Origin of the sequence: Aeromonas sp. FDAARGOS 1403 (assembly GCF_019047325.1) — a bacterium.
In the GTDB taxonomy this organism is placed as follows: Bacteria; Pseudomonadota; Gammaproteobacteria; order Enterobacterales; family Aeromonadaceae; genus Aeromonas; species Aeromonas dhakensis.
Map to the genome: position 1 here is coordinate 3,736,638 of NZ_CP077249.1, position 57,379 is coordinate 3,794,016.

46 protein-coding genes, 3 tRNA genes, 1 other RNA gene and 1 riboswitch (2 of these 51 only partly in view) are annotated in these 57,379 nt (G+C 62.7%); of the genes, 27 read left to right on the plus strand and 23 right to left on the minus strand.

What is annotated here, in order from left to right:
- The 6 genes from I6L33_RS17290 to dauA all read right to left on the minus strand — a co-directional run.
- Positions 1 to 434, minus strand: partial view of a type VI secretion system polymorphic nuclease effector gene (locus tag I6L33_RS17290; RefSeq protein WP_216973000.1) — the 5' portion only. 886 nt of this gene lie to the left of the window's left edge; only the first 434 of its 1,320 coding nucleotides appear in the window; the start codon lies at positions 432 to 434; its stop codon lies beyond the left edge, outside the window.
- 1 nt (position 435) lies between these two features.
- Positions 436 to 2,667, minus strand: a complete 2,232-nt coding sequence (vgrG, locus tag I6L33_RS17295; protein ID WP_216973001.1) for a type VI secretion system effector VgrG — start codon at positions 2,665 to 2,667, stop codon at positions 436 to 438.
- A gap of 262 nt (positions 2,668 to 2,929) precedes the next feature.
- Positions 2,930 to 3,448, minus strand: coding sequence for a type VI secretion system effector Hcp1 (gene hcp1 / locus I6L33_RS17300; RefSeq protein ID WP_010634242.1), 519 nt, complete (start codon positions 3,446 to 3,448; stop codon positions 2,930 to 2,932).
- Between the two features lie 586 nt (positions 3,449 to 4,034).
- A non-coding RNA gene (locus I6L33_RS17305) (RtT sRNA) lies at positions 4,035 to 4,163 on the minus strand.
- Between the two features lie 54 nt (positions 4,164 to 4,217).
- A tRNA-Ser gene (locus I6L33_RS17310) sits at positions 4,218 to 4,305 on the minus strand.
- Positions 4,306 to 4,577: 272 nt separating this feature from the next.
- Complete coding sequence (dauA, locus tag I6L33_RS17315; RefSeq protein WP_181969378.1) at positions 4,578 to 6,374, minus strand: C4-dicarboxylic acid transporter DauA; 1,797 nt, start codon at positions 6,372 to 6,374, stop codon at positions 4,578 to 4,580.
- A gap of 489 nt (positions 6,375 to 6,863) precedes the next feature.
- On the opposite strand from dauA, the gene I6L33_RS17320 reads away from it, so the two are divergent.
- From I6L33_RS17320 to I6L33_RS17375, 12 genes are all read left to right on the plus strand, one after another.
- A tRNA-Asn gene (locus I6L33_RS17320) sits at positions 6,864 to 6,939 on the plus strand.
- A gap of 2 nt (positions 6,940 to 6,941) precedes the next feature.
- A tRNA-Asn gene (locus tag I6L33_RS17325) sits at positions 6,942 to 7,017 on the plus strand.
- Positions 7,018 to 7,235: 218 nt separating this feature from the next.
- Positions 7,236 to 8,342, plus strand: coding sequence for an HlyD family secretion protein (locus I6L33_RS17330; protein ID WP_216973002.1), 1,107 nt, complete (start codon positions 7,236 to 7,238; stop codon positions 8,340 to 8,342).
- The gene (locus I6L33_RS17335; RefSeq protein WP_017764271.1) at positions 8,342 to 9,334 is read left to right on the plus strand and encodes a DUF2955 domain-containing protein; all 993 of its coding nucleotides are present in this window, start codon (positions 8,342 to 8,344) and stop codon (positions 9,332 to 9,334) included. Before I6L33_RS17330 ends, I6L33_RS17335 begins: the two co-directional genes overlap by 1 nt.
- An 87-nt stretch (positions 9,335 to 9,421) precedes the next feature.
- Positions 9,422 to 9,907: a YqhA family protein gene (locus tag I6L33_RS17340; protein WP_005301997.1), complete on the plus strand. Its 486-nt coding sequence runs from the start codon at positions 9,422 to 9,424 to the stop codon at positions 9,905 to 9,907.
- Between the two features lie 117 nt (positions 9,908 to 10,024).
- Positions 10,025 to 10,474 carry a hypothetical protein gene (locus I6L33_RS17345; RefSeq protein ID WP_017764270.1) on the plus strand — a complete coding sequence of 150 codons (450 nt, stop codon included), beginning with the start codon at positions 10,025 to 10,027 and terminating at the stop codon, positions 10,472 to 10,474.
- A gap of 4 nt (positions 10,475 to 10,478) precedes the next feature.
- On the plus strand, positions 10,479 to 13,448 hold the full coding sequence (locus I6L33_RS17350; protein WP_216973003.1) for a YncE family protein: 2,970 nt from the start codon (positions 10,479 to 10,481) through the stop codon (positions 13,446 to 13,448).
- Positions 13,448 to 14,266 (plus strand): FTR1 family protein, encoded by an 819-nt coding sequence (locus I6L33_RS17355; RefSeq protein WP_005302005.1) that lies wholly within the window; start codon positions 13,448 to 13,450, stop codon positions 14,264 to 14,266. Before I6L33_RS17350 ends, I6L33_RS17355 begins: the two co-directional genes overlap by 1 nt.
- 96 nt (positions 14,267 to 14,362) lie before the next feature.
- Entirely contained in the window at positions 14,363 to 15,787 is a 1,425-nt protein-coding gene (locus I6L33_RS17360; protein WP_216973004.1) for an FAD-dependent oxidoreductase, read from the plus strand.
- Between the two features lie 127 nt (positions 15,788 to 15,914).
- The gene (locus tag I6L33_RS17365) at positions 15,915 to 16,475 is read left to right on the plus strand and encodes a hypothetical protein (RefSeq protein ID WP_054544717.1); all 561 of its coding nucleotides are present in this window, start codon (positions 15,915 to 15,917) and stop codon (positions 16,473 to 16,475) included.
- Positions 16,476 to 16,662: 187 nt separating this feature from the next.
- Positions 16,663 to 17,946 (plus strand): hypothetical protein, encoded by a 1,284-nt coding sequence (locus I6L33_RS17370; RefSeq protein ID WP_216973005.1) that lies wholly within the window; start codon positions 16,663 to 16,665, stop codon positions 17,944 to 17,946.
- Positions 17,947 to 17,997: 51 nt separating this feature from the next.
- On the plus strand, positions 17,998 to 19,188 hold the full coding sequence (locus tag I6L33_RS17375; RefSeq protein WP_005302014.1) for a Bcr/CflA family multidrug efflux MFS transporter: 1,191 nt from the start codon (positions 17,998 to 18,000) through the stop codon (positions 19,186 to 19,188).
- 73 nt (positions 19,189 to 19,261) lie between these two features.
- Here the strand turns inward: I6L33_RS17375 and I6L33_RS17380 are convergent, their stop codons facing one another.
- The 3 genes from I6L33_RS17380 to I6L33_RS17390 all read right to left on the minus strand — a co-directional run bounded on the left by I6L33_RS17380 (position 19,262) and on the right by I6L33_RS17390 (position 21,902).
- Entirely contained in the window at positions 19,262 to 19,828 is a 567-nt protein-coding gene (locus I6L33_RS17380) for a pyridoxamine 5'-phosphate oxidase family protein (RefSeq protein ID WP_216973006.1), read from the minus strand.
- Between the two features lie 25 nt (positions 19,829 to 19,853).
- Positions 19,854 to 21,281, minus strand: coding sequence for a sodium:proton antiporter NhaD (gene nhaD, locus I6L33_RS17385; RefSeq protein ID WP_117403279.1), 1,428 nt, complete (start codon positions 21,279 to 21,281; stop codon positions 19,854 to 19,856).
- 153 nt (positions 21,282 to 21,434) lie between these two features.
- Complete coding sequence (locus I6L33_RS17390; RefSeq protein WP_005302024.1) at positions 21,435 to 21,902, minus strand: DUF4357 domain-containing protein; 468 nt, start codon at positions 21,900 to 21,902, stop codon at positions 21,435 to 21,437.
- Between the two features lie 175 nt (positions 21,903 to 22,077).
- Here I6L33_RS17390 and I6L33_RS17395 point away from each other — a divergent pair, with 175 nt between their 5' ends.
- The 3 genes from I6L33_RS17395 to I6L33_RS17405 all read left to right on the plus strand — a co-directional run bounded on the left by I6L33_RS17395 (position 22,078) and on the right by I6L33_RS17405 (position 26,441).
- A complete protein-coding gene (locus I6L33_RS17395; protein ID WP_017786802.1) occupies positions 22,078 to 22,758 on the plus strand; it encodes an ABC transporter ATP-binding protein in 681 nt (226 codons plus the stop codon).
- Between the two features lie 21 nt (positions 22,759 to 22,779).
- A complete protein-coding gene (locus I6L33_RS17400) occupies positions 22,780 to 25,215 on the plus strand; it encodes an FtsX-like permease family protein (RefSeq protein WP_216973007.1) in 2,436 nt (811 codons plus the stop codon).
- A gap of 185 nt (positions 25,216 to 25,400) precedes the next feature.
- Positions 25,401 to 26,441, plus strand: a complete 1,041-nt coding sequence (locus I6L33_RS17405; protein ID WP_201891677.1) for a lipocalin-like domain-containing protein — start codon at positions 25,401 to 25,403, stop codon at positions 26,439 to 26,441.
- Between the two features lie 102 nt (positions 26,442 to 26,543).
- Here I6L33_RS17405 and I6L33_RS17410 read toward each other — a convergent pair whose 3' ends face one another.
- Positions 26,544 to 27,488, minus strand: a complete 945-nt coding sequence (locus I6L33_RS17410; RefSeq protein WP_216974144.1) for a hypothetical protein — start codon at positions 27,486 to 27,488, stop codon at positions 26,544 to 26,546.
- A gap of 739 nt (positions 27,489 to 28,227) precedes the next feature.
- Here I6L33_RS17410 and I6L33_RS17415 point away from each other — a divergent pair.
- Entirely contained in the window at positions 28,228 to 28,713 is a 486-nt protein-coding gene (locus tag I6L33_RS17415; RefSeq protein ID WP_216973008.1) for a hypothetical protein, read from the plus strand.
- Between the two features lie 198 nt (positions 28,714 to 28,911).
- Here I6L33_RS17415 and I6L33_RS17420 read toward each other — a convergent pair whose 3' ends face one another.
- The 5 genes from I6L33_RS17420 to I6L33_RS17440 are packed head-to-tail and all read right to left on the minus strand — an operon-like array spanning position 28,912 to position 36,296.
- Positions 28,912 to 31,719, minus strand: a complete 2,808-nt coding sequence (locus I6L33_RS17420) for an FAD-binding and (Fe-S)-binding domain-containing protein (RefSeq protein ID WP_216973009.1) — start codon at positions 31,717 to 31,719, stop codon at positions 28,912 to 28,914.
- Entirely contained in the window at positions 31,719 to 32,363 is a 645-nt protein-coding gene (locus tag I6L33_RS17425; protein WP_216973010.1) for an LUD domain-containing protein, read from the minus strand. Before I6L33_RS17425 ends, I6L33_RS17420 begins: the two co-directional genes overlap by 1 nt.
- 1 nt (position 32,364) lies before the next feature.
- A complete protein-coding gene (locus I6L33_RS17430) occupies positions 32,365 to 33,801 on the minus strand; it encodes a LutB/LldF family L-lactate oxidation iron-sulfur protein (RefSeq protein ID WP_216973011.1) in 1,437 nt (478 codons plus the stop codon).
- Complete coding sequence (locus tag I6L33_RS17435; RefSeq protein ID WP_216974145.1) at positions 33,794 to 34,585, minus strand: (Fe-S)-binding protein; 792 nt, start codon at positions 34,583 to 34,585, stop codon at positions 33,794 to 33,796. The genes I6L33_RS17430 and I6L33_RS17435 overlap by 8 nt, the downstream gene beginning before the upstream one ends.
- Before the next feature lie 13 nt (positions 34,586 to 34,598).
- Positions 34,599 to 36,296 carry an L-lactate permease gene (locus I6L33_RS17440; RefSeq protein ID WP_216973012.1) on the minus strand — a complete coding sequence of 566 codons (1,698 nt, stop codon included), beginning with the start codon at positions 36,294 to 36,296 and terminating at the stop codon, positions 34,599 to 34,601.
- A 60-nt stretch (positions 36,297 to 36,356) separates the two neighbouring features.
- Between I6L33_RS17440 and I6L33_RS17445 the strand changes: the two genes are divergently transcribed.
- A complete protein-coding gene (locus I6L33_RS17445; protein ID WP_081588796.1) occupies positions 36,357 to 37,334 on the plus strand; it encodes a LysR family transcriptional regulator in 978 nt (325 codons plus the stop codon).
- Positions 37,335 to 37,468: 134 nt separating this feature from the next.
- On the opposite strand, the gene I6L33_RS17450 is transcribed toward I6L33_RS17445, so the two are convergent.
- Entirely contained in the window at positions 37,469 to 38,251 is a 783-nt protein-coding gene (locus tag I6L33_RS17450; RefSeq protein ID WP_005302068.1) for an alpha/beta fold hydrolase, read from the minus strand.
- 106 nt (positions 38,252 to 38,357) lie between these two features.
- Between I6L33_RS17450 and I6L33_RS17455 the strand changes: the two genes are divergently transcribed.
- From I6L33_RS17455 to I6L33_RS17465, 3 genes are read left to right on the plus strand one after another with little or no spacing between them, the layout of a single operon-like run.
- A complete protein-coding gene (locus I6L33_RS17455; protein WP_005302071.1) occupies positions 38,358 to 38,714 on the plus strand; it encodes an MmcQ/YjbR family DNA-binding protein in 357 nt (118 codons plus the stop codon).
- Positions 38,711 to 39,199, plus strand: a complete 489-nt coding sequence (locus I6L33_RS17460; protein WP_117403250.1) for a GNAT family N-acetyltransferase — start codon at positions 38,711 to 38,713, stop codon at positions 39,197 to 39,199. The genes I6L33_RS17455 and I6L33_RS17460 overlap by 4 nt, the downstream gene beginning before the upstream one ends.
- A 55-nt stretch (positions 39,200 to 39,254) precedes the next feature.
- Positions 39,255 to 39,590: a DUF3802 family protein gene (locus tag I6L33_RS17465; RefSeq protein ID WP_005302076.1), complete on the plus strand. Its 336-nt coding sequence runs from the start codon at positions 39,255 to 39,257 to the stop codon at positions 39,588 to 39,590.
- A 337-nt stretch (positions 39,591 to 39,927) separates the two neighbouring features.
- Here the strand turns inward: I6L33_RS17465 and msrA are convergent, their stop codons facing one another.
- Positions 39,928 to 40,560, minus strand: a complete 633-nt coding sequence (gene msrA, locus I6L33_RS17470) for a peptide-methionine (S)-S-oxide reductase MsrA (protein ID WP_019840104.1) — start codon at positions 40,558 to 40,560, stop codon at positions 39,928 to 39,930.
- A gap of 259 nt (positions 40,561 to 40,819) precedes the next feature.
- Here msrA and argA point away from each other — a divergent pair, with 259 nt between their 5' ends.
- Both argA and lysC read left to right on the plus strand, forming a co-directional pair.
- Positions 40,820 to 42,148 (plus strand): amino-acid N-acetyltransferase, encoded by a 1,329-nt coding sequence (gene argA / locus I6L33_RS17475; protein WP_216973013.1) that lies wholly within the window; start codon positions 40,820 to 40,822, stop codon positions 42,146 to 42,148.
- 107 nt (positions 42,149 to 42,255) lie between these two features.
- Positions 42,256 to 42,480: riboswitch (Lysine riboswitch) on the plus strand.
- An 89-nt stretch (positions 42,481 to 42,569) separates the two neighbouring features.
- Positions 42,570 to 43,922 carry a lysine-sensitive aspartokinase 3 gene (lysC, locus tag I6L33_RS17480; RefSeq protein ID WP_005302086.1) on the plus strand — a complete coding sequence of 451 codons (1,353 nt, stop codon included), beginning with the start codon at positions 42,570 to 42,572 and terminating at the stop codon, positions 43,920 to 43,922.
- An 86-nt stretch (positions 43,923 to 44,008) separates the two neighbouring features.
- On the opposite strand, the gene I6L33_RS17485 is transcribed toward lysC, so the two are convergent.
- Positions 44,009 to 45,097, minus strand: a complete 1,089-nt coding sequence (locus tag I6L33_RS17485) for a hypothetical protein (protein ID WP_017778857.1) — start codon at positions 45,095 to 45,097, stop codon at positions 44,009 to 44,011.
- A 254-nt stretch (positions 45,098 to 45,351) separates the two neighbouring features.
- Here I6L33_RS17485 and I6L33_RS17490 point away from each other — a divergent pair, with 254 nt between their 5' ends.
- The gene (locus tag I6L33_RS17490; RefSeq protein ID WP_216973014.1) at positions 45,352 to 47,613 is read left to right on the plus strand and encodes an LTA synthase family protein; all 2,262 of its coding nucleotides are present in this window, start codon (positions 45,352 to 45,354) and stop codon (positions 47,611 to 47,613) included.
- A gap of 89 nt (positions 47,614 to 47,702) precedes the next feature.
- On the opposite strand, the gene I6L33_RS17495 is transcribed toward I6L33_RS17490, so the two are convergent.
- The 3 genes from I6L33_RS17495 to I6L33_RS17505 all read right to left on the minus strand — a co-directional run bounded on the left by I6L33_RS17495 (position 47,703) and on the right by I6L33_RS17505 (position 50,138).
- Positions 47,703 to 48,716 (minus strand): S66 peptidase family protein, encoded by a 1,014-nt coding sequence (locus I6L33_RS17495; protein WP_017778855.1) that lies wholly within the window; start codon positions 48,714 to 48,716, stop codon positions 47,703 to 47,705.
- Between the two features lie 175 nt (positions 48,717 to 48,891).
- Complete coding sequence (locus I6L33_RS17500) at positions 48,892 to 49,653, minus strand: ABC transporter substrate-binding protein (protein ID WP_026141255.1); 762 nt, start codon at positions 49,651 to 49,653, stop codon at positions 48,892 to 48,894.
- A gap of 167 nt (positions 49,654 to 49,820) precedes the next feature.
- Positions 49,821 to 50,138 carry a heavy metal-binding domain-containing protein gene (locus I6L33_RS17505; RefSeq protein WP_005302101.1) on the minus strand — a complete coding sequence of 106 codons (318 nt, stop codon included), beginning with the start codon at positions 50,136 to 50,138 and terminating at the stop codon, positions 49,821 to 49,823.
- A gap of 435 nt (positions 50,139 to 50,573) precedes the next feature.
- Here I6L33_RS17505 and I6L33_RS17510 point away from each other — a divergent pair, with 435 nt between their 5' ends.
- From I6L33_RS17510 to I6L33_RS17520, 3 genes are read left to right on the plus strand one after another with little or no spacing between them, the layout of a single operon-like run.
- Positions 50,574 to 51,692 carry an alpha-helical pore-forming toxin family protein gene (locus tag I6L33_RS17510; protein ID WP_216973015.1) on the plus strand — a complete coding sequence of 373 codons (1,119 nt, stop codon included), beginning with the start codon at positions 50,574 to 50,576 and terminating at the stop codon, positions 51,690 to 51,692.
- A gap of 24 nt (positions 51,693 to 51,716) precedes the next feature.
- The gene (locus I6L33_RS17515) at positions 51,717 to 52,796 is read left to right on the plus strand and encodes an HBL/NHE enterotoxin family protein (RefSeq protein WP_010633675.1); all 1,080 of its coding nucleotides are present in this window, start codon (positions 51,717 to 51,719) and stop codon (positions 52,794 to 52,796) included.
- A gap of 45 nt (positions 52,797 to 52,841) precedes the next feature.
- Positions 52,842 to 53,642 carry a hypothetical protein gene (locus I6L33_RS17520; RefSeq protein WP_216973016.1) on the plus strand — a complete coding sequence of 267 codons (801 nt, stop codon included), beginning with the start codon at positions 52,842 to 52,844 and terminating at the stop codon, positions 53,640 to 53,642.
- Between the two features lie 91 nt (positions 53,643 to 53,733).
- On the opposite strand, the gene I6L33_RS17525 is transcribed toward I6L33_RS17520, so the two are convergent.
- Together I6L33_RS17525 and ycfP are read right to left on the minus strand one after the other, a co-directional pair.
- A complete protein-coding gene (locus I6L33_RS17525; RefSeq protein WP_017764243.1) occupies positions 53,734 to 55,026 on the minus strand; it encodes an NAD(P)/FAD-dependent oxidoreductase in 1,293 nt (430 codons plus the stop codon).
- A 78-nt stretch (positions 55,027 to 55,104) separates the two neighbouring features.
- Complete coding sequence (gene ycfP / locus I6L33_RS17530; protein ID WP_005302119.1) at positions 55,105 to 55,644, minus strand: alpha/beta hydrolase YcfP; 540 nt, start codon at positions 55,642 to 55,644, stop codon at positions 55,105 to 55,107.
- Positions 55,645 to 56,113: 469 nt separating this feature from the next.
- On the opposite strand from ycfP, the gene I6L33_RS17535 reads away from it, so the two are divergent.
- On the plus strand, positions 56,114 to 57,379 hold the 5' portion of the coding sequence (locus I6L33_RS17535; protein ID WP_216973017.1) for a nucleobase:cation symporter-2 family protein. 150 nt of this gene lie beyond the right edge of the window; 1,266 of the gene's 1,416 nt are visible here — the first part of the coding sequence; its start codon is at positions 56,114 to 56,116; its stop codon lies beyond the right edge, outside the window.

Sequence of the window (57,379 nt, forward strand, 5' to 3'; positions counted from 1 at the left end):
ACGGGCGCCATTGCAGGTCTGATCGCCTTGGTGGCATCCCCACCCGTCTTGCGGACAAACAGGAAGATGATTTTCAACACCCCCTTGAGGGCTGAACCCAGCGACGGGATCAGCCCTATCAGGGTAAAGCTTAAGAAAACCCACTTATCCGGCTGCTTGGGATCACGGGAAATATCCCGAGCATTGGCAATCAGATCGCGACAATCCAGCACCTGGTCAACTACGGGAATAAGACCCAGCACCGCATTGGCGGCGATCTGTCCTGCGCTTTGATTGGGGTTGAAATCCCCCTGCAGGGCCTCCCAGATCCACTGCAAGCTGGAGGCAACCCCTTTTTTGACGGCCTCAGCACTTTGTTTGACATAGGCAGCCCCACCGGAAACAGCCTGATCCAGGTGGTCATAGAGCTGCTCAAACAGATCGTTACCGAACATATCAGCCCTCGTCGCTCAGACTGTCGAGATGGCCGGTGAGGGCCGAGATGGATTCACGGGGCAGATCGACAAAATTGTCCTGCAGGTCATAGGTCACTGAAGCGGTGCCAGCAGGCACATCCTCGAGCAGCGCCATGCCATCACCATCCAGCGTGCCTTCCCGCACCGACCCATCGCTCAATACGGCCTTGTAGGGAGTGCCCGCCAGCGGCATCAGCTCGGAGTCGAGGTGATAGAACTTCATCCAGTGCGTGTGAGGGCTATCCAACATACCCTCAATACTCTTGGGTACCTTGCCAGCCCAACCGGATCCAGAGCCTGCATTGCCACCCGAGTTCATCTTGATGGTGGGCCCCACCAGGGTGACCCCCCCGCCATCGACCTTGATAAAACAGCCGCCGACCTTGACGGTAATTTCAGAACCCGCTTCCAGCACCACCTTGGCACCGGCCTTGACGTGCACCTCCTGCCCCGCCTGGGTGAGCCAGCTGTCACCCAGTTTTTGATGCATGGAGGTATCCACCGTCAGCGAGTAGTCAGCCTTGATATGATCCCGCCTCTCTCCTTCAACGGTCAGATGATCGTTGCCAAGACTGGGCGAAGCCCCCTCCTCACCCGGCACCTTTCTGACACGAGTCACCCGCTCGTTGTCGATGTCACGATGCTCGTCGTGTTTGATATGCCACGCCGCATCGTTCTCTATCAGCACATTCAGGTCTTTCTGACCGTGGATGTAAATCTCTTCCTGCCCCGCCTGGTCTTCGAAGCGCAGCTCGTTGAAGCCCTCCCCCTGGTGGGTCTCGGTGCGCAGCACGGTGCGGGTCTTGTTGGCAGGCAACTCGTAGGGTGGCCGGTTGGCGGCGTGGTAAGTTCGACCCGTCACGATGGGCTGGTCCGGGTCACCTCCCAGAAAACTCACGATAACCTCGTGGCCGATGCGCGGGATGGCCATCATGCCGTACTGGCCGCCGGCCCATCCCTGGGAGACCCGCACCCAGCAGGAGCTCTGGTCGTTGCTCGAACCGTAGCGATCCCACGGGAACTGCAGTTTCACCCGGCCGTGCTCGTCGCAGTAGATCTCTTCCCCCTCCGGGCCCACCACCATGGCGATTTGCGGGCCATCCACCATCGACTTGTGGGGTGCTTCCGGGCTGCCGATGCGCGCTCGCCAGGTGGTGCTGGCTTTCACCACCCCGAACTCGTTGTGGTAGACAGTGGGGCCGCTGCCCCCCTCCTCTTCCAGCGCCTGCGGCTGCAAGCCGGTATGCTGGATACGCACGATTTGCCAGTCGGTGTTGAGTCTGCCGTTGGGGTGTTCGGTGAGGGAAAACGTCTGCCCCGGCTGCAAGGCGGCGCAGTTGGACTTAGCCTGGCCCGCCACGGCATCGTTGCGCAGCGCATCCAGCCGATGTTGGGCAAAGGCCTTGCCGCTCGGGTCTTCTTTGTAGCGACCTGGAAAATCGAAGTGCTGGTAAGTATCGCGCTGGTGGGTCAGCTCAGCTCCCACCTTCTTGTGGGAGAGGCCGTAGGCCGGGGTTTTGAAGCTGTAGTCCTTGAGCTCCACATCCGAAGGGCGCACCGCCTCCCGGTAGTGGAACTGCCGCACATAGGGGCCCTGCTCGAGGGAACGGTTGCCGAGGTTGAAGAAGAGCTCGGGGCCAGCGGTCAGGGCGGCCGCGTCGTCGGCCAACACGATGCGGTGCTTGCCCGCTTCAAACTCGTGGAAATAGAACATCCCCTCTTCGGCGGCGAGCCGGTTCACGAAATCGAGGTCTGTTTCCCGGTACTGAACGCAGTATTCCCGCTTGGCGTGCTCGTTTTTCAGCGCAAAGGCGTAGTCGGTGATGCCGTGCTCTTGCAACAGGATGGAGAGGATTTCATCGGGTTTCTGTGCCTGGAAGATGCGGGAGTTCTGGCGAAGTGACAGCCGCCACAGAGCCGGCTGCACCATGAGCTGATAGCGGGCGCGGCGAAAACCGCTGTCACCCTGCGCGAAGTCACTGACCACCCCGCAGACCCGACGCTGCAGCTCGCCGTTGTACCACACCAGCAGCTCGCACGGCTGGTCCAGCACGGCGCCAAAGTCGATGTCGGGCTGGGCGCTTGCCAGCTCCAGGCGCAGGTTGAACGGCCGGTTCAGCGCTTCATCAAGCGCAAACTCGGCCACCACGAAGGTGTTTTCGGGCAGAGCCCCCACCTTGACGGTAAATTGTAATCCTGTGCTGTCTGCCATCGTTGCTCGCCCCTGAGATATCGTGCAGCCCCATCAGGCGGGGCACTTCAAGCCGTGTGAGAGATCCGCCTTCGCCCCGGCTTTTCTGACACCATGGCTACCGCACGCCCTTGACGGCGTGCGGCAAGACGTAACCCGGATTTTTTCTTGTGCCCCCTCACCTCAGGCAAACGGGCAGAAGAAAAAACGCGTGTACTGAAACGGTGCGGGAAATGCCAGAAACGGCAAAAGGGCACCGCAAGCAGTGCCCTTTGACTGAGAATTACGCTTCGATCGGTGCACGCCAGTCGTCAGCACCAGAGGTACCGGCAACGGTGTGCTCCCAATCGATCTTGCGATAGGCCATGGAGACCTGGATCAGCTGGGTGAAGTCAGACTTCGCCGGATCCTGGCAGTGCGGCATCTGGCAGTCGATGTCGACGATGGTGGCATCGGTCAGCACGGTAGAGAAGAAGTGCTCCTGCTTGCCCTCGACGGAGGTGCGGTACCACTTCAGGGTCACTTTCGGCAGCATCTCGCCGGAAGCCAGCGCGTTGTACATCAGCGGCACGGCCTTGTTCAGCGCAACGGTGAACTTGAACGGCTTGTGGACACGCTGGCCAGCAGGCTGACCGGATTGCGGATCGGTCGGTACGGTAACGACGTGCTGGAACTCTTGCACCAGCATCTCGTCTTCGTGGCCCTGCACGAAGATGTTGCCGACGGAATCGGAGGTGAAAGCACCGGCGGTGATATTGCCCTGGGTTTTACCTTCGATGCTGATATAACATGGAGTTGGCATGGAATTGCTCCTGATTGGTTGAACGGTAATGACACTCGACCGAATCCGTTAGCAGTGACCATGCCAATTCATTTTATTGTTTTAAAACAATAGGTTGAATCGATCACCAATCAAGCCATCATCGCAACAACGCAACAAGTTGCGCATCCAGCATATTCATCCAAACAAAATTGCATATGCAGAGTAAGAAACTAAAAACCCCGCAATGCATTGCGCAAATCAGAACTTATTTCAACCTAATAACCCGCGCGGGCGTGATAGCGACTGAGCCGTGCGTTGACAATGGCCAACACCGGGGGCCCGGCTGCCCGTCGATACAACCAGGTTATGGACGATGGAGAAACTGCGGAGATAGCAGGAAGCGATAACCGGTCCTGTAAAGCAAGAAACCGACCATCGGCTCGGCTTTTCAATCTGTACGCTGGGTCAAGATCGACTCGCACCATCCCTGGCTCTCGCCCTGCGGGCGGCCTTTGGCCGTCCAGGTGGGCTTTCCTGCCCACCTGTCAAACCAGGGCCGAACCGAGCCGCACGTTATCGGATAAAGCAAAAGGCCCCGTCTTGCGACGGGGCCTTTTGCTTTATTTGGCGGTGAGGGAGGGATGATTCGCCACTGCGTGGCTCACCCCTTCGGGGCGGCCTGCGGCCGTTCATCGCAGCAAGCTGCTCTGCTCGAACCCGGCGAGGGTTCTCACCCTCCCTCTTCGACATGAGCGGATAATTCTTCCCCAAAGCAAAAAACCGACCATCAGGTCGGTTCTTTAAAGTTTGGCGGTGAGGGAGGGATTCGAACCCTCGATACGTTGCCGTATACACACTTTCCAGGCGTGCTCCTTCAGCCACTCGGACACCTCACCAAATTTTTACTTCTTGAAGTGGCTTTCGGAGCACGCTGCGCGTGTATCTTGCCGACTTCGTCGGTGGGCAGCCTCTCGGTCACCTCACCAAATTTCGGTCTGTTGTTTAATGTGCTCAGCCAGCACTGTGTTCGTTGCGCCGTTGCGCTGGAACGGGGCGTAATGTACGGGATACGACGGCATGCGGTCAATGCAATTTTTCACTTTTTGCGTTCGTTTGCTCATTATCCGAACCAAGTGACTAAAAACATGCCGTTTCGTACCCCTTTCAATCAATTTCCAGCCGCTTCGTGCAAATGCTCGCCTTTGAGTGCCTCTTCCAGCGAGCCGTAAAACTCCAGCTGACCGGGCACCGGACGCACCTTGGCGCGCGCCAGGGTCTTGAGCGGCTGGAACTGCAACTCGGCGACCCGCAACTGCACCCCTGCCTTGGCCATCTGCTTTTCAAACTGCAGGAAGGCGGAGAGGCCACCTGCGTCCAGGATGGAGACCGCCTCCATCTGCAGCACCAGCAGCTTGTGCCCCTTGACCTGGGCTACCAGCTCGCCGAACACCCGCTCGGCGGCCGCGAAGAACAGCGGGCCGTTGACCTTGTAGAGCAGCGCCTGCTCCGGCACTTCATGGGCGTAGCGCTTGTGATCCGCCAGGTTGTGCAGCTTGGTCATCTTGGCAATCTCGCGCATGAACAGCAGGGAAGCGAGGATCACCCCGAAGGTGATGGCGATAACCATGTCGAAGATGACGGTCAGCGACAGGCAGACCAGCAGCACCAACACGTCGGATCTGGGGGCGCGGCGAATGAGCTCCACCACCTTGTGAGCCTCGCTCATGTTCCAGGCGACGATGAGCAGCAGGGCCGCCATGGCCGAGAGCGGCAGCCAGGAGAGCCAGGGCGCCAGCACCAGGATGGCCGCCAGCACCACCAGCGCATGCACGATGCCGGAGATGGGAGAGGTAGCCCCGGCCCGCACGTTGGCGGCGGAACGGGCAATGGCAGCGGTGGCGGTGATGCCGCCAAAGAAGGGGGCGACTATGTTGCCAAGCCCCTGCCCCACCAGCTCGGCGTTGGAGCTGTGCTTGCGACCTGTCATGCCATCCAGCACCACGGCGCAGAGCAGGGATTCGATGGCCCCCAGCATCGCCATGGAAAAGGCGGCGGGCAACAGGCGCTCGATGGCGGCCAGGTTCCACTCCACCGGCGAACCATCCGGCCCCGGCAGGGCCCAGGGCATCACCAAGGTCGGCGCAATGGGCGGGATCCCCATGCCCTGGCTGCCGTCGGCCAGGGTATAGCTGAACTTGCTGCCGATGGTGGCGACGTCCACCCCGAACTGATGCAGGCCAAAGCCAAGGCCCACCCCAACCAGCACGGCGGGCAGGTGACCTGGCACCGGCAGACGCAGGCGCGGCCAGAGCAGCAGCACCGCCAGGGTCGCAACCCCCACCAGCGTATCCCCCCACTGCCAGCTGGGCAGGGCATGGGCCAGTGCCTCCACCTTGCCAATATAGGTTTCCGGCATCTCGGGCACCTGCAGACCGAAGAAGTCCTTGATCTGCAAGGTGGCGATCACGATGGCGATACCGCCGGTAAAGCCCAGGGTCACCGAAGGCGGAATGTACTCGATGAGGCGCCCGAGCCGTGCCACCCCCATGGCCACCAGGAAAAAGCCCGAGATCAGGGTCGCCATCAACAGGCCACCCACACCGAACTGCTGGGCCACCGGATAGAGGATCACCACGAAGGCGGCGGTCGGCCCCGAGATGGAGAAGCGGGAGCCACCGGTCACGGCGATGACGATACCGGCGATGATGGCGGTATAGAGACCGTGCTGGGGCGGCACACCACTGGCAATGGCCAGCGCCATGGCCAGCGGAATGGCGATGATGCCGACCGTGATGCCGGCGATCAGGTCGCGGCCGAAGCGGGGAACGCTGTAGGGTTCGTCAATACAGGATTGGCGTAAAGCAATGGCCAGCTTCACGCTTTGCAAAGGTGCTTGGTTGTGCATGTATTCGTAATACCAGAAGAGGGAGATAAAGGCCGGATTGAACCGGCGCCCGATCATCATCAAGGGCCGGCAGAGCTGTCGACACGGCGATGGTATCCTGGCCAACCATACCCCAGCCGATGAAATATTTCGATGGGCGGGATCAATGAATGGCCGTTACCACGCAATATTGCCGGTGATAGTCAGCATATCGACCACTTTTCTCACCATTACGCAGCACGCTCACTTCGCCTGCTAACCAATTTTCCCTTCCTTATCCTGGTCGCGCGCCCTCCCCTTCTTTATATCTACCTGTCGGATACGGTGCCGGCGCTCGCCCCTCCCTCATCCTGTCCCGGCAGCCAATGCATTTCATCTACCTCCTGACTCGGCTGCTTCCCCCTTGGCGAGCCTGCGAGGCTCACTCCAAGCTGCTGATTGTGCTGAAAATAGTCCGCAGCGGCCAAGTTTTGGGCAAACGGTCCGAAATCCCCTTTTTGCAACGGATCGCGGGTTGACACCCGGCGGACGGGCCATTAATATCCGCACCGTCTCGACGAGACAGGCAATTCCTCCTTAGTTCAGTCGGTAGAACGGCGGACTGTTAATCCGTATGTCACTGGTTCAAGTCCAGTAGGAGGAGCCAATTCCCTCGTAGTTCAGTCGGTAGAACGGCGGACTGTTAATCCGTATGTCACAGGTTCAAGTCCTGTCGAGGGAGCCACATTCGAAAGCCCAGCCTTTGGCTGGGCTTTTTCGTATCCCACCTTCGAAGCTGCCATACAGGCTACCGTGGCTTGTACTTTCACCGAACGGCCTCACATCCTCTCCTTACGTGCCCTTTCACGACACCACCCTTGCTTTTTTGCTTGCCTCTGCCGGATATTCGTTATCACAATCACCGTCCCTGTTCACACCGTCAAAAGAAAAGGACCCCTTGGCATGTCTGAGGATGCGATGCAAAAAGAAGCAGTGCCTGCTCAAGCCACCAAGCAGCCAAAAGATCCCGTCCGGCGTCTTACGCTGCAATTGGTCATGCTTGCCTTGATCGTCTTGGTCTATGTGCTGTTTGCTCAACGCCTGACCCCGATGAGCAGCCAGGGTACGGTGCAGGCCTTTTTGATCCGCCTGGCCCCCGAGGTGGCCGGACGGGTGACTGCGGTGGAAGTCAGTGACAATCAGCAGGTTTCCGCCGGCATGCCGCTGTTTCAAATCAACCAGGAGCCCTATCTGATTGCCGTCGCCCAGGCAGAAGCCCATGTGGCGGCAGTTGGGCAATCGATCGGGGCTGACACTGCCGCGGTGCAAACCGCCCAGGCCAAGGTGGTACAGGCCAAATCGGCCAAGGATAACGCTGCCGACAATGCCGCCAGAGTGGTCGAGCTGGCCAAACGAGGGGTCATGTCGATCGCGCAGCGGGATCAGGCGACGGCAACCTTGCAGCAAGCCAGGGCCTCCCTGGCGGCCGCACAGGCAGAGTTGCGCCGTGCAGAACAGAGCCTGGGGCCCGCCGGCAATGAAAATCCCAAGCTGAAAGAAGCGATGGCCGCCCTGGCCAAAGCCAGACTCGATCTCATTCGCACCACGGTCAAAGCGCCCAACAAGGGGGCCATTACCAACATACAGCTGGCGCCAGGCCAGTATGCCGCCGTGGGAAGTCCGGCAATGACCTTCATCGACACCTCGGCGGTCTGGATCAGCTGTATGCTGCCCGAAAACTCGTTGGAATACCTTCGACCGGGCATCAAGGCCGAAGTGGTCTTCGATGTACTCCCCGGCCGCGTCTTCAAAGCTCACCTCGATACCCTGGGGTGGGGCAGTGCTGGCAACACCACCACAGACCAGACCACCGGCCTGCTCACGGCACCACAAAACAGTCCCAGTGCGCGCCAGTTTCCAGTGAGCCTGGTACTGGATGAGGCACTCCCCCGCGGGTTGCGCTATGGCTCCCAGGCCACCGTCATTTTCTATCCCAACAAGGTGGGCATAATGGATACGATTGCCGCCGGCTGGATCCGTGTTGTCAGCCTGCTGACCTATATTGCCTGATGATGAACAAAGCGTGGTGGCAATGCAGCCTGCGTCTTGGCGTCATTCCCATGGCGGCACTGGCGGTTACCCTGGCCACGGGTCAGGCCTTGCCCTTTCTGATCCCCATGTTCATCGTCATCATGCTGATGCTGAGTCCGACGCGCCTGCCGCTGATGATGATAGTGAGAATGCTGGCACTGATCGTCGGTTGTACCGCGCTCATCTGTTTTCTTGCACATGTGGTCGGCACCAATCCCGTCGCTTTCTGGCTCGCCATGGCTGCGGTTGTGGTTCTGGCCTTTGCCCGCCTTGGCAAGAACCCTGACGATCTGCCCGGATTGCTGGTGCTGATCGTGTCGTCGATGACGATGGTGCTGGTACAAAGCCAGCCATCGCTGGTCCTGGCACTCCCCGTGTTGATGGGAAAAGCCTTTCTGATCGCCTATTTATGGTGTCTGCTGGCCTTTGCCATCTGGCCCCGGCCTTCCCCTCCGCTAATTCCCCTGACCGCCATGCGCGGTGATGAAAGGGTGATGCTGATCCTGGGAAAGAGCGCCGCTCTGTTGCTGGCCATCGGTATCGCCATCTGGCTGCAAGACAGCAGTGCCATCTTGATCGGGGCCACGATTGCCAACCTGCTGCGCGCCAGCGACCCCCATCTGACACGAATGAACAGCAAACCACTGTTGCAGGCCAACTTGCTGGCGGCGGCCTTGGCCACCCCGGTGATCCTGCTGGCCTACATCAGTCAGTCTCCCCTGCTCCTGTCACTGCTGGCGCTCGCCGGCAGCATCTGGCTAGCGGGACGGTTGGCGGCAGCCTGGCCCAAAGTGGTGGTACAAACCGCAATGACGGTTTACATCACTTTGCTGGGAACAGCCTTGCCCCAATATCAGCAAGGGCTGCACCTGGTATGGGATCGACTCGCGACGCTGTTGCTGGTCGTCCTCTATTGCACTCTGGTTGTGCATCTATTGACCACATCAACCGATAAGTCATGTCCTGCTTGAACGACATCATCTTGTCCAGACCGTTTATTGTCAGAGGGTAGAGACATGCTTTGCCCTTTGCGACCCCCACTCGATTCAGGAGTTTCTATGCGCCGTTTCAACTTAATGCTCAATGGCAGCCGGTTGATGATGTTTCCCTTCTATGTCTGCATCCTTGTCTGTGTCGCCCTCTTGATGGTGAAGTTCGCCATGCAGCTCTATGAGCTGTGTCGCGACATCATCGACATCCCCTATCTGGATCTCATCACAGGGGTGCTGACCCTGGTGGACTTCGTGCTGGTGGCCCAGATGCTGATCCTGGTGGCCATCTGCGGCTACGTGCAGTTCATCAAGACCCCGGAGCAGCGGGCAGCCCTTGGCGACAACTGGCTCAGCAAGATCAACTTCGCCTCCCTCAAACTCATCGTCATCAACTCCCTGGTCACCATCGCCGGGATCGAGGTGCTCAAGGCCTTCCTGACCGACGGTACCGGCAACGAGATCGAGATGAAGTGGTCGGTCATCGTCTTCCTCGCCTTCTCCACCGCAGCGCTCATCTACGCTGTCACCGAGCGGCTGGCGGACCACAAGTAACTCCGTTTTTCATTCAGCCTTTATTCATCAAAGGCCGAATTGATAACTCTTTTCATTACCTTTACTGCATTGTAAACTTGCTCCCCCGGGCTTTACTGCCCGGGCGTTGGAGCACCTATGACAAGCCTTTCCCTCTCACCACGACACTGCTGGCAGTGGCTGGCCTATCACCATCAGGCCGCCGAGGGCTCCCTCTATCTGATGTTCTTCTCCGGCCTGCTGCTGTGGGAACCGCTGACCCCGCTCTGGTCGCTGGCACGCTGGAATCTGTTCCTGCACGTCGCCCTCTCGCTCACCCTGTTCCCCCTGCTGTTCGGCGCCTTCTGGCTCTCCCATCGCAGCCTGTTGCGCAAAAGCCGTAAGCCTTTCTTGCGCACCACGGGCCGCATCATCGAAGCCTTGCTGCTGATCTGCCTGGCCAGCGGCCTGCTGCTGGTATTGCACGGCACCCCGGGCGATAGCCTCGGCAACCTTGCCAGCTGGGCCCACTGGCTGAGCGCCCTCGCGTTGACTCCCCTGGTGCTGCGCCACGCCTGGCGCTGGACCATCTTGAAATGGCGCACCTGATCTTATGTTGAAGTTGTTGTTATCCCTGATGTTGGCCGCCCTGCTGCTGGGGACCGCCTCGGCCCAGGAGATGGGCACCGCCATGATTGCCTATGACGAGGGGAACGCCCCGCGCCTCGTCACCGCCAACCAGAGCGCAGGCTCGGTCACCCTGCTTGAACGCGATAGCGGTAAGCGACTTAAAGAGGCACAACTGGGGGGCGATCTGCGCCAGCTGGCCCGCGCCGGCGATGGCACCCTGCTGGTCACCGACTACAGCGGCGATCGCCTGCTGCTGTTGGATGGTGATCTCGACTTGGAAGAGGCGATCCCCACCGGCCATAGGCCCTACGGCGTCATCTTCGATCCCAAGCGACAGTGGTTCTGGGTCACGCTGTTCGAAACAGGCCGCCTCCAGGCTTATGACACCACGGGCAAGCTGCAGCTGGATGCAGAAACCGCCGAGACACCCCGCGGGCTGGCCCTGACCAACGACGATCGCCTGCTGCTCACCCACGCCATGACCGGCCAGCTCGCCATCTATGATCTCGCCAAACTCGGCAGCGGCGCCAAAGGCACTACCCTGCCCAAGCCCAAGCTCATTACCCTGGCCGAGACCCACAGCGACACCCCAAGCGACTCGCAGGGCTTGCCGCGCCTGCTCGATGGCATCGCCCTCTCCCCCGATGGCAGCGAAGCCTGGCTGCCCCACGTGCTCTGGAGCTTCGATCACCCCTTCCAGTTTCAGAGCACCGTCTTCCCGGCGGTCTCCATCATCGATCTGGATGAGGAGAAAGAGCGGGTCGATGAGAGAAAGCAGCTCTTCTTGCAGATCAACCTGCCCAGCGTCGGCAACCGCAGCCAGATCGTCTCCAACCCGTTCGCGGCACGCTTCGCCGCTGATGGCAAGCGGGTCTACCTGACCCTGGCTGGCTCCGAAGATCTGCTGGTGTTCGACCTGTCGCGCAGCGGCAAGCAGAACAGCAACCGCCACAGACGCAAGAAGTTTCAGGGCGGCGCCAAGGCGACCCAGCTCCTTCGCCACCTGCCGGGCCAGAATCCGCGCGACTTGTTTGTAGACGGCGACCACATTCTGGTGCACAACGTCATGGGGCAGGATCTCACCCGTCTCAACACCGGCGGCAGCGGCCCGTTTGCCCGGGTCACCGTCGATGTGCCCCACTTCGCCAAACTGGTAGAGACGGATCCGCGCCCCGAAGCGCTTCAGCGCGGCGAGCGGTTGTTCAATCTCGGCAACACCGCGGCCAACAGCCGCTTCCCCATGGCGGGGGACAACTGGATGAGCTGCAACTCCTGCCATCTGGACGGGTTCAACTTCACCAACCGCTATCTGATGGCGGCCCATCGCCAGCAGAGCGGCGACAACGCCATCAACGGCCACGCCAACCTGGCCAACATGGTGGCGGGTGACTTTATTGGCGAATACCTGCGCATGACCCAGCAGACCCAGGGCGGCATGGGCCATGACACCCGCGATGGCGCCGAGCCGGTCGACCCCGCCAGGCCCCAGCCCGAGGTGAAAGCGATGATGGAGGATCTGCATGCCTTCGTCACCGCCGATGGCAACCTCCCCTATCTTGCCAACTGGCTGCGGCTCGATGCCCCGCGCACGGATCCCGCCAAGGCGCCGACCACCCATCCCAGAGAGTGGCTCAACTCCGCCTCCTGCCAGAACTGCCACCAACAGGCGTTCCAGGACTGGAGCGAGAGCAACCACCGGCTGATGGGCAACTCCCACCCCTACTACAAGGTGGTGCAGGCGCTGGCCCGCGAAACCGAGGGCGAGGCGTTCGGCCAGTGGTGCCAGGGCTGCCACATGCCTCAGCAGGTGCTGAACGACCAACAGGATCTGCCCAAGGGTTCGAATATGTTCGAGCAGGGCGGCGCCTCGCTCATTGCCGCACACCAGAAAGGCGAGCCGGTGGTGGAGGAAGGCACCGGCTGCGTGCTCTGCCATCGCATCACCAAAGTGGAAGATGCCGGCGGCAACAGCGCCTTTACCGTGAATCTGAAAGACCGCGAGAGCTATGTGTTCGAAGATGCCGCCGGTGGCAGCCTCAAGCACTGGCTGGCCGAGCGGCAGATCAACGCCCGCCCCGCCATGCACAAGGCTTCCTACCAGAAGGATTTCTACCGCGACGCGGCCCTGTGCAAGTCCTGCCACAACGAGTTTGCCCCCGGCACCGGCGCCAACATCGTCAACACTTGGGACGAGTGGGAAAACTCCAGCTTTGCGAACGCTAAAGACCCCGCCAAGCGGCGCACCTGCATCGACTGCCATATGAACCCTACACCTGGCAACGGCGGCGCGCCGGTGGCAGGCCAGTCCACCGAAAACGGCACAGTGAAAGAGCGGCTCTATCGCCACAACTTTACCGGCGCCCAGCACCAGCTGGTGGGGCTGCGCAATCCCGCGCTCGAGCAAGAGAGCCTGGCGCTCTTGCGCTCAAGCGCCACCCTCTCTGCCCGCATTGAAAACCAGAGCGGCCAGCCTGCGCTGGTGGTGCGGGTCGCCAATACTGGCGCCGGCCACGCCCTGCCCACCGGGGTGGCCGATTTCCGCGAACTCTGGCTGGAGCTGACCGTCACCGACGCCAGCGGCAAGCTGGTGCTTGCCAGCGGCCAGCCGGTGGATGGCGCCGTCCCTAAAAATGCACGGCTATTTAGAAAAGTGTTCGGTGATGCCGAGGGCAAGCCGGTGGGGCTCAAGTTCTGGCGCTACGCCAAGCTCTTGGAAGACACCCGTATTCCGGCCGATGGCTGGCGCGATGAAGCCTGGCCGCTGCCGGCGGATGCCCAGGGCCCCTTCAAGGCCGATATCAAACTCAATTTCCGCACTTACCCCAAGTGGGTCAATGATGCGGTGCGCGCCGCCGAGCCGAGCTTGCCGGAGCCACCCATAGTGCTACTCAATCGGCTGCAACTCACCCTGCAGCCTCTCCCCGTCACGCCCGCTACGGAGCCTCACACCTGATGTTTGCAAGTTTTCTCATTACCCTGCGCGAGGGGCTGGAAGCCTTCCTGCTGGTCGGCATCTGCCTCTCCTACCTCGCCAAGCTGGGGGCGAGCCGCTACAACAAATTCGTCTATCTGGGGGTGGGGCTCGGCCTGCTTGCCTCTCTCGTGGTCGCCTTCCTGTTCCAGGTGGTGGTGAGCCAGTTCGAGAGCGAGCGCTACAACCATTTGCTGATGGCGGGGATCCTGATTTTCGCCACCCTGGTGCTCACCTACATGGCGGTCTGGATGCAGAAGCAGGCCAAATCCCAGGTGGGGGCCATGACGGCGCGCATTGATGCCGCCATCGACGGCGGCAACCTGTTCGGTCTGGTGCTGCTCGCCTTCCTGGCGGTGATGCGCGAGGGCTTTGAAACCGTGCTCTTCTTCTCGGCCCTGGTTTACTCCGGGCAAGGGGTGGATCTGCACGAGGGGCTGATGGGGGCGCTGGGCGGCCTGCTGCTGTCGGTGGTGCTGGTGTGGGGGCTGCTGCGCTCCACCCGCAAGGTGGCGCTGGCCCCCTTCTTCCGCTGGACCGGCCTGCTTATCATCATCATCGCAGCCGGGCTGCTGTCGTCCGCCGTCAACATGCTGCAGGCAGCCGGGCTCATCACCTTCTGGACCGAGCCTGTCTTCAACATCAGTCACATTCTCGACGATCAGGGGGTATTTGGTACCTTCCTGCGCGCCCTGTTTGGCTACAATGCCTCACCAGCCGGCCTGCAGTTGCTGACCTGGGCAAGCTACCTGGTGATCTTCGTCACCGTCTGGCATCGCAACTATCGTCCCCAGCGCTGATCGCCCAGCGCGGCGCAGCAGCGGATGACAAGGCGGCTCAGCGGGGCCGCCTTTTCCACTTCTTCTCTTTTGGTCAGCGTTTCGGATAACAGAGTCATGAGCGACAACAACACACAACACATTGCGGTACTGGGCGCCGGCCCTGCCGGTCTGATGGCCGCCTGGCGCCTGCGCCAGGCCGGTTTTGCGGTCACCCTGTTCGAGCAGGAGAGCGTGGTGGGCGGCATGTGCGCCACCCAGACCTTCAAGGGGCGCGACGGTGAGTATCGCTTCGACTACGGCGGCCACCGCTTCATCACCAAGAACCCCGAACTGCTCGCCTTTATCGACGAACTGATGGGGGACGATCTGCTCCACGCGGAGCGCAAGAGCGTGATCCGCTTTGGCGGGCGCACCTATGACTACCCCCTGAACCTGCCCAATTTGCTCAAGACGGCGCCGCTCGCCCTGATGGCCGGTGCGGTGAAGGATCTGCTGCTGTTGCCCTTTGCCAGGAAGCCCACCGATTTTGCCAAGGCGAGCTTTGCCGAGTGGATCCAGAGCCACTTTGGCCGCACCCTCTATCGCCAGTTCTTCGAGGGTTACACCGGCAAACTGTGGGGCATCAACCCGGACCAGCTCTCCGCCGACTGGGCCGGTCAGCGCATCAGCCTGATCGATTTGAAAGACGTGGCGCGCCGTCTGCTGCCAAGACGCAACGGCAGCATCTCGGTGCGCACCTATGCCCGCAAGTACCGCTACCCCAAATACGGTTTCGGCCAGATCTTCACCACCTTGGGGGAGCGGCTGGTGGCCGAGGGGGTTGAGCTGAAAACCGGCGCCACCATCACCCGCCTCGAGCAGAGCGATGGCCGTATCGAACGGGTCTATTGGCAACAGCAGGGGATTGAGCAGAGCGAGCGATTTGATCAGGTCATCTCCACCCTGCCGCTGCCGCTCACTTGCCAGCATCTGGGCTTGCCGTGCGATCTCCACTACCGGTCGCTGCGCTTCGTCAATATGCCGCTCAAACAGGAGAACCTGTCGGACAACACCTGGCAGTACCTCTCCGACCCCCATATTCTGGCCACCCGTCTGCAGGAGCCGCGCCGCCGCAGCCCCTTTATGGCGCCCAAGGGCCAGACCTCGGTGATGCTGGAGATCCCCTGCAACCCGGGAGATGCCACCTGGCAGGCACCGCTCTCTGATCTGCGCGGCCGGGTCACTGCTGATCTCGCCAGTCTCGGCGTCGATACCGCCAAACTTGGCGATGAAACATTTGAGGCTCGCAGCGAATACGCCTATCCACTGATGGATCTCGGCTACCAGACCCGCCGCAACGAGGCCATCAAGGCGCTGATGCCCATCACCAACCTCATCATGACCGGCCGCCAGGGGACATTCCGCTACATCTTCACCGACACCGCCATGGAGATGGGGATGATGGCCGCCGACATGGTGATCGACGGGGTAGACAGACGTCACGCCATCTTCAACCATCGCAATGAAAATACCGTGATCGAGACCCAGAGCGTGGCCTAAGAGCGATGGCAGGTGCTTAACCGGCAAACAGACGCCGCAACACCTTCAACCATCGCAACGAAAATACCGTGATTGAGACCCAGAGCGTGGCCTGATGGCCGCGCCATAAACAAACAAGGAGAAGAGGATGACCATCCGCCCGGGTTTACTTGCCCTCACCCTGCTGCTGGCCCTGAGCGGGCAGGCGCAGGCATACTCCTACGCCGCCGCCGGCAAGGAGCCGCTGATCGATGCCCGCGAGGCACTGCTGGGCGCCGCCACTGACAGCAAGGATGCCAGCGCCACCTTGAGCGAGATCGCCGAGGAGCTGACCTATCTGGAGGAGCACCACAAGGTCGAGCTGCAAGCTCCGCTCGCGGCCGCCATCAAGGTCAAAGACGCCGCGGCTACCGCGGCCCTGCTCAACCGGGCATACAAGGCGGAGATCGAGCGCCGCCTCGAGGGGGCCAGCCAGAACCTTGGCGACTACCAGACCGCCAAGGTGCTGGTGGTCAAGAGCAAGCGCTTCCTGGATCTCATCCTCCCCTCCCTGAGCGAAGGGGATCGCAAGGCCGCAGAGCAGGCGCTGGCCAAGGTGCTCGATGCCATCGGCAACCCGGGGGTATTCGGGGTGGGCGCCAAGCCCGCCGATGCGGCTGCCTTCACCGAGGCGGAAAAAGCACTGATGGCCGTGCTGGCACCGCTCTGATGGCTACCTGCCCATCATTGCGCCACCTCGCCGTGACAAGCGGTGTGTTTCGCTGCGCGCTACCCACCCTACGCACTTTGATGACCTCTCATTGATGACGACGGCCCCCCTCATCCCCGGCCCTTCTCCCGCAAGGGGAGAAGGGGGGCGTCACCACGGCCGATTACGCTTCGCTAATCGACCCTACTTGCTGATCCTTCTACAACTGGCCTGGCTTGGCTGGCTGCTGGCCTTCCCGGTGGCGCTCGATTCCGACGATGCCCTCAACTTTGCCCACGGGGTGGTGCGCTTCAGCGTGCTGGAGTTCTCCCCCCACTTTCCGGGCTACCCCGCCTTTATCTGGCTGGCGCGGCTGATCAATCTGGCGGTGGACGATCCGGCCCGCGCGGTGCAGTGGGCCAGCCTCTTGGGTAGCAGTTTGCTGGCGCCGCTCGCCGCCTCCCTCGCGGTCAGATTGTGGCAGCGGCCAAGCCTGCTGGCGCCGGTCTGGCTGCTGGTGCTGGCCCTGCCGCTCACCCCGACGCTCGCTCTTTCCGGACTCTCGGACGGGCCGGCGCTGGCCGCCTGGCTCGGAGCTCTCCTGGCCTTGCAGCAGCGCAAAATCGCGCTGGCGGGTCTGCTGCTGGGCCTGATGCTGGCGCTGCGCCCCTCCTATTTTGTGCTGGCGCTGCTGCCCCTTTGGCTAGGGGTGGCGCAAAAGGGAACGCGCGTCAGGTTTGTGCTCCCCATCGTACTGGTGGGACTAGCCTGCCTGCTGTTTGTCTGGCAGGCCGATGGCTGGGCCTATTTTGCCGAGGGGCGGCGCTTTACCGACGGTCACTTTACCCTGTGGGGCAACACGGCGGCGGCTCACGGCGATCGGCTGCTGAGCTGGGCGAATACCTTCAACGAGCAGCTCACCCCGCTCTGGCCTTTGGCTGTCGGGGGACTGCTGGCGCAGCCGTTGTGGCAACGGTGCAAGGGCCACGCTGCCGCCCTCTCCCCGACCTGGTCCCTCTACTGGCTTGCCCTGCTGCTCTGGACCCTGTTTGGCCAGAACCCGGACAATCCCCGCCATCTGGCCCCCATCACCCTGCTAGCCATCATCTTGCTGGCAGGCATGCTGCCGCGCCGGGGCGAGCTGCCAGCCATGCTGGGGGCCCTCGTGCTGCTGCTCTGCACCCTCACCCCGCCGGCAGCGCCAGCCATGACCCGGGCAGCCAGGCTGGCCGAGCAGGCGTGCCCGGCGCTGGTGACCCAGTGGGGAGTGCGGCTGCTGCGAGAGACCACGGCCCTGCCCGTCACCGACGGCTGGTATCAGGGGGATGCTCGCCTTGCATTGGCGCAAGGGGCCTGCCGGCTCAGCCGGCGTCCCCTCGACCCGGAGGATCTGCCCGCCGGCGGCCGGCAAGTCTGGTTTGCCCCCCGCTTTCACGCCGAGCCCGGCCTCTGGCTCGGCATACAGGATCACCCCCGTCACCAAAACTGGTAGACTGGATGTTTGTCACTCCCTGACTTCGCACTCATCAAGACTGGATAGCCTATGCCCCACGCCCCCCTCTCCCCCCGTTTCCTGTTCATCCTGCTCGGCGCCCTGGCAGGCCTGACGCCGCTCGCGGTCGACATGTACCTGCCCGCCATTCCGGCCATCGCCCGGGATCTGGCCACCAGCATCGACGGTGCCCAGCTCACCATCAGCGCCTTCCTCGGCGGCTTTGCCATCGGCCAGCTCTTCTACGGCCCGCTCGCCGACAGCTATGGCCGCAAGCCGGTGATCCTGGCGGGGCTGGTGATGTTTGCCATCGCCTCGGTGGGCTGCGCCATGGCGGACTCCCTGCCGGAGCTCCTGGCCTATCGGATGTTGCAGGCGGCCGGCGGGGCGGCCGGCTCTGTGGTGGTCAATGCGCTGCTGCGCGATCTGTTCGAGAAGGAGGCCTTCTCCCGCGCCATGTCGTTCGTCATTCTGGTGATGACGCTCGCGCCCCTGGTCGCCCCCGTGGTGGGCGGCTACATCAGTGCCCACAGCGACTGGCGAGTGATCTTCTGGCTGCTGATGGGCATCAGCCTGCTCATCTGCCTGGTGATGCAGTGGAAAATTCAGGAAACCCTGAAGCCTGAGCACAAGCAGCCCCTCAACCTCGGCCAGGTGCTGCGCAACTACTGGGGCGTGCTCTCCCATCGCGGCGCCATGGGTTACGTGCTGTGCGGCGCCCTGTCGAGCTCGGGCATGTTCGCCTTTATCAGCGCCTCCCCCTATGTCTACATCGAGTACTTCAAGGTGCCGACCGAGCACTACGGCTGGCTGTTCGGCCTCAACATCCTGCTGATGATGGTGGTCACCTTCGTCAACAGCCGGCTGGTGAAGGGGGTGGGCGCCGAGCGCATGCTGCAATACGGCCTGCTGGTGCTGCCGCTGGCTGGTGCCCTGCTCATCTACAACGCCTGGAGCCAGACCGGCGGCCTGTGGGGCATCGTCATTCCGGTGGTGCTGTTTGTCGGCCACATCAGTCTGGTGGGGGCCAATGCCATGACCGGCCTGATGGGTCACTTCCCGCAGTCCGCGGGCACCGCCTCGGCGCTGGCGGGCACCTTGCGCTTTGGCATCGGCGCCCTGGTGGGGGTGCTGGTCAACCTCAATCCCCCCGAATCGCCGCTGCCCATGGCCATCGCCATCGCCGGCTGCGGATTCGGCTCGGCGCTCTGCTACTGGCTGCTGACCGGCAAGCGCGCCTGAGGGCCCCAAGAATGACCAAGCCCTGTCCATGGACAGGGCTTTTTTGTGTTCGCTTGCGTGTGCGCGGCGGCCCTCAGGGGTCCGGCGAGAGTCCGCTTCGCACCAGGATCTCGCTCTCCAGCCCATCCAGGCTCAGCTGATTCTTCTTGCGCCAGTAGGCCTCAATTCCCTCCCGGCCCTGCCGCTCAGACCAGTTGGCGAGATCTTCCCTGTCCCCCTGGTACTCATACAGCGGCACCGACATGCCGCAGGAGGCCTGGACGCGCGCTATGTCCAGCAGGAAGATCTGGCGGGCCGCGACGCTTGGGGAGAAACGTGCCAAGGACGACGACCACTCTGGGTCACTCCGGTGCAGCACCCGCGCCCGGCCATAGGCCCGCAGGATCAGCGGCGCCCCCTCGAAGGCGCAGAACATCACCGTCATGCGCGGATGTTGCAGCACATGGGCCGCCGACTCGTTGCCGCTGCCGGTCAGGTTGAGCCAGGCCAGGGTGTGGGGGTCAATGACCCTCAGCGAGTCCCCGCCCTTGGGGGAGAGATTGACCGTCCCCTCTGCGGCCGCCGTGCCGACGAAGAAGATCTTCTGTGCCTCGATGAAGGCCACATGGCGCGGCGAGAGCGCCTCGAACAGTTGTCCCATCTTGTCTGTCTCTCCATGATCACGCTCAGAACAGGGCGCTGTTGAGCCACAGGTGCGCCCCTATGCCGACCATATAGCCAAGCAGAATGGCGGGCAACCACTTGAGGTGGCCAACGAAGGTATACATGCCCCTCGCCTGCCCCATCAGGGCCACCCCGGCCGCCGAACCGATGGAGAGCAAACTGCCCCCCACGCCAGTGGTCAGGGTCACCAGCAGCCACTGCCCCGCGCTCATCTGCGGCTCCATGGAGAGGACCCCATACATCACGGGGATGTTGTCGATAAGGGCGGAGAGCAGGCCGATGGCCACGTTGGCCAAGGTCGGATCCCCCTGGTAGAGCAGTTGGGAGGCGAGCGCCAGATAGCCCATGAAGCCGAGCCCGCCGACGCACATCACCACCCCGTAAAAGAAGAGCAAGGTGTCCCACTCCGCCTTGGCTATCTTGTTGAACACGTCGAACGGCACCATGGAGCCCAGGCGCAGCAGCCGGGCCTCGTCGCCGGTGCGCGCGTACAGCGCCCGCTCGCGGGCCAGGGTAACGGGCTGCGTCTTGCGCAGGTAGAAGCCGAAGAACTGCAAATAGCCGAGCCCCATCATCATGCCGAGCACGGGGGGCAGCGCCAGGAAGTGATGACAGGCGACCGCTGTCACTATGGTGAGCAGGAAGAGCAGCACTATGGTGAAGGCCCCGCGTCTGAGCACCACCCGCTCATGGCTCATGGTGGGGGCATGGCGCGGCACCATCAGGCTCATCAGGGTGGCCGGCACCAGGAAGTTGAGCAGGGCGGGCACGAACAGCAGCAGAAACTGCTCGAAGGGCACCTGGCCTGCCTGCCACACCATCAGGGTGGTGATGTCGCCAAAGGGGCTGAAAGCGCCGCCCGCATTGGCCGCCACCACGATATTGATGCAGGCCAGGTTGATGAAGCGGCGCTCCCCGTTGGCCACATGGAGCACGACAGTGCACATCAGCAGCGCCGTGGTGAGGTTGTCCACCACCGGGGAGATGAAGAAGGCGAGGATCCCCGTCAGCCAGAACAGGGAGCGCAGGCTGAGCCTGGTGCGTACCAGGCGGGCGCGCAGGGCGTCGAACAGCAGCCTGTCCTCCATGGCGTTGACATAGGTCATGGCCACCAGCAGGAAGAGCATCAGCTCGGCGTACTCCAGCAGCGTCTGGCGAAATCCCGCCACCGCCAGCGGGCTCTGCCCCTGCCCGGCATAGACGATGCCGATGACGATCCAGATGATGCCGGCCGCCACCAGCACGGGCTTGGACTTGCGCAGCTTCAGGTACTCCTCCGCCATCACCAGGACATAGGCCAGGGCGAAGATGGACAGAGCAAAGAGGCCGGCGCCGGTGTGCGTCATGGGCAGAGGGCCGCCGTCGGCGAGCGCGGGGGCGCAGAAGAGGCCGAGGATGGCCGAAGAAAACAGACGTGCAGATCCAGACATGGGGCCCCTCTCTTGGAAACCGTCTGGTTTTGAGGCTGGCAGTGGACAGGGAGGTCACCCCCTGCCCTCTCCCTGCTCGCGCAGGCCCGGGTGGGCGAACGCTTGCATCAGGGGCGCAAGATCAGGCGGCGCTCCTTGCCCCTGCCATCAGGGTTATTTCTTGCCAAACCCCGAGCGTTTGAGGGTGTAGCCGGCACTGTTCTGCCAGGCATCCAGCCCGCTTCGGTTGTTGCCCGCCACCAGGCTGGCGGCCAGGCTCGGGCTGTTGAACAGCTGATCGGCGGTAAAGACGAAGCCCCCTTCGCTGCGCGGGGCCAGGATCCCCTTGCCCAGCAGCTCCTGGCGCAGTTCGATCACCGCCTCGCGCAGGGAAGCCGCATCCTCACCGTTGGCGGTGGAGCCCGCCAGCACCATGAAGCCGGGATTCTGCCGCTTGCCCACCGGATAACCGTGGGCTTCGGCCCCCTTGCCGTTGAAGTGGTAGAGCTCGCGCTCGCCCGGTTTGTTGTCGGAGAGCGCCTTTTGCAGGGTCATCAGCTCGTTGTAAATCTCGATGGGGACCACGGCAGCCTGCTTGGCGCCCTTGCTGTCGACGATAAAACTGACTTGCTTGTGTAACATCCTTGCGCATCCTGTGACCCATGGAGGCCCCTATTCTAACCACCACAGGCGAGCGGGATCCAGCCAGGATCCTCACCTCTTTTGCAGCCTTGATCACTAACTGGCATAGTGGCACTCATCCTGAGGCGAGCCGAGGGCACGTAATGAAAGCCATTGGCCATCAACCGGTTATCCCATGCTGAATCTGCGCAATCTCGGCAAGAGCTTCGATAACGGCAGCGAACGGCTGCCGCTGTTTCACCACCTTGATCTGACCCTGGCGGCCGGCGAGATCACCCTGCTGCTGGGGCAGAGCGGCTGTGGCAAGTCGACCCTGCTCAACCTCATCGCCGGCCTCCTCCCCCCGGATGAGGGGGAGATCTGGCTGGGGGAGACCCGCCTTGACAACCAGTCGGCGGACGAGCGGGCCCGCCTGCGTGGCCGCCATTTCGGCATCGTCTATCAGGACTTCAACCTGCTGCCGACCCTGACCGTGGCCGAGAACCTCGCCCTGCCCCTTGCCATCAACCAGCTTGCCCGCGATGAGACACGCATTGACGGCCTGCTGGAGCGCCTCGATCTGGCCCAAAAGCGCCACGCCTGGCCGGAGCAGCTCTCCGGCGGCCAGCGCCAGCGGGTGGCGCTGGCCCGCGCCCTCATTCACCAGCCCCAGTGGCTGCTCGCCGACGAGCCCACCGGCAGCCTCGATGAACACAACGCCGAGCAGGTGATGGCACTGATGATGACGGCGGTGCGGGGCACCGGCGCCGGCCTCTTGCTGGTGAGTCACAACCCTGCCTATGGCGCCTTGGCGGATCGGGTGCTGCGCCTTGAAGGGGGCCAGCTGGTCGAGCTCAAGGGGCGCCGCCATGACTGACGCCCGCCACGGAGGGCTGTGATGTTGCCGCTGCCGCTCAAGGCGCTGCTGCGCCTCTATCGCGCCCACCCCTGGCTGCTGCTGATGAGCCTGATCGGGCTCACCCTCGGGGTCTCCCTGGTGGTGGCCATCGAGCTCTTGAACCACAGCGCCCGCACCAACTTCGTCGCCGCCCGCAGCCAGCTGGCGGGGGAAGCGAACTACCGGCTGGCGCCGGACGGCGGGCTGGACGAGCAGCTCTATGTGACGCTGGTGCGCAGCCAGCCGAACCTCGACGCCATGCCCCAGTTGCACGGCTGGCTGCAAGATGAGCAGGGGCGCAGTTTTCAGCTGCTGGGGATGGATCTGTTCAACCCAGGCCCCTTGCGCCGGCTGTTTGGCGCCGCGCCGGACAAGGAACCCACCTTCTCCCTCACCCGCGCCGACAGCGTCTGGCTGGCCTCCCCCGAGGCCAAGCGCCTTGGCTGGCAACCGGGCCAGAGCCGCCGCTTCGTGCTGGGTGGCGGTGAAGGGGCGCCGCCCCGCCCGCTGACCCTCACCCTGGCCGGCACCTTCGAGCCCGGCGCCGTGCCCATGGAGCGGCTGCTGGTAACCGACATCGGCCTCGCCCAGCCGCTGCTGGGCAAGGAAGGGCGGCTCGATCGCATCGTCTTCAAGCTCAGCGAGGGCGAGGCCAATACCTTGCAAAGAGCCCTGCAATCCTATGCCCCCCATCAGCCCCTCTGGCTTGAGCCCATCAGCCCGGCGCTCGATGCCAGCCAGCTCGGCGATGCGCTGGCGCTGAACCTCACGGCGCTCTCCCTGCTCGCCATGGCGGTGGGGCTCTTTCTGGTATTCAACGCCCAGCGCTTCGTGCAGAGCGTGCGCCGCCCCCAGCTGGCCCAGCTCATCATCCTCGGCATGCCACCGCGCCGGCTGTTGCGCTGGCTGACCCTGGAGATCCTGATCCTCGCCAGCATCGGCACCCTGCTCGGGCTGCTGCTGGGGAGCCTGTTGGCCCTCGCCCTGATGGGGCAGCTCACCCAGGCGCTGGCCGATCTCTATGGCCCCAACCCCATCGACCTGCTGCGCCTCTCCCCCGCCAGCCTTGGCAAGGCGCTGGTGATCGGCCTGCTGGGCACGCTCGCCGCCAACCTGCCCGGCTGGTGGCAACTGCTGCGCCAATCCCCTCTTGAACTGCGAGAAGGCAACAGCCGCCCGCCTTCTCACCCCTGGCAACGTCGGGGGCTCGCCATCGCCATCTTGCTGCTCTGCGCGCTTTGTCTGTGGTGGCCAGCAATCGGTCTCACCGGCGCCCTCTTTATCGCCGGTGGCTGGCTGCTGGCCATGGCGCTCGCCCTGCCCGATGTGCTGCGCGCCGTGCTGGGCCGGCTGCGCCGACGCGAGCGCGGCCCCCTCAGCGCCCGTCTCGGGGTGGCAGAAACCCTCTATCACCTGGATCGCACCGCCATCGCGGTGATGGCGCTGCAACTGGCCATCGCCGCGGCCATCGGCATCGGCGTCATGGTGTCGAGCTTTCGCTCGAGCGTAGAGATCTGGCTCGGCCAGCGCCTGGCCGCCGATCTCTACGTCACCGCCCCCAAGGGGGTGGCCGGCAGCAAGGGCGCCCTCGGCGAGCAGACCCTCAACACCATCCTCGCCGCGCCGGATGTGCGCGCCGCCTCGCGCCGCTCGGTGCACCCGGCCCGCTGGCAGGGGCAGCCCATCGAGTGGGCGCAAATGGACTTTATCCCCGAGCTCAAATCCGCCTATCCGCTGCTGGCCGGACGCTGGCCCGCCACCCCCGACGAGGTGCTGGCGAGCGAACCGCTGACGGTGCGCCTCGGGGTCAAGGTGGGGCAGACACTCGAAGTCACCGGCGAGCAGGGCCCAAGGGCACTCACCGTCACCGGCGTCTATCAGGATTACGGCAGCGACAAGGGGCAGATATTGCACGCCTTCGAAGGGGGCAAGGTGCAATCCCTGGCCCTCTTCAGCCCGCACGTTGATCGCCTCGCCGATCGCCTGCGGGCCCAGTTTGGCGAGCGGGTGAACCTGTTGCCCGCCCCCGCCATCCACGCCGCCGCCCTCAGGGTGTTCGACCAGACCTTCGTGGTGACCGAGCTATTGAAATTGCTCATTCTGGGGATCGCGTTCGTCGGTATCGGCTCGGCCTTTATGGTGCTGGGGCTGGCCCGGCGCGGCGAGTTGCAGACCCTGCAGAGCTTGGGCGTAGGCCCGCGCCACTGCCGCCGGCTGCTGGTGTGGCAAGGGGCGGGCCTCGGGCTGCTCACCGCGCTGCTGGCCCTGCCGGTGGGCTATGGCCTTGCCTGGGTGCTGATTGAGGTGGTCAACCCCCGCGCCTTCGGCTGGCGGCTGGCCTTCGAGGCCGCCCCCCTGCACGCCGTCACGGCGCTTCTGCTGGCGCCGGTGTGCGGGGCGCTGGCCTCCTGGTACGCCGCAAGGAGAGTGGTATGAAATATCGGTTTGCGCACTGGCTCAGCCATGACTTGACGTTCCCATTGACCAGATCCCTGTCACCGCCCTTGATTCAGCGCAGAGAAGCGCACAGAGCTGCCGCGAACCATCCCCTCTCCCTTCGGGAGAGGGCCAGGGTGAGGGAAATCTTGTCCTCTTTACGGACCCTGTGGCTTGCAGCCCTCTTGATCCCGCTTGTTGCCATAAGCGGCAACGCGCAGGCCAGCGATCTGGGCGCCATCCTTGGTGGCGGCAGCGATCACTTCAAAAAGGCCCTGCCGGGCCAGTCCATCCGTCTGCCCACGGATCACGCTGCCCACCCCGACTACCGCTCCGAGTGGTGGTATCTCACCGGCAACCTGAAAGATGAGCAGGGGCGCGGCTACGGCATGCAGTGGACCCTGTTTCGCCAGGGTATCGAGCAGGAGATAACATCCGACAACCCCTGGCTCACCCCCCAGCTCTGGCTGGCCCAGTTCGCCATCACGGATTTGAGCAAAGGCAGCCACCAGCAGGACGAGCGCACCAGCCGCCAGGGACCGGGGCTTGCCGGTGCCAGCGGCGGTCAGTATTGGCTGAAAGAGTGGGTGTTGGCCTCTCAGGGCGAAGCGCTCTTTCCCGCCACCCTCAAGGTGCAGAGCAAGGCGGGGGATCTTGATTTGAAAGTAAGCGCCGCCAAGTCGGCGGTGCTGCAGGGCAAACAGGGTTACAGCGAGAAGAGCCCGGGCAACGCCTCCTTCTACTACTCCTACCCGCGCCTGACCATCAGCGGCACCCTGACCCTGGATGGCGAGACCCGCCACGTCAGCGGTGAGGGTTGGTTCGATCATGAGTGGAGCAGCTCGGTATTGGCCGAGTGGCAATCGGGCTGGGACTGGTTTTCGCTGCAGTTTGAAGATGGCCGTGAGCTGATGCTGTTTCGCCTGCGCACCAAGGCTGGCCGCGCCAATCCCGAAAACCGCTATGGCATCCTGATCGAACGGGACGGCAGCAGCCGGGTGCTGAACCCTGAGCAGATCCGCCTCACCCCCGGCAAGACCTGGCGCGGCCCCAAGGGGCAGCCTTACCCCATCGAGTGGCAGCTGGCAGCCGGCGATATAAGGCTCACCATCCAGGCACGCCAGCCCGATCAGGCCATGACGGGGCGCTTTGACTACTGGGAGGGGGCGGTATCCGTCTCGGGAGACGCCAAGGGTGTCGGCTATCTGGAGATGACCGGCTACTGAGCCTTGCCCAATTCCCTCCTCTAATGGCTGCCCACCCGCCATCAAAAACCCCGGCCAGGCCGGGGTAACAACGCAGTGCTGTGACGGTATATCAAGACGGGATCAGGGCTGCTTGTCGCCCACCATCATCAGGCCATGCTGTTCGGGGAAGCCCACTACCAGAGTCGTCTTGCGGGTGTCCGGCATCTCGAATGCGGCGACATAGGCCGTTGCCCCCTCTTTGGCCTTGGCCAGGCCCAGCATCCACTTGTTCTCAAGCGGGCTGAGCTCGCTTGATGCCTTGAAGCTGCACTTGCCAAACCCGCTCAGGTTAAGCTTGCTGAGCCCCTTGCCAGACTCTGCACTGCCCTTGCCGGTCAGAGTACAGCCCGCCTTGGGAAATTCGATCTCCAGGGTCAGGGAGCCGCCGTTGTTGGTGCTGCGGATCAGCCCCACCATGGCGTCGCCAAAGCCGGCGTCATCTTCCACCCGCCAGCTGTCACTGGTGATCGTCCGGGTGGCGAGCTTGTTCACGGCCAAATGGCCGCTCCAGTCGCGATAGAGGGCTGTGCTCTGATCCGGATCCCGGAACTGGGTGCCGGTACGGCTGAAGTCAAAGGTCCAGCGCTTGACCTCCTTGCCAGCCAGATCGGTTACCGCTTTGTCTTGAAAGCTGATGAGGTTGTGGTCGTTGCTCTGGGCATCGAGCCGCTTGCCCCGCACCGAGGTGCGCTCCAGCAACACCGGATAGATGCCATCCTTGTTCTCTTTCTGGGCAGCCTGCCCGATCCATTGCGAAGAGGTAATCGATTTGCCGTCGTTCTCGACCCAGACGCCCCAGCGCTGCTCGCCATCCCCCTTGGGGTATACCAACGCCAATCCTTCCAGCCCCTTAATCATCTTGAGCGGCCCCTGATCGCCATCGCGGCTGAGCAGGTTTGCCTCATAGAGGCCGGCATCGGGCAAGGGCAGCGGTGCGCGTTTGGCGATGCTATTAGCCGCCTTCTCGCTGTCGCAGGCGGACAGGGCGGCGGTGCAGGCGATGGCCAGCACGGCTTTGTGGTGCATTCTCATGACTCTTGTTCCTTGCAATTGCTTTGTTATGTGAGGTGCATTCAATCGCCGCTGAATTTACTGGAGGAAGGGTTCGCCGGTCGACGCAAGATCTGTAACCAGCTGTTACAAGGCATTGATTGATGAAGCGATAACTAGACTCTAACAGCGACAGCCATTGGTTCGTGTGGCTGTAGACAATGAGTAGCGATTCTGACTACCTGAAAAAGCATCCCCATCCCGGTAGACGCTAGTGGTGTTGGCTATCGGAGATGACCGGTGACTAAGTTACTAAATTCTACGGGTGAACCAACGCTCACAAGTAAGGCATAGGCTTAGCCACCATTGGAATGGTGGACTTAAATTTTTTTCACACATTGATCATCGACCTGTTTCCTTTACATTTCTTCCTAACACTAGGTTCCTGAACGCTGTAAAACCTTCAAAATACTAATTTTATTTTACTTAATAAATAGATAATGATTTAATGAAGTACCCATGCGAGACATTACCAGTGCGAACTTATGAAAGCATCTGACTGGATAGCAACAAGGGTTTATTAAAACTCACGAATGGAATCATGAAAATAAACCACAGATATTTTATTAAATTCACTTAATATCCATTAAGATATGGATACGCCATTAATTTACTACCCTACATATAGAAATCCAGACAAATTAAAACTAAACGAAATCAAAAAAACACAAATAAAACCACGTTATGTGGCATAATTAACCACAATGGAGCACGTATGAAAAAATCAATGCTATTTATTATGATGACATGTTCTCTCTCTGCGCAAGCTGACTGGCATAAAGCATATGAAACAGACAACTCTGGCAATGTTGTTTATGGTGAATTATGCGCATTAAAAACATATATAGAGAATGGTTATGATGTGAAAGTAATCATTTCTGGAAATGGACCACACAATAATTACTGGAGCTCTTCAATATCACCATCAGCCATTTCTTTTAAAGACAACTATATTTATGCCAGAGCTACCCCCGGTATTGCTGAAAAATTCAATGAACAAGGGCTAATTGACTTTCAAAACACAAACAATGCAGCAGATATGTATAAAGCAGAAAGTATAATAGATAGTTCTGGTCGCGTAGTAACACAACGCTATAGTCTTAATGGCGATAGATTAAAAGAGAAAACCATTTTTACAGCTGCAACAAAATGGTTTGTTGACACAGCATCTCCTTTGCTTTCAAAGAATGCATGTCAGTAAACAGATATAAGGTGAGTGATTTAAATGTAAAATAAAAACCCTGTCATTTCTATATAGGTAGTTAAACTTATCAAACTAATTTTAACTACCTAATGGATATGGTTTACATTCTCTGACACCGGTCGCACCGGTGTCTTTTTTATGACTATTTTGAGCTAACAGAAAATATCGGCAGAAAATATTCTGCCAAGATTTTATTTATTTCGCTGCCTGATCCACCAGATAGAGGATGCTGTGATAGGGAATGCCAGCGTGCTGGCTCAGCCCCATTTCGCAGGTGCGGCTGTTGCTGAATCCCTGACGGCAATCGCTGGGCACCTGGGCGGGCAGGCTGGCGAGCGCGGCGGCATTGAGCTCCGGGGTCATCAGCCCCTTGTCGCCGGCAAAGCCGCAGCACTGGATATGCTCAGGGATTATCACCTCGCGGGCACAGGCGCGGGCCACCGCCAGCATGGTCTCCCCCAGTCCCATGCGCCGGCTGCTGCAGGTGATATGGAGCATGACGGTCTCATCGATGGGGGTCAGCTCAAGGTGGGGCAGCAGGTGTTCCAGCACAAAGGTAGCGGGCTCAAACACCCGAAGGCCCTTGCCGAGCGCCCCCGAGAGCAGCCGCTGCACGCAGGGGCTGGTGTCGAGCAGCACGGGCCAGCGCCCCTGCTGGCTTGCCTGCCACAGGGCCTCGGCCAGCTCACTGCGCTTGGCTTCCGCCACCTCGCTCATCCCCTTGCTGTCATAGGGCATGCCGCAGCAGAGCCCCTCAACTCTCGCCGGCACTATGACCCGGCAGCCCGCCTTCTTGAGGAGGGATAACACCACCTCCGGCAGTGACGGAGCTTCCTCCTGCTGGCCAAATACCCGGCTGGCGCACGACGGCAGATAGACCACGGCGCGATCCCCTCTAATGTCCTCGCCTGATCCGCCATGGCTCCCCTCCCCTGGCGGCCACTGGTAGCGGCTCGGCCCCGGCAGGGTCGGCAACCAGGCGGGTGTGCGCTGGCCGCTGATGTTGCGTGCCCCGTTCACCAGCCCTGCCAGCGCTTTTTCTCCCAACAGCTTGCCAGCAATGGCTTTGAGGCCGAGGGCCCCACGGGCCGTACGGGTAACGCCAGCGAAGTGATCGGCGCTCCAGCGGGCGATGGGCACGAAGCGCTGGTACTTGTCAGTGCGCAGCTTCTTGATGAGCGCTCCGGTGTTGATGCCGACCGGGCAGCGATCGGCGCACAGCCCGGTGGCGGCACAGGTTTCAATGCCCTGATAGTCAAACAGCCGGGCCAGCTGGTTGGAGGGCTCATCGGCACGATTGCGGCGGGCCAGTTCGCGGTAAAGCACGATGCGCTGGCGCGGCGACAGTGACAAGGTGCGCGAGGGGCAGACCGCCTCGCAAAAGCCGCATTCGATGCACGGATCGACGATGGCATCGCTCGCCGGCATGGGCTTGAGGTGGGCCAGGTGGGCCTTGGGGTCGTCGTTAATGATGACGCCGGGATTAAGCAGGTTATCGGGATCGATCAGCGCCTTGATGCGCCGCATCAGCGCCATCCCCTCCGGCCCCCATTCCAGCTCCACATAGGGGGCCATGTTGCGGCCGGTGCCGTGCTCGGCCTTGAGGGACCCGCCAAAACGCACGGCGACCAGCTCGGCCACCGCATCCATAAAGGCGCCGTAGCGGGCCACCTGGGCCGGATCGTCGAACCCCTGGGTAAAGACGAAGTGCAGGTTTCCCTCCAGCGCGTGGCCGAAGATGATGGCTTCACCGTATTCGAAGCGATCGAACAGTTGCTGCAACCCCGCCACCCCCTCTGCCAGACGTTCGATGGGAAAGGCGACATCCTCGATGATGACGGTGGTGCCTGTGGTGCGCACCGCCCCCACCGCTGGGAATAGCCCCTTGCGAATGGCCCACAGGCCGACACTATCGGTGGTAAAGGGTACAGAGGCGACCTGAGCGAACTCGGCCGCCATGGCCGTCACCTGCTCGCAGCGATCCACCAGCTCCTCTTTCGATTCCCCATGCACCTCGACAAGCAGGGCGCAGGCAGCCAGATCCAGCGTCTTGATAAAGTCCGGCAGGCCGGGCTTGCCAGCCACCGAGCGCAGGGATCGCCCATCCATCAGCTCCACCGCCGCCACCGGCGCACTTTTCAGGCGCGAGGTGGCCAGACACGCCTGCTCGGCGTCCCGAAACACCAGCAGGGCCGAGGCCTTGTGGGAGTATTCCGGCACGGTATCGAGCACCACCTCGGCGATAAAGCCGAGGGTCCCCTCGGAGCCGATCATCAGGTGGGTGAGGATATCGACGGGGTCATCATGGTCGAGCAGGGCATTGATGGCGTAGCCGGTGGTGTTCTTGAGCCGGTACTTGTGGCGAATTTTGGCGGCAAGCTCGGTATTGGCCAGCACTTCGGCGCGCAGGGCGGCGAGCCCCGTGAGCAGCTCCGGGCGCCTGGCCGCAAAGGCGGCACGGCTGTGGGGATCACCGCTCTCCAGCACGGTGCCATCGGCCAGCAACAGGGTCATTGCGTGCAGGGTGTGATAGCTGTTGTGGGCGGTGCCGCAGCACATGCCGCTCGCGTTGTTGGCGGCGATGCCGCCAAGCTTGCAGGCGTTGATGGAGGCCGGATCCGGCCCAATCTTGCGCCCCAGGGGTGCCAGATAGCGGTTGGCATCGGCGCCGATCACCCCGGGTTGCAGGGCGATGCGCGCCCCCTCGTCCAGAATGCGGTGGCCGCGCCAACTGTCGGTCAGGGTAATGAGCACCGAATCGCTCAGGGCCTGGCCCGAGAGGCTGGTGCCGGCGGCGCGAAAGGTGCACGGCAGGCCCAATTCGCGGCACACAGCCAGCACGAAGCGCACTTCATCGAGGGAGTCGAGGCGCACGATGCGCTCGGGCACCAGCCGGTAGAAGCTGGCGTCCGTGCCGTGGGCGAGGCGCAGATCCGGGTCGCTCACCAGGCGCTCCGGCGGGATGCGCGAGAGCACGGCGGCGTCAAACTGGTTCCAGCGCATCAGCAATCCTCCACCAGCACCACCAAGAGGCGGCTCGGGCCGTGGGCGCCATAGGCCAGGGTCTGCTGGATGTCGGCGGTCTTGGAGGGGCCGGAGACCAGCAACAGGTTGGTGGGCATGGCCTGCTGCCAGCGCCCGGCCGCCACCAGCCCCGCCAGGTTGTCGGCGATGGTGGAGGCCGCCAGCAGCGCGATATGGCAGGGGGGCACAAGCGAAATGGTGCGCGGCTCGCCGCTATCCGGCAGCAATACGAGGGTCCCGGTATCGGCGATGGCCCCCGCGCAGTGGGTGATGCCCGCCTGACAAACGTCGAACAGCTCGTCTTTCCAGCTCGCGAACTCGCCAGAGGGGGTCAGCACAGAGCGCCCGGCGCAGGCGGCCGCGACCGCTTCCTGCCAGCGACCGCCCTGGCCACAGGCCAGATGCGTTATTGCTTCCCCATCCAACCAGGCGGTCAGATCCCGGGCAAGGTTTGCCTCCTTGACGGTGAGGATCTCGGCGTGGCTGGCGCTGATCCCGGCAACAAAGCGCTCGCGCCGCGCCTGTTCACTCTCCCCGCGCCAGGGCTGCCAGCCATGGGGGGTGTGGGCAATGGGGGTAGCGGCGCCGCGCAGGCGGCTTAATATGGCCTCTTTGCTCGACATCTCAGGACTCCTTCTTCTTCTGGCGCAGCAGGGCGTGCAGGCTCTGGGGGGCGGGTTGGGGGGCTTCGCGGCACTGGGTCCAGGGGCCCAGATGTTTAGGCATCAAGCCCCGCAGGCGACCGGCCACACCCGTTGCGGCGTGATAGAGGCGCGGGTGGGTGGCGGCAAAGGCAAAACCCTGCATGGCAAGCGTCTCGAGCCGACTCCTGGCCGCCCCCTGCCCCGCCAGCGGTTCGTGACCGGGCTGTGCGTCGTGCTTGGCCTCCCGGCGCAGGCGCTGCAACAGGTCGGGAATGGGGATGCGCACCGGGCACACCTCGCCGCAGGCACCGCACAGGCTCGAGGCCGTCACCAGATCGCTCGTGCTTTCCAGCCCCAGCAGATGGGGGGAGACTATCTTGCCGATGGGGCCCGGGTAGATGGTGCCGTAGGCGTGGCCGCCGATGCGGGTGTAGACCGGGCAGTGGTTCATGCAGGCGCCGCAGCGGATGCACTGCAGGGTCTTGCGCAGCTCTTCGTCCCGGTAAGCCTGGCTGCGACCGTTGTCCAGCAGCACCAGGTGCACCTCGTCCGGGCCGTCCAGCTCCCCTGCCCGGCGCGGGCCGCTGATGACGTTGAAGTAGGTGGTGATGGCCTGGCCGGTGGCCGAGCGGGTCAGGGCGCTGTAAAGGGGCGGCACGTCGCTGAAAAATTCCACCACCTTCTCGATGCCGGTGATGGCCACGTGCACTTTCGGCACCGTGGTGCACATGCGCCCGTTGCCCTCGTTTTCCACCAGACAGAGGCTGCCGGTCTCCGCCACCGCGAAGTTGACGCCCGAGAGCCCCATGCCGGCGCGGCGAAACTCTTCGCGCAGGGCCCGCCGTCCGGTCTGGATCAGTTCGTCCACGTCGGTGGTGGGGGTGAAGCCTTCGAGGTTATGGGCGAAGGTGTCGCTCACCTCCTGCTTGTTCTTGTGGATGGCGGGCATGATGATGTGGGACGGGGTGTCGCCGTCGAGCTGGACGATAAACTCCCCCATGTCGCTCTCAAGGCAGCGGATGCCGTGACGCGCCATCTCGTGGTTGAAGCCTACCTCCTCGCTCACCATGGACTTGCCCTTGACGATGGAGCTCACCCCGTGTTGCTGGGCGATGCGAAGGATGATGGCGTTGGCCTCGGCCGGCGTCTGGGCCCAGTGCACCCGGATGCCGTTGCGCTCGCAATTGGCCTCGAGCTGCTCCAAAAGATCCGGCAGGCGCGAGAGGCAGCGCTGGCGAATTTGCTCAGCCGCATCGCGCACCACCGCTTCTTCCTGCGGGTCGGCGAAGGCGTCGCGGCGCTTGGCGCGCAGGTAATCCATGGCGCCGCGAAAGTTCTGGCGCAGCACGGGGTCGGCCAGGGCCGCCTCGGCCTGGGGATGGAAGCGGCGCGGCGAATACTTGGCGTGATCACTCATGATTAGCCCCCTGTTTTTGCGCTTGTAAGCCCTGAGCCACCGGCTCGCTATGGGCGAGCAGGAAGCTCGCCAGATGGGTGGCGGGGAGTGTCTTGCCCTGATAGGCCAGGGATCCCTTGATGTTCAAGAGGCACCCCCAGTCGGCGCTCACCAGGGTGTCGGCGCCGGTCGCCAGCAGGTGGCGAATCTTGTCCTCCACCATGGCCTGGCTGATGTGGGGGTGGCGCACCGAGAAGGTGCCGCCAAAACCGCAGCACTCGCTCTCGTAGGCCTGCTCATGCAAGGTGACCCCATCGAGCTGCCCCAGCAGACTGCGAGCCGTGGTGTGCACCTGCATCTCGCGCCGGGCCGAGCAGGAGGTGTGCATGACGATGCTCGCCTCCCCCACCGTGCGCCAGCGCACCCGGCAGACCCGGGCCAGAAACTCGGTGAGCTCGAACACCCGCTCGCAAAACGCCGCCACCTCGCGGCTCTCTGGAAAGAGACGCGCATAGTGGTGGTGCATCATGCCGCCGCAGGAGCCCGACAACACCACCACCGGCCAGGGCTCGGGGAAGAGCGCCATCTGGCTTTGCGCCACCTTGCGCGCCTCCTCCTCGTGACCCGAGGTGTAGGCCGGCTGGCCGCAGCAGGTCTGCTTCTCGACAAAGTGCACCCTTATCCCCTCCCGCTCGATCAGGGCGATGGCATCGAGCCCCGCTACCGGGTCGAACAGGTCCACCAGACAGGTGGCGTAGAGATAGACATCGGCCGGCTTGGCCGGATAGACCCGCATTACCTTCATCACTTGCTCTCCTTTACTTCAACTGCAGCAGTGCGTCCGAGACGTGGAAGCTGTACATGAGCGCCAACCCGATAAGGCCGGTGGCCAGCAGGTAGTAGAGGGTCGGCAGCGCGGTCTTGCGCAGCGTCGCCCCCTCACGGCCCAAGAGGCCCACGGTGGCCGAGGCCGCCACCACGTTGTGAATGGCGATCATGTTGCCGGCGGCGGCGCCCACCGCCTGCAGCGCCAGCATGGCGGCGGTGGAGACCCCCAGGGTCTGGGCCACCTCGAACTGGAACTGGCTGAACATCATGTTCGACACCGTGTTGGAGCCGGCAATAAAGGCCCCCAGCGCGCCTATGGTGGCGCTCAGGGCCGGGAAGAACTCCCCGACGAGCCCGGCGGCAAAATTGGCGGTGGTCACCGGCATGCTGGCGAGATCCGCCCCGTTGACGCCGGAGTTGATGAAGATGCGCACCATGGGCACGGTGAAGATGAGCACGAAGCCGGCGCCGATCAGGGTGCGACTCGACTCGCTCACGGCGCGGCCGAGGGGTGCCAGGGCGCGGGCCTGAATGAGGGTGGCGAGCAGGGCGCAGAGCACCAGCAGGCCCCCCGGCAGATAGAGCGGCTCAATGGAGGCACTCACCCCCTTCTCCCCCAGCAGATCCGTGAAGGCGAGGCTCACCGACAGGAGGCTTGCCTTGAACTCCGGGCTCACCCGACTCGCCACCAGCAGGAGCGCCAGCGCCACATAGGGGAGCCAGGCCAGCAGCAGGGACATGGGGCGGCCGGCGGCCTCTTTGAGATCAAGCTTGAGGGATCCCAGCCACTCGGCAGGCCACTCGTTCTCGGGGGCGAAATCCCAGGTGTTCTTGGGCACCAGAAAACCGTGGCGCGCCGCCGTCACCACCAGAGCCAGCCCCACCAGGCCGCCGATGAGGGACGGGAACTCGGGGCCGAGCAGCATGCCGGTCAGGGCGTAAGGCACGGTGAAGGCGAGTCCGGCGAAAATCGCGAAGGGCAGGATGGAGAGCCCCTCGGTCCAGCTGCGGTTGCGGCCAAAGAAGCGGGTCAGCATCATCACCATCAGCACCGGCATCAGGGTGCCGACGGTGGCGTGAATGAGGGCCACGTTGGTGGTCACCTGTTGCAGGTAGATGTCCCAACTGCTGCCACCGGCGCTCAGGGTGTGGCCGATGGCCTGGTTATCCAGCCCCTTGTTGATGCCCACCAGGATGGGGGTGCCCACCGCACCGAACGACACCGGGGTGGACTGGATCATCATGCCGAGTAGCACGGCGGCGAGCGCCGGAAAGCCGATGGCCACCAGCAGGGGGGCGGCGATGGCCGCCGGGGTGCCAAACCCTGAGGCTCCCTCGATAAAGGCACCGAAGCACCAGGCGATGATGATGGCCTGGATGCGCCGATCCGGCGAGATGTTGGTGAAACCACCGCGAATGGCGCTGATGGCGCCGGTGTGCTTGAGGGTGTTGAGCATCAGGATGGCGCCGAACACTATCCAGAGCACGGTCACCGTGATGATGAGCCCCTGCAGGCTGGAGGCGAGCACCCGGGTCGGGCTCATCTGCCAGCCCCACAGGGCGATGAATACGGTCAGGATAAAGGCGATGGGCATGGCGCGCTTGGCGGGCCAATTAAGGCCGACCAGCAGCACGGCGGCCACCACGATCGGCGAGAAGGCCACCAGGGCCAACAGGGTGTCTGTCATCATTGCGTCCTTGTCCGAGCGGTGCAGAGGCGCACCTTGTTGTTGTTTTGTTAAGCGGACGTGACCTTACCCTGTTCTTTTTTCGCGATATATGGAAATAATGAACAACATTCGTTCCAAAAATCGATAAATATGGCCAGTACCGACGACCTCATTCTCTTCGCCCAGGTGGTGGAAGCAGGCTCCTTCAGCAAGGTGGCCGAGCAAAATTCCCTGACAAATTCAGTGGTTAGCAAACGGATCGGGCGCCTGGAGGAAGAGCTCGGGGTGCAGCTGCTCTATCGCACCACCCGCCGACTCACCCTGAGCGAGGCGGGCAAGGAGCTCTATCAGGGTGCCAAAAATGTGAAGGCCGCCGCACTGGACGCCTTCGATGCGGTGGCGGGATTTGGTGAAAAGGTGAGCGGTCATGTGCGGATGTCGGTGCCCACCATCTCCGGCGAGCTGCTGCTGGCCGACGCCGTGGCCGATTTTTGCCAGCAACACCCGGGGCTCACGGTGGAGATGTCGCTGGAGAATCGCTTCGTCAACCTGGTGGAAGAGGGGTTCGATCTGGTCATTCGCACCGGCTATCTGGATGATTCGAGCCTGATTGCCCGCCACATCCTCGACTCCCAGTGGGTGATCTGCGCCGCCCCCGCCTACGTGCGCCGCTTCGGCGCGCCGCGCGAGCCGTCGGATTTGCTCACCCACAACTGCCTGCGCTACGCCTACCAAAGCACGGGGGCCTCGGAGTGGGCCTTCAAGGGGGAAGAGGGCAACTATCTGCTGTCGGTGTCGGGCAGTTTTTGCACCGACAACGCGGGGGCCCTGCGCAAGGCGGCGCTGGGGGGGCGCGGCATCGTCTATGTGCCGCGCTGCCTGGTCTATCACGACCTGATGAATGGCGAGCTGGTGGATCTCTTCCCCGATCAGGTGGGCAAGAAACTCGGGATCTACGCCGTCTACCCCTTTACCCGCCAGCCGCCGCGCAAGATCAGGCTGCTGATCGAGCACATCCGCCAGCGCTACCTCGATATCGCCCACTACTTTGGCTGACGGGGGATGGCGCTCATCCTGTGTCAACGGGGGGCTTTTTTGACCCGGGCGGCAGCGTTACCTACCATGCCCCTCCCCTTCAGCGCGCTGGCTCAAGCCACCAGGGTCGCCTCAAGCAGGCGGTTGGCGCCGGCTCAGCCGGGTTGGGCGGTGAGAAAGGCCAGCGACTGGCGGTTGAAGTGCTCGGGCCGCTCCACATTGCAGACGTGGCCGCAACCGTCGATGATCTCGAGCCGGCTGTAGGGGTCGCGCGCCACCTGCTCGCGCACCGGCGCCAGGAACATGTGATCCTCCTCCCCCATCACATAGAGGGTGGGAATGGGCAGGGCCCGCTCCTTGAAATAGCGCATCAGGGGGTTCACCTCGGTGGCGAGGCGAAACCAGCGCTTGAACTCTTTTTGGCACAATTTGCGCGCCTCGCGCACGAAGAGGTTGCGCGACTCCTGATGGTGCTGGCGCGGCATGATGATGAAGGCAAACAGCCGGTAGAGCCACATGTAGGGCAGGATGTGCTGGCCGAGGCGGCCGAGCTGCACCAGCACCCGCGAGCGGATGTCGAGGCGCAGGATGGCGCCGCCCAGCACCATGCTCTTGACCCGCTCGGGGCAGAGCTCCGCCAGATGGCGAATGAGGATGGTGCCAAGGGAGATGCCGACAAAGTGGGCGCGGCGAATGTTGAGGTGATCGAGCAGTTGCAGAATATCCTCGGTCACCGCCCGAAAGCTGTAGTGACCCTTGATCACCTGCTGCAGCTTGTGGGACTGGCCATGACCGCGCAAGTCCAGCAGCAGCACGTTGAAGTGTTCGCGATAGGCGCGCAGCTGCTTGAACCAGATGGAGGAGCTGCCGCCCGCCCCGTGTACGAATACTACCCAATCCCGCTCGGGACCCAGCTCGAAGGTCTTGTGATACAGCATCTTGCGACTCCCTCATCAACGGCATTGGGGTATAGTAGGCGCGCATCTTAGCAGATTTTTTCACCCGACTAATACGTTTGCACCGCAAGCAGCCAGGAGCATGACCATGGAGTTGACCCGTTTGAGATCCTTTCTGCTGACCCTGCCGGGCGCTCAGGAGGATACCCCCTTCGGCCCTGAGATCCTGGTCTATCGCATCGCCGGCAAGATGTTTGCCCTGCTGGACTGGCAGGCCGAGCCGCTGCGGCTGAACCTCAAGTGCGAACCCGAGCTGGCCCTGCTGCTGCGCGAACTCCACCCCGAGGTCAAACCGGGCTGGCATATGAACAAGCAACACTGGAACACGGTCACCTTCAGCGATGACCTGGCCGACGATCTCTGGCAGGGCTGGGTGCATCACTCCTACGAGCGGGTGGTGGCCGGTTTGCCCAAGGCCAAGCGCCCGCAGGCACCCCAGCGATGAGCCCCGCCATGGCGGCAGAGCCCAGGCTCGTCCGGCTGAACGAGCAGCACATCCCCGCCCTTTGCACCCTGTTCGAGCAGTCGGTGCGAAGGATAGGCCCGCAGCACTACAGCCCGGAGCAGGTGGAGCAGTGGGCCCTCGGCGCCCGTCATCCCGGCTTTGTCGGCCAGTTGCGCGAGCACCACGGCTGGGTGCTGGAGCAAAGCGGCGAGCCGCTCGGTTTCGTCACCCTGAGCCAGGATGGCCACCTCAGCCTGCTCTATGTGAGCGCCGATCACCCGCGCCTTGGCTATGGCGGCCTGCTGCTGGCCGCGGCCCTCGCCGAGGCGCAACGACTCGGACTCAAACAGCTGACGACGGAGGCCAGCGCCTTCAGCTATGGGCTATTTTTACGGTATGGCTTTGAGCTGACCGGATTGGAGAGCGTGGAGCGCGGCGGCGTCGGTTTTATCCGTTATCGCCTGCACTGTCGCTTGCCAAGCTAGGTCCAGCCACTAAAATACGCACAGTTTTTCCGTATTGTTGAGGATTGAGGCCGCCATGGTTGTAGAAAGCGAAGGCTATATCGCCCTGATTGAGTATCTGGTGGAGAGTCTGGGACTGTTTGAAACCCAGCAACAGAGCAGTGGTGAACAGACCATCGAAGATCTGGTGAGCAGCCGGGTGGCCGGCAACCTGATGGCCATCTGCGAGCAGAATCCGCAGCTCGATCCCAAGTTGCGCTTCGTGATCATGCAGGAAGCCGATGCGGTGGTGGCCGATCTGGAAGAGGTGCTCTCTGCCGTCTGGCTGCGCGCCCCGACCCCGGAGCAGAAAGCCTTCCTCGAAGAGTTCATCGATCTCATCAAGAACCTGTTTGACGGCGCCATCAGCTGAGCGCCGTGGCGAACGCCGGCGTCGCCACTCCCCCACCATTTTTCGCACCACAGAAATGAAAAGGGCCGCCTTCATTGGCAGCCCTGCTTGCTAGCATTTCAACTCATCAAGCTTTTCAATGACTTTTATGAATTTCGAGGCAAGAAATGTGTCTGGTCTTGGCCGCCGTCCATGGTGGCTACCAAGTTGGGCAAGCCTGGTTCAAATAAGTTCCTCTCCATGACACATTTTTTTATGATTTTTTTCACTCTCCTGACAAAGCCCGATAAAAAGGCCGCAAAGGCGGCCTTTTTCTTTTCACAAACAATGACGAGTCACAGATACCCGTCATCTTGCCCTAGCGGTTGAGGCTCGGCGGCAGGCAGACGCCGATGCCACCCAGGCCGCAATACCCGTCCGGATTCTTCTCCAGATATTGCTGATGGTAATCCTCGGCGTAATAGAAGGGGGCCAGCGGCAGAATGCGGGTGGTGATGGCGCGGCTGTCGCCGCTGGCCAGCATCGCCTGCTGATAGGCGGCCAGACTCTGCTGGGCAATCGCTTCCTGGGTGTCATCCCCGAAGAAGATGACGGAGCGGTACTGGGTGCCTATGTCGCCACCCTGGCGCATCCCCTGGGCCGGATCGTGCTGCTCCCAGAACAGCTTGAGCAGATCGCCATAGCCGATCACCTTGGGATCGAACACTACCTGCACCGTCTCGGCATGGCCGGTCAATCCGCTGCACACCTCCTTGTAGGTGGGATTCTGGGTCACCCCACCCTGATAGCCGGCAGCGGTGGAGTAGACCCCTGGCTGTTGCCAGAACAGGCGCTCCACGCCCCAGAAGCAGCCCATGCCAAACCAGGCCACCGCCATCCCTTCAGGCCAGGGGCCCTGAGTCGGGTGACCATTGACCGCATGCTGCTGGCCAATCACCATCGCCTCGCGGCGTCCCGGCAGCGCGTCTGCCGGCGAAATAATCTGTTCCATGCACCCTGTCCTTGTATAAAAACCTGTGCAACCGCACAGCTGACGAAAAGGAATATCGAAGATAACAGTTTATGGGCCGGGATCAACCTGGGGCGCACCGCCACACCGCTGGCGCCCCTGCCCCGCCTGGTATCGCCACCGTTCGACCTGCCTGACCACCGCGATGACAAAATCACGCCAAATCAATATTTAATCTTGATTTGTGCATTTATTTTCATATATTGAGCCCATTGCTGTTTTTTTATGGAAGAAGCCTCAAGTGCGTGAACGCGAACCCAGCCTGGTCTATGCCTTTCGGCAGTCAACTCCCTACGTCAATGTGCACAGAGGTGCCACCTTCGTGCTGATGATGGGGGGGGAAGCCCTCTGCCACCCCAATTTTGCCAACATCGTCAGCGACATCGCCCTGCTGCAGACCTTGGGCATTCGCCTGGTACTGGTATTCGGCTCCCGCCCGCAAAACGACGAGGCGCTGGCCCGCGCCGGCATCGAGGCCCAGTACCACAAGCGCATCCGGGTCACCGATGACGCGAGCTTCTCCATCATCAAGCAGGTGTGCGGCGGCTTGCAGTACGACATCACCGCCCAGCTCTCCATGGGGCTCGCCAACACACCGATGCAGGGTGCCCGCATCAGCGTGGTGAGCGGCAACTTCGTCACCGCCCAGCCGCTCGGGGTGGATGACGGCATCGATTTTTGCCACAGCGGCCGGGTGCGCCGCATCGACGTGGAGGGGATCACCCGCCAGCTCGATCAGAAGAGCCTGGTGCTCATCTCCCCCATCGGCTGCTCGGTCACCGGCGAGAGCTTCAACCTGAGCTCGGAAGAGGTGGCCCGCCGGGTGGCGGTGGATTTGAAAGCGGACAAACTCATCTGTTTCAGCAGCACCCAGGGGGTGATGGACCGCCACGGCGAAGCCATCTCCGAGCTCTTCCCCGAACAGGCCGAAGAGTTGCTGGTGGAGCTGGAGCAGGCGGGGGAAGAGATGTCCGGCACCGCCCGCTACCTGCGCGCGGCCATCGCCTCCTGCCGCGGCGGCGTGCCTCGCTCCCATCTGGTGAGCTATCAGGATGACGGCGCCATGCTGCAGGAGCTGTTCAGCCGTGACGGCCTCGGCACCCAGATCGTGCGGGAAAGCGCCGAGCAGGCGCGCGCCGCCACCATCGAGGACATCGGCGGCATCCTGGATCTCATCCGCCCGCTGGAGGAAGAAGGGATCCTGGTGCGCCGCTCCCGCGAGCAGCTGGAGATGGAAATAGACAAGTTCACCATCATAGAGCGCGACGGCCTCATCATCGGCTGCGCGGCGCTCTACTGCTTCATGGAAGAGGCGATGGCGGAGATGGCCTGCGTCGCCATCCACCCCGACTATCGCAACTCCAACCGGGGGGATCAGCTGGTGGCCAAGGTGGCCGAGCGGGCCAAGCGGCTCGGCATCCGCCGCCTGTTCGTGCTCACCACCCGCTCCATTCACTGGTTCCGGGAACGGGGCTTCGATCCGCTGGAGGTGGAAGATCTGCCGGTTGAACGCCAGCGCCTCTACAACTGGCAGCGTCGCTCCAAGGTTTTGTCAAAGACCATTGTGTAACTCATTGATTCTGTGTTGAGTTGGCTGACTTTTTTAACTTTTTCACAAACTCGATTGACAGTGCAATCCAACGCAAGGTATTTCTAAATGCACTCCACCGCCCTGGTGGAGCCAGAAGAGGAGCGCTGCCCAGGCAGCCCGAGGGAGGACACCAGTGTCCGGTGAACTTGGGTCAGGGGGAGCAGCGCCGAGACATCTGAGGCAACTGGATACCTCAGTGTCGGCTGCGGGGGCTGAATCCCCCGGGTTGTCATCGGTAGTGGTCATCCCCCACCGCGCCCCGTCAGGGGCGGGTACGGGATGGGCTCTGCGGGTGGAGTGCTTCTGGCCGGGATAGCTTCGATCATTCCTGCCATTTTCAGCCTCCTCCTCTCTTTTTGCCCGATGGAACCGGATTTTCATATTAAGACAGGAGTAAGCAATGAGCCCGATCAATGTCGCCAAGTTTGGCGGAACCAGCGTCGCCAACGCGGCAGCCATGAACAACTGCGCCGACGTGGTGCTGGCCAACCCGGCCACCCGGGTGGTGGTGCTGAGCGCCAGCGCCGGCGTCACCAACCTGCTGGTGGCACTGGCCCAAGGCGATCTGGACGAGGCGGGCCAAGAGGCGCAGCTGACCAGACTGGCCGAGATCCAGCAGGCCATTCTGGCCGACCTTGGCCACCCGGGCGACGTGAGTGCCCAGATCCACGACCAGCTCGACGAGATCCGCACCATGGCGCGCCAGGCACATCTGCGTACCGATGCCGAGCTGGCCGACAGGCTCATCGCCTGCGGCGAGCTGATGTCTACCCGCCTCTTTACCGAGCTGCTGCGCCAGCGCGGCGTCAAAGCCCGCTGGCAAGATGTGCGCCAGCTGCTGCGCACCGACAGCCGCTTTGGCAAGGCCAGCGTGGATCTGGCCGCCACCCGTGACCTCTGCCAGCAGACGCTGGGCCCCCAGCTTGGCGACAGCCTCATCATCACCCAGGGCTTTATCGGTGCCGACGGCGATGGCCGCACCACCACCCTGGGCCGCGGCGGCTCAGACTACAGCGCGGCCCTCCTGGCCGAGGCGCTCGACGCCGGCTCCATCGAGATCTGGACCGACGTGCCCGGCATCTACACCACGGATCCGCGCCTGGTTACCCGCGCCCGCCCCATCCCCGAAATCAGCTTCGTGGAGGCGGCCGAGATGGCCACCTTCGGCGCCAAGGTGCTGCACCCGGCCACCTTGCAGCCGGCGGTACGCCGCGACATCCCGGTGTTTGTCGGCTCTGCCAAGGATCCGGCCGCCGGCGGCACCTGGATCCGCGCCAGCACCCGCACCAATCCGCTGTTTCGCGCCGTGGCCCTGCGCCGCAACCAGGTGCTGGTGACCCTGCACAGCCTCAACATGTTCCACGCCTACGGTTTCCTGGCCGAGGTGTTCGGCATCCTGGCCCGCCACCGCATCTCGGTGGATCTCATCACCACCTCCGAGGTGAGCGTGTCGCTGACCCTGGATCACACTGGCAGCCAAAGCAACGGCGAACCCATCCTCAATGACAAGGTGCTGGCGGAGCTCGGCCAGCTGTGCAAGGTGCAGGTGGAGACAGGGCTGGCGCTGGTGGCGCTCATCGGCAACCGGATGAGCGAGGCGGTCGGGGTGGGCAGTCAGGTCTTTGACGCCATTCGCGAACACAACATTCGCATGATCTGTTACGGCGCCAGCGCCCACAACCTCTGCTTTTTGGTCAAGGAGGACGAGGCGGGCCACATCGTCAACCGCCTCCATCAGGAGCTGCTCGACTAAGGGGCAGACAGCTCACCAGGATCAACAGAGGGGCCGCCGGGCCCCTCTTTCTATATAGGGTGATTTCTGGATAAGGATGAGCGCCCCTAGCCCGCCGTAGTCAGCGCCGGCAGCAGGTTGGCCCGGATCTCCTCGCGCAGCCCTTCCAGCCGGCGCAGCAGCGCCCCCTGATCCAGCCCCGCCTCGTCGGGGCCCAGGTTGTCCGTCAGCTCGGCGTAGTGTTCGGTCACCGCCTGCTCCAGCCAGTCGAGCCGGCGCAGGGTGAGCGGGCCACAGCTCTTGCCGCTGAGATCGTCGGCAATGTCGAGCCGGTGGCTGCGATACATGTCACGCCACCAGTTGGCGGCGAGCGCCTCTTCGCTGGCCAGCGCCGAGCGCCACTCGCCCAAGAGCCCCTGCAAGCGGGCCAGCACCGGCGCACTCGCCCCCTCCCGAGTCAGGTGCTGCAGCTCCCGCTGCGCCCAATTGACGCACAGGCCGCGCCAGTAGCGAAACTGCGGCAGCGGATCCGGCTCGTCTAGCCAGAGGCCAGAGAGGGTGCGGGTCTCCAGCCGCTCCGGTACGTGAAAACCGGGATCGGTGAGGCCGTTGGAGTTGAATTCATGGCGAGGATCGAAGGGCCACATGTAGCCAAAGTCGAACACGCTGATCTGCTGACCGTCATCCAGCAGGTTGCCGGGGCTCGGATCCCAGTCGAACCAGCCCCAGTGGGCCAGCTCCGCCTGCACCGCCAGCATCTGCGCCAGGTTGCGCTCGTTGAGATCATGCACCGGCACGCCCCGCAGCCAGGGGGAGACCAGCACCCCGGCCCGGGCCGAGCCAAAGCTGGTGCAGACCACGTTGGCCAGGATGGTGGGGTGCAACTCCCGCAGGGCCTCTATCTCCCGGCGGCGCTCCAGCTCGGTCAGGAAGGCGGTTCTGCCGTCCACATTGGCCACCAGAGAGTCGTGCCGGCGCCGCTTCAGGCACCAGTGATGTCCCTCCACCTTGAGGTGGAACACCTCGGCGGTGAGGCCGTGACGATAGACCTTGAGCACGGCCGGATGATCCTCCTTGAGACGCACCAGCTGGGCCACCGAGAGGGGACAGTCCTGCTCGCGCCCGATCCGGATCTCCTCCTTGCTCTCCAGCATGCGGAGCAACCTTGCCTGACGTGCCGCTACTTTGGGATTCATACATGTACCTCCATCCATATTGAGAGACTAAGCAGCAAGGCTGGAGCAGACCAGCGGCAAAGCGTCATGATGACGCTTTCATCACAGAATGAGTGTGCCCCCCGGATCGGGATCACAGTTTGCATGGATCCACTGTCACGCAACCTTCATTGTTTGGTCATTAAATTGACAACAAGGAACAAGCCCATCACCATCGGGTCAAATTAAATGCAGCAGCCATGCATCACCGTCACTCGCTCAAAGGATGAGCTCATATGAAAGCCCCCACTTCAGCGCGCTTGCCAGCCAGGGTCTCCGGTCTCCCCGCCCTGCTGCTGGACATGCTGGCCGCGCTGCTGCTGCTGACCCTGTTGCTGCCGCAGATCAATCCCGCCAGCTGGCTCGGCCGGGCCCAGCCGCTGGTGCTGGGGCCGGCGGACAATCCCATCGCCACCCTTACCCGTCACGCCCTACTCTACAAGAGCGACAGCCGCGGTCTCTATCTGGTGGTACGCAGCCAGTGGCAACTGCGGGGGCCGCTGCAGGAGGGGGACAAGGTCAGGGTGGAGCTGCTCAACGACAGGGGCGAGCGCATCGATCAGCTGAGCCAGCCGGTGGACAAGCGCCAACAGTGCCGCAAGGGGCGCTGCACCCTGGATCTCAACAGCACCCTGCGCGCCCCCGACGACGCCCTGGCCAGCCGCTATCAGCTGCGGATCGGCCTGCTGCTCAAGGAGAGGCCCGAGAGCGGCGAGTTCAGCCAGATCCTGCAGACTCTGCCGGAGCGAGGCTTCAACCTCACCTATCTCTGTACCAGTCTGCTGCTGGTGCTGGCCCTGAGTGCCGCCGTGCTGAAGGTGGTGCTGCCCACCCTCAGGCGCAATCTGCGCTGGCGCATCGCCGGCAGCCTGCTGCTCGGCAACCTCACCTTCGTGCTGCTGCACGGCTTCGTGGTGTTCAAGCTAGGGGAATTTCTGCTCTGGTCAGGCTTTCGCCCAGAGCACTACTACCTCGCCTGGGGCAGCATGGTGCTGGGCTGGAGCCTCTGCGCACTGGCGGGGTTCAACCTCTATATGGGGCTGGTGTTCACCGCCCTCTCCGGCATCGGCCTCTTGGCGAATTTCATGAAGATCGCCATCTACGGGGTACCTCTCGGGGGGGACGATCTCGGCAACCTGGTGGCGCTGCTGCGCATCCTGCTGGAGCAGCATCCTGTGCTGCCGCTGCTGGGCGGTGCACTCGCCCTTTTCTTGTGCTGGCGCTTCGCCCTGTCACGCTGGGTGCTGCGCATCGCCGCCGCCACCGCCGCCTTCTTTGCGCTGTGCGTGTTTGCCACCCAGACCGGCAACAAGCTGCTGGGGCCCAACATTCGCTACGTGGACAGAGCGGTCAACTACCACAGGGACATCATCCGCTCGGGGCCCGGCCTCTATCTGTTCAACCTGGTGGACGAGATGTTGCAAAGCGGCAGCGTGTTTCGCTATCCCTTGCAGATCAACGAGTTCACCCCCCAGCTCAGCCACGTCAGCCTGAACCAGCCGCCCCGTTTCGATCTGGTGATCGTGCTGCAATATGAATCCCTCTGGCTCGGCTGGCAGGGCAAGATCTGCGCGCCGCCCCCCACCCTGAGCCTGCCGGCCAGCGTGCAGCAGTGGCACAAGACCATCCACTCCCCCACCACCGGCGGCATGACGGTACTGGCGGAGTTCGAGATGAACACCGGTCTGCCGGTGGGGCTGCTCAAGCAGGGGGTGGTGCCCTACTACTACCTCTCGGAGCAGGTGCCTGGCCTGGCGCAGAGTGCGAAGCAAAGTGGCTACCGGACCCTGTTTGCCCACCCCTATGTGGAGAAGTTCTGGGGCCGTGCCAAGGCGATCCCGGCCCTTGGCTATGAGGAGCGCTGGTTCGACAACCGTTTCACCACGCTCGAGCATAAGGGGCTCTATATCTCGGATGATGCGTTGATCGACCACCTGCTCAAGCGCAGCGAGCAGGATGAGCAGCCGCTGTTCGCCTACGCGGTCACCATGCAGGGGCACGGCCCCTTCGACGGGGATCGCTACCAGGCCCAGCAGCTCGACAAGGCCTGCCCGGATCAGAGCGAGGCCGATCGCCAGCTGCTCAACACCTACTACACCGGCGTGGTGGATGCCATGGCATCGCTTGAGCATCTGCTGACCAGCCTGGATCGCTCAGGCAAACGCTACCTGGTGGTGGCTTTTGGCGATCACCAACCATTCCTGATGTCGGCCGGCAAGGGCATCCACGGTGACAAGCCACCCCGCGATGCCAGCTACCAGATCCCCATGATGGCCTTTGCCCGCGCCGATGACGCCCTCAATCTGACGACCCAGTTCGACCCGGTGCGCCAGCTCTATCAGATGGGCCAGGCCACCCGTCAGCTGCTGGCGGGCGACATGACCCCTCTCCCGGATCAGGCCCTGCTTCATCCGGTGCTGGGAGAGGAGAAGGGATTCGACGTCTCACCCCTGGTGCCGCAGATCCGCGCCAGCTTCCGGCCCGACGCCCTGCCTTGAGCCCCGTAGCGACGGAATAGATGACAAAGAGGTCGCCCAGGCGACCTCTTTGTCTATGTGCCGATGCGACTATGGCAGCCGGAGAGGGCTCACTCGCCGAGCCAGGGCTCGCACAGGGTGAGACGCTGGGCATCGAGATCCAGTTCGGCCTCGATGCCAAGGGGCAGCGTCAGCATGGGGTGGGTGTGGGCGCAGTCATACTCCGCCAGAATGGGGAAGGTCGGCTCCCCCACCACCTCCAGCAGGATGTCGAGCGGCCGCCGGCCGCTGCCCTGACTGTCGAACAGCTCGTGTTTGCCGAGCACCAGGGCACCGATGCGATCAAACACCCCGCACAGCTTGAGGTGGGCAAACGAGCGCTCCACCGTCTCTGCCAGATGAAGGCTGTCTTCCAGCAGCAGAATGTCCCCTTGCTCGATGGCCGGCATATAGGGGGAGCCCCAGATCCCCGCCAGGGTGTTGAGGTTGCCGCCGATAAGCCGGCCCCGCACCCGACCTGTGCCCACCGAGATCAGCCGGTTTGGCCGGCACTGCTTGGCCCGACTCTGCTGCTCCCAGTCAAGCCGCTCCTCGGTCCATTGCGCCGGGGTCGGCACTGTGTGAGGCACGGCGGCGCCACTGGCCTGGCAGATCTGGCGAAAACCCGCCAGGGTCTCGTCCACCAGCGGCGAGAGCTCGCCAAAAGAGGCCACCAGCGCCGGTCCGTAGAAGGTGACCAGGCCGGTGCGGGCATGAATGCCGAGCAGCAGGGCCGTCACGTCGGAGTAGCCAATGATGATTTTGGGGTCGCGCATGAGCGCATCAAAATCGAGATAGGGCAGCAGGGAGTTGGAGTTGCTGCCGCCAATCACCGACATGATGCAGCGCACCTCTGGATCGCGAATGAGGGCATTGAGCTCGGCAGCCCGGGCGGCGATGGAGCCGGAGCGCCAGTGATCGCGCTGGCCGGTGAGGCTGCCCGCCTTGAGTCTGAAGCCCTGCCCTTCCAGAAACGCCCCGGCACGGGCAAAGCGGTTTGGCGCCCAGGCGGTGGCCGCACTGGAGGGGGAGAAAAAGCCGATGGTATCGCCGGGCTTGAGCCCCGGCGGCTTGAGTATCGTCATCGCAAACGGTCCTGTTCCAGATCTGGCCATCCAGGGCATGGCATCCACAAGAAAGGACTCATAATAGCCATTAGATGGCCATCAAGGCACCAAGAAAAGATGGCTGTTCAGGTAATAACCGACGCCACCCGGCTGGTGATCACGAAGTCGAGACCCGCATGGGAGATAGCGCGGCTCACTTGCCCGCCGGCTGAACCCAGAAGCGACGCCCCCATGCCTGGCTTATCTCGTCAAAGGAGCCATCGCGGTGCATCTGCTCCAGCGCCGCCCGCAGGCCTTCGATAATGACGGCATCCGTGTTGCGGCTGAAGGCAAAATAGAACGACTTGGTCTCCTGAAACTCAAACATGGGGACAAACTCCGAGTAGTGATGGCCCAAGGTCTCTATGTGGTAGGCGGCCCCCATCTGCATGGCTGGCGCGACGTCGGCCCTGCCGCGCAGCAGCATGCGAAACTTGTCGTCTTCGTCGTGCACCAGCACCAGATTGAGCCCTTTCTCCGCCAGCTCGATGGCCAGCGCCGAGTCGCGTACCACCGCGATCCGCCAGGGGGCTAGGTCAGCCAGCTGATGGCCCACCACATCGTCGCGTTTTGCCAGGCGATACACCCAGGTGACGCGAGGCCCGATAGGGCCGACCCAATGAAAGAGCGCCTCGCGCTCGGGCAGCCTTATCATGCTGAAGATGACGGTATTGGGGTCATATTGCGCCATCTGATAGGCCCGCGCCCAGGGCAGGAGCTGGATGCCCTTGCGGTCGAGCTCGATGCCGCTGACCTCCAGCATTCGCTTGAGCAGATCCACCGACAGCCCCGTTACCTGGCCGTCCTTGTCCCGATAGTTGTATGGGGGGAGCTCCTCCGTCACCGCCTGAATGGTGGCCCCCATGGCGCTCCCCAGCCAGCACCACAACAATACCCAGCGCAGAATATGGAGCATGATTGCACCCTCGAGCTGACTCTCTTGCCATGAGTATGATGGACGCGAACAACACAATACAGGCAGGCGGACAGGTACATGTCAGGGCGCTGGCATCCCCCATCCGCTGGGAAGAGCGCAATAAAAAACCGGCAGCAGGTTGCCGGTTTTTTCATGGCATCAAGGCGTCAGACCAACACGGCGGTCCCGCTGATGCTGACCATCAGCATGCTGCCGCTTTGCCCCACCACCTCGTAGTCGATGTCGATGCCGACCACCGCATTGGCACCCAGCGCCGCGGCGCGCTCCCTGAGCTCGTCGAAGGCGATTTCCCGGGCCCGGGCCAGCTCTTTCTCATAGGCGCCGGCGCGGCCGCCGATGATGTCGCGGATCCCGGCAAACAGATCCTTGAACACGTTGGCGCCAAGAATGGCTTCACCCACCACGATGCCGCGGTACTCGCGAATGGTCTTGCCTTCCAGGGTGGGGGTAGTTGAGAGGATCATCTGGGTTTCCTTGTGGATTGAACTGGGGGACAGCCTAAAGCAGCCAAGGGGGCGCAGGCAAGCAGGGAGACCCGGTTCGCCCCTGGCGGAGCATGGCGGCGCGGGCCTGCCAGCACGGATCCCGTGCGCGTCGACGACGTGGCACCTGTCCATATTCAACGACGAAAGGCGACATCGAGCAGTCGCATGGCCTGCTCCGACAGCCCCTTTCATTAGCCGATCCGGCTCAAACATCAAGTGATAAAAGTGTCAGTTGTGGCCCATTTTGCCTTTCCCTAGGGTGAGTCTGTCCCGGCCATGGACCGGAGACAGACCCACTTCTCACGAGGAGAGCAGCATGATGCAGCAGGATACCCGACTACCTCACCCCACCCTCGCACCGGGGGTATGTTCCCCCGCCAGCCAGCTCGCCGACACCGCTATGGAGACCAAGTCATGACCACGATCGCCACCCTGGATCTGGGGGATCAGGGTCTGCTGGCAACCTACCTGTCGGCGACCTCGCCCGCCCTGCTCAACCAGACCTATGCGAACTTGTTGTTGATGCAGCAGTCATTGGCCAACAGCGAGATCGACTCCACCCTCGCGGTCAAAATCGAGGCCTACCAGGCCCAGATGATGAGTCAGGCACGCTACTACCAGCAGACCAACCTGTCCGGCCTCATCCACCTGCTGAGCAACGGCTCCAACTTCTACGCCCTGGTCGCCGCGTTCAATCGCCTGCTTGGCCAGGAAGAAGACGCCGCCGTGCTCGCGGGGCGCGCCCGGCTGGCCGAGCAGCTGACGTCCCTCGCCGATCAGGCCCTGAGCTATCGGCTCAATGCCCAGGCACTCAATACCCGCGTGCAGGTGGCCTGGGGATCCCTGCGCCCCCTGATGGAGCAGTTCAATGGCGTCATCACCCAGCTCGAGCAGGATCTGATGGCCGACGCCAAGCGCCAGACCGAGATCATTGATGCCCTCAACCAGGCGATTGCCGCCAATATCCAGGCCATCGTCGATGAGGGTGGCAAGGCCGGTGAAGGGGTCAACCAGCTGGGGCGGGCCATCGTCACCTCGCTGACGCTGGAACAGAAACCGGCCGACAAGGAGGCCAAACCCGCCACGTCGCAGGAGATAGCCAAACAGACAGACCAGCAGACCCAGTACATGGTCTCCGGTCTCAAGGCGATCTCATCGGGCATTGCCGGCTCCAGCCTGGCGGCCCGCGAGCTCAAGACCAACACCGACAAACTGGCCGAGGCCTACCAGGCGCTGGCCGCCACCAACACCCTGCTGAGCGTGGCCAAGTCGGTGCAGGCGCAAAACCAGCTGTTTGTCGACACCTACAGCCGGGTTGCCGATGCCGTCACCCAGCTGCCTGCTGGCTGGCAGAAGGTGGCCGATGCCTACCAAGGGGCGGTGCCCGTGGTAGCCGACCTCAACAGCCCCGACGATGTGCGTCAGCTGCGACGCACCGTGGCGCTCAACACCCAGTCCTGGCTGCTGCTCGCGGGCCAGGTTGACGACATCAAGGCAGCCTACGCCGGCAACGGCATCCTGCCCGACGCTTAATCCCACCACGCAAGGACAAGCAAAATGACCAACGCAACAACCATCACCATGGACCAGGGGATGGCCAACCAGGCTTCCCAGGCCCTGCAGATCCAGACCTACTGCAACAGCGTCAAGCAGCAGGTGCCGGTGGACTTCAGCCAGTTCCCGAACCTCAAGGACAACCAGACCCAGATCAACCAGGGGCTCGATCTGGCGAAGGGGCACGCCGACCTCTATCTCAATACCGTCCAGCCGCAGATCATCACCAACATCAGCAACATCTCCAACTACTTTGCCCTGCAAAACGCCATTCCGGCCGTGCTGCCGCCCGGCTCCACCAAGGCGCAATGGCTCAGGCAGCTGAGCGTCATCAAGGAGCAGGCCACCGAGTATCAACGGCTCTCCGCCGACACCCGGCTGGTGATCGTCAATCTCAACAACAACCTCATCACCGACTCCAGCAACTTCCAGGGCATAGTGGTAAACCTCAACAGCAAGGTGCAGGGGGACAACGGGGTGCTCGCCCAGCTCAACGGTGACATCGACAAGGTGAACGCAGCCATCGACGGCGCCATCGCCGGCATCGTCGCCGGGGGGCTGCTGGTGATTGGCGGCGCCTTCGTCACCGCCATCGGCGCCGTGGCGGACTTTGTCACCGCCGGCACCTCGACCCCGGTGGTCATCGGCGGGGTCGCCATGATGGTGGCCGGGGCCGGCGGCATCACGGCTGGCGCCATCGTGCTGCACAACTCCCTCGGTACCCGCCAGGATCTGTACCAGAAACGCAGCAACCTCAACAGCGAGGTGCTGATCGCCACCCAGATCGGCAACGGCTACAAGGGGCTGCAGGTGCAGGCGCAAAACGCCGTCACCGCGGCCACCCAGATGAGCAACGCCTGGGACTCCCTCACCTCCGATCTGGGCAGCCTGATCACCGATCTGGACAAGGGGATCACCAGCGGTGACGACATCCGCCAGCTCTGGCTGACCGCCGCCGACACCACGGTCAAGACGGTGCTCACCGACGTGACCACCATCAAGGCCCAGATGGCCGGCGTGAGCCCGCTGCAAGTGCCGCAGACCGACACCATCGCCAACTTCGTCGCGCGCCTGGCCGCCTAACCCACGGGAGGGCGGCCTGGCCGCCCTCTTTCATAAGGAGACCCCATGAGCAACGGCATTCTTTCCCAATCCATTGCCAACATGCAGCAGGCCGAAGCGACCATTCAGTCCTTCACCGGGCTGCCGCAAAACGCCGTCAACATCCAGCAGAACGTCGGTGAGGTGGTCGCGGCCCTGCTGCCCCAGGTGCAAACCATGCAGCAGCAGGTGCTGGCGTTTGCTGGCCGCCTGGAGACGCAACTGACCCAGCAGCTGGCCAATAGCGGCCCCTTCAACCCCGACGCCCTCAAGGCGTTTGTCGATCAGGTCCAGCAGGAGATAACCCCCATCCAGACCCTGACCGCCCAGGCCCTGACTGCCAGCCAGGCGGCCAACGATCGCATCACGCAGGACAACATAGCGTTGCAGCGGATCGGCGTGGAGCTGCAGGCCACCATCGCCGGGCTGCAGTCCAACCTGGCCGGCGCCCGGCAGGAGCTGGACTCCCTCAACAAGAAGAAGCTCTACCTGCTGGGGCTGGGACTGCTGGGGCTGCCTGGCCTCATCGCCCTGGCCGTCACCCTGACGCAGACCCAGAACAAGGTGAGCAGTCTGGAGGGACAGGTGAACCAGATTGAGGGGCAGATCCAGCGCCAGCAGGGCTTCCTCGGCCAGACGACGGCGTTTTCCCAGCAATTTGGCTCCCTCATCGATCGGGTGAGCAAGGTGGGCAACACCATCACCCTGCTCGGCGGCGACATTGCCAACGTCGCCCGCGATGCCGGGCAAGGGGATCCGGAACTGGCGCGGCTCTTCTTCACCGCCGCCCTCACCGAGGTGCGCACCCTGCAGGTGGACGCCTCCTGATACGACCGCAACAAAAAAGGAGAGGCCAAGGCCTCTCCTTTTTCATGGTGCGCGGGACCATTGTCGCCCCGCCACGTTTGCCCCAGGCTGCTTAGTGCAGCTTCAGGGTCGGGCGCAGCACCCGGTTGATGCGGCCCACCAGCATGATGAGGCCGGTCTTGATGTAGCCGTGCAGGGCGATCTGGTGCATCCGGTAGAGCGAGATGTAGACCAGACGGGCGATGTAACCCTCTACCATCATGGAACCGCGCATCAGGTTGCCCATCAGGCTGCCCACGGTGGAGAAGCGACTCAGGGACACCAGCGAACCGTGGTCGTGGTAGAGGTAGGGCTTGAGCTCGCCGCCGTTCATCTTGGCCAGGATGTTCTTGAACGCCTGGGTCGCCATCTGGTGGGCGGACTGGGCGCGCGGCGGCACGAACTTGCCATCCGGCTGCGGGCAGGCAGCGCAGTCACCGATGACGAAGATGTTCTCGTCGCGGGTGGTCTGCAGGGTCTCTTTCACCACCAGCTGGTTGATGCGGTTGGTCTCAAGACCGGCGATATCCTTCATGAAGTCCGGCGCCTTGATACCGGCCGCCCACACCATCAGATCCGCTTCAATCAGCTCGCCATCCTTGGTGTGCAGACCATCGCTGGTCGCTTCGGTGATCATGGTGGCGGTACGCACGTCCACGCCGAGCTTGACCAGCTCCTGATGGGCGGCACCACTGATGCGCTCCGGCAGGGCCGGCAGGATGCGGGGGCCCGCCTCCACCAGGGTCACCTTCAGGCTGTCGGTGGTCAGGTTCTTGAAGCCGTAGGCGTAGAGCTGCTCCACCGCGTTGTAGAGCTCGGCAGAGAGCTCGACGCCGGTGGCGCCACCGCCGACGATGGCAATCTTCACCTTGTCGCCCGGCTGGTATTCGGTGGCGAACTGCAGGAAGCGGTTCATCATGCTGTTGTGGAAGCGGTGCGCCTGGGAGGGGCTGTCCAAGAAGATGCAGTGATCCTTGATGCCCTTGGTGTTGAAGTCGTTGGAGACGGAACCGATGGCCATCACCAGGTAGTCGTAGGGCAGCTCGCGCTCGTTGACCACGATGTCGCCGTTCTCGTCGACGATCTTCGCCAGCACGATGCGTTTCTCGTCGCGCTTGATGTCGGTGAGGGTCCCGAGCTGGAAGTCGAAGCCGTGGTTCTTGGCGTGGGACTGGTAGCTCAGGGCGTCGATGCCCGCGTCCATGGAGCCGGTGGCCACTTCGTGCAACAGGGGTTTCCACAGGTGGGTACGGTTGCGATCAACCAGGGTGATCTTGGCCTTGTTCTTCTTGCCCAGCTTGCGGCCCAGGCTGGTAGCCAGCTCCAGACCGCCGGCACCGCCGCCGACGACAACAATATTGGTCATGGTTAATTACCTCGGTTCCATTAAAGCGAAGGGAGCCATCGGCTCCCTTGATAGTTGAATCCATGACGTGACGATCAATCAGGCTTCTTTGAAAGCCTTCATCTGCTGCAGGTGATGAGAGATGTTCTTGAACTTGTGCGTCTCTCGTTCATCCCACACGATGTTGTAATAATTCTTCAATTCACGCTCAGTTTCGCCATTATCGCGCACTTCATCCTGAACGGAAAGGATGCAGAGGCAATTTCCTGAATTTTTACTACGAAACTCAGACACACATTTGGTGCCGATATCTTCGTACTCTTCCGGCCGGTCGATCTTGCCCTGCATGTTGATCTCGGGGTGCAGGTTGGGGTTGAAGATCACCTGCTTGATGCCGCACAGAAAGCCGATGCGCTCGCTCCAGTAGCCACCCAGTCCCACCCCGCAGATGAGGGGCTTGGGATCGGTACTCATGTCGAGCTGCTTCTTCACTTCCTTGAGCAGGTGGCTCATGTCGTGACGGGGGTGAACCGTGCTGTAGTGCACGAAACGTACATCATCATCGATAAACTGCAACTGCAGCACTTTCTCGTGATTGCCGGGGCTGGTGGCATCGAAGCCATGCAGATAGATGATCATGGATAAGACCTCAGGATCTGTGTCGGTTTTATCGAAACTACCCCAGCGGCAGGGCCCTGCGCCACCAAAACATCCAACTTTCTTGCTTTGGATCACGCCCTCTGTTGCTGATGAAACCAGAGCGGCTGGGCCGGCACAGCGCCGGCTATCAATCTGAGAGCCAGACCGACCGAAATGATAACCGGGCTACCAATCTGACAGCCCTCCCCCGCCCGCAGGAAAACGATTGGCAGCCATCGATGCTGTCAAGCGTGATCCCGCCTGCAAAAATGCGCATGAACAGGGCCAACAGACCCCCATGCATGCCGACCGAGCACGGTTCCTGCACTCCCCCTGTGATGCAGCGCGAAGGCGACCTTCGTCTGCGTGGCCGGATCCTGGGCGACCCGGTCCCCATCCATGAACGGGACAGCCAGCCTGCCCCATCTTGCCCGGCCCTTGCCGCCGGGTCGCAAGGAGTGATCTGTTCATGCACCAGACCCAGCCCCCCGGGGCGGCCAAGGGCCGCGCCATCGACGAAGTGGAGCGCCTGCTCCCCCCTGGCCAGCTCTTTACCCTCGGCCTGCAGCATGTGCTGGTGATGTATGCCGGCGCCGTGGCGGTGCCGCTGGTCATCGGCGGCAGCCTGGGACTGCCCAAGGATCAAATTTCGTATCTCATCAGTTCGGATCTCTTCTGCTGCGGCATCGTCACCCTGCTGCAGTGCCTCGGCATCGGCCGCTTCGCCGGGATCCGCCTGCCGGTCATCATGTCGGTCACCTTCGCCGCCGTCATGCCCATGCTGGCCATCGGCGCCAACCCGGCGCTGGGGCTGACCGGCATCTTTGGCGCCACCATCGCCGCCGGCATCCTCTCCACCCTGCTGGTGCCGCTCATCGGCCGCTTGATGCCACTCTTCCCCACCGTGGTGACCGGGGTGGTGATCACCTCCATCGGCATCAGCATCATGCAGGTAGGCATCGACTGGATGGCGGGGGGCAAGGGCAACCCCGAGTACGGCAGCCTGCGCTACATCGGCACCAGCTTTCTGGTGCTGGCCTTCATCCTGCTGGTGACCCGCTTCACCAAGGGCTTTTTCAGCAACATCTCGGTACTGCTCGGCATCCTGTTCGGCTTCGGGGTGGCCATCGCCATGGGGGAAGTGAGCCTGGACGGCCTGAGTGAAGCGGCCTGGTTCGCCCCCATAGTGCCGTTCGCCTTCGGCTGGCCCACCTTCGATCCCATCTCCATCGCCACCCTCACCGTCATCATGCTGATCACCTTCATCGAGTCGATGGGGATGTTTCTGGCGCTCGGCGACATCGTCGGCCACCCCGCCAGCCGGGGCGACATAGTGCGCGGCCTGCGGGTGGATGGCATCGGCACCATCATAGGCGGCATCTTCAACAGCTTCCCCCACACCTCGTTTTCCCAGAACATAGGGCTGGTGAGCGTGACCGGGGTGTCGAGCCGCTGGGTCTGCGTCATGTCGGGGGGGATCCTGCTCGCCTTCGGGCTGGTGCCCAAGATGTCGGTGCTGGTCGCCTCCATCCCTCCCTTCGTGCTGGGCGGCGCCGGCATAGTCATGTTCGGCATGGTGCTGGCAACCGGCATCCGCATCCTGGCCAGGGCCGACTACAACAGCAATCGCCACAACCTCTACATCGTCGCCATCAGCTTAGGGATAGGCATGATCCCCACAGTCTCCGGCGCCTTCTTCCAGCACTTCCCTGCCGCCCTGCAGCCGCTGTTTCAC

Excerpts from the sequence above, each read along its gene's own strand:
- vgrG (WP_216973001.1), bottom strand. The coding sequence starts at position 2,667 with ATGGCAGACAGCACAGGATTACAATTTACCGTCAAGGTGGGGGCTCTG.
- hcp1 (WP_010634242.1), bottom strand. The coding sequence starts at position 3,448 with ATGCCAACTCCATGTTATATCAGCATCGAAGGTAAAACCCAGGGCAAT.
- dauA (WP_181969378.1), bottom strand. The coding sequence starts at position 6,374 with ATGATGATCGGGCGCCGGTTCAATCCGGCCTTTATCTCCCTCTTCTGG.
- I6L33_RS17330 (WP_216973002.1), top strand. The coding sequence starts at position 7,236 with ATGTCTGAGGATGCGATGCAAAAAGAAGCAGTGCCTGCTCAAGCCACC.
- I6L33_RS17335 (WP_017764271.1), top strand. The coding sequence starts at position 8,342 with ATGATGAACAAAGCGTGGTGGCAATGCAGCCTGCGTCTTGGCGTCATT.
- I6L33_RS17340 (WP_005301997.1), top strand. The coding sequence starts at position 9,422 with ATGCGCCGTTTCAACTTAATGCTCAATGGCAGCCGGTTGATGATGTTT.
- I6L33_RS17345 (WP_017764270.1), top strand. The coding sequence starts at position 10,025 with ATGACAAGCCTTTCCCTCTCACCACGACACTGCTGGCAGTGGCTGGCC.
- I6L33_RS17350 (WP_216973003.1), top strand. The coding sequence starts at position 10,479 with ATGTTGAAGTTGTTGTTATCCCTGATGTTGGCCGCCCTGCTGCTGGGG.
- I6L33_RS17355 (WP_005302005.1), top strand. The coding sequence starts at position 13,448 with ATGTTTGCAAGTTTTCTCATTACCCTGCGCGAGGGGCTGGAAGCCTTC.
- I6L33_RS17360 (WP_216973004.1), top strand. The coding sequence starts at position 14,363 with ATGAGCGACAACAACACACAACACATTGCGGTACTGGGCGCCGGCCCT.
- I6L33_RS17365 (WP_054544717.1), top strand. The coding sequence starts at position 15,915 with ATGACCATCCGCCCGGGTTTACTTGCCCTCACCCTGCTGCTGGCCCTG.
- I6L33_RS17375 (WP_005302014.1), top strand. The coding sequence starts at position 17,998 with ATGCCCCACGCCCCCCTCTCCCCCCGTTTCCTGTTCATCCTGCTCGGC.
- I6L33_RS17380 (WP_216973006.1), bottom strand. The coding sequence starts at position 19,828 with ATGGGACAACTGTTCGAGGCGCTCTCGCCGCGCCATGTGGCCTTCATC.
- nhaD (WP_117403279.1), bottom strand. The coding sequence starts at position 21,281 with ATGTCTGGATCTGCACGTCTGTTTTCTTCGGCCATCCTCGGCCTCTTC.
- I6L33_RS17390 (WP_005302024.1), bottom strand. The coding sequence starts at position 21,902 with ATGTTACACAAGCAAGTCAGTTTTATCGTCGACAGCAAGGGCGCCAAG.
- I6L33_RS17395 (WP_017786802.1), top strand. The coding sequence starts at position 22,078 with ATGCTGAATCTGCGCAATCTCGGCAAGAGCTTCGATAACGGCAGCGAA.
- I6L33_RS17400 (WP_216973007.1), top strand. The coding sequence starts at position 22,780 with ATGTTGCCGCTGCCGCTCAAGGCGCTGCTGCGCCTCTATCGCGCCCAC.
- I6L33_RS17410 (WP_216974144.1), bottom strand. The coding sequence starts at position 27,488 with ATGCACCACAAAGCCGTGCTGGCCATCGCCTGCACCGCCGCCCTGTCC.
- I6L33_RS17415 (WP_216973008.1), top strand. The coding sequence starts at position 28,228 with ATGAAAAAATCAATGCTATTTATTATGATGACATGTTCTCTCTCTGCG.
- I6L33_RS17420 (WP_216973009.1), bottom strand. The coding sequence starts at position 31,719 with ATGCGCTGGAACCAGTTTGACGCCGCCGTGCTCTCGCGCATCCCGCCG.
- I6L33_RS17425 (WP_216973010.1), bottom strand. The coding sequence starts at position 32,363 with ATGTCGAGCAAAGAGGCCATATTAAGCCGCCTGCGCGGCGCCGCTACC.
- I6L33_RS17430 (WP_216973011.1), bottom strand. The coding sequence starts at position 33,801 with ATGAGTGATCACGCCAAGTATTCGCCGCGCCGCTTCCATCCCCAGGCC.
- I6L33_RS17435 (WP_216974145.1), bottom strand. The coding sequence starts at position 34,585 with ATGAAGGTAATGCGGGTCTATCCGGCCAAGCCGGCCGATGTCTATCTC.
- I6L33_RS17440 (WP_216973012.1), bottom strand. The coding sequence starts at position 36,296 with ATGACAGACACCCTGTTGGCCCTGGTGGCCTTCTCGCCGATCGTGGTG.
- I6L33_RS17450 (WP_005302068.1), bottom strand. The coding sequence starts at position 38,251 with ATGCTGTATCACAAGACCTTCGAGCTGGGTCCCGAGCGGGATTGGGTA.
- I6L33_RS17455 (WP_005302071.1), top strand. The coding sequence starts at position 38,358 with ATGGAGTTGACCCGTTTGAGATCCTTTCTGCTGACCCTGCCGGGCGCT.
- I6L33_RS17460 (WP_117403250.1), top strand. The coding sequence starts at position 38,711 with ATGAGCCCCGCCATGGCGGCAGAGCCCAGGCTCGTCCGGCTGAACGAG.
- I6L33_RS17465 (WP_005302076.1), top strand. The coding sequence starts at position 39,255 with ATGGTTGTAGAAAGCGAAGGCTATATCGCCCTGATTGAGTATCTGGTG.
- msrA (WP_019840104.1), bottom strand. The coding sequence starts at position 40,560 with ATGGAACAGATTATTTCGCCGGCAGACGCGCTGCCGGGACGCCGCGAG.
- lysC (WP_005302086.1), top strand. The coding sequence starts at position 42,570 with ATGAGCCCGATCAATGTCGCCAAGTTTGGCGGAACCAGCGTCGCCAAC.
- I6L33_RS17485 (WP_017778857.1), bottom strand. The coding sequence starts at position 45,097 with ATGAATCCCAAAGTAGCGGCACGTCAGGCAAGGTTGCTCCGCATGCTG.
- I6L33_RS17490 (WP_216973014.1), top strand. The coding sequence starts at position 45,352 with ATGAAAGCCCCCACTTCAGCGCGCTTGCCAGCCAGGGTCTCCGGTCTC.
- I6L33_RS17495 (WP_017778855.1), bottom strand. The coding sequence starts at position 48,716 with ATGACGATACTCAAGCCGCCGGGGCTCAAGCCCGGCGATACCATCGGC.
- I6L33_RS17500 (WP_026141255.1), bottom strand. The coding sequence starts at position 49,653 with ATGCTCCATATTCTGCGCTGGGTATTGTTGTGGTGCTGGCTGGGGAGC.
- I6L33_RS17505 (WP_005302101.1), bottom strand. The coding sequence starts at position 50,138 with ATGATCCTCTCAACTACCCCCACCCTGGAAGGCAAGACCATTCGCGAG.
- I6L33_RS17510 (WP_216973015.1), top strand. The coding sequence starts at position 50,574 with ATGACCACGATCGCCACCCTGGATCTGGGGGATCAGGGTCTGCTGGCA.
- I6L33_RS17515 (WP_010633675.1), top strand. The coding sequence starts at position 51,717 with ATGACCAACGCAACAACCATCACCATGGACCAGGGGATGGCCAACCAG.
- I6L33_RS17520 (WP_216973016.1), top strand. The coding sequence starts at position 52,842 with ATGAGCAACGGCATTCTTTCCCAATCCATTGCCAACATGCAGCAGGCC.
- I6L33_RS17525 (WP_017764243.1), bottom strand. The coding sequence starts at position 55,026 with ATGACCAATATTGTTGTCGTCGGCGGCGGTGCCGGCGGTCTGGAGCTG.
- ycfP (WP_005302119.1), bottom strand. The coding sequence starts at position 55,644 with ATGATCATCTATCTGCATGGCTTCGATGCCACCAGCCCCGGCAATCAC.